The sequence below is a fragment of the Rhodococcus sp. LB1 genome (assembly GCF_001583455.1).
Taxonomy (GTDB): domain Bacteria; phylum Actinomycetota; class Actinomycetes; order Mycobacteriales; family Mycobacteriaceae; genus Rhodococcus_F; species Rhodococcus_F opacus.
Genome location: NZ_LTCZ01000101.1, coordinates 1 through 56669, shown reverse-complemented (window position 1 = coordinate 56669; position 56669 = coordinate 1). Strand labels below are relative to the sequence as shown.

At 66.8% G+C, this 56669-nt stretch carries 53 protein-coding genes and 1 pseudogene; 24 read left to right on the top strand and 30 right to left on the bottom strand.

The genetic code is table 11. The annotated features are described in order from the left end of the window. The first annotated feature begins 104 nt into the window (after positions 1 to 104). The 5 genes from AZG88_RS16780 (at position 105) to yhjD (ending at position 5711) form a co-directional block, all read left to right on the top strand. Positions 105 to 1328, top strand: a complete 1224-nt coding sequence (locus tag AZG88_RS16780; protein WP_005560536.1) for an NADP-dependent isocitrate dehydrogenase — start codon at positions 105 to 107, stop codon at positions 1326 to 1328. A 201-nt stretch (positions 1329 to 1529) separates the two neighbouring features. Beyond that, on the top strand, positions 1530 to 2753 hold the full coding sequence (locus AZG88_RS16775) for an MFS transporter (protein WP_082833344.1): 1224 nt from the start codon (positions 1530 to 1532) through the stop codon (positions 2751 to 2753). 35 nt (positions 2754 to 2788) lie between these two features. Further along, entirely contained in the window at positions 2789 to 3595 is an 807-nt protein-coding gene (locus AZG88_RS16770; RefSeq protein WP_005239872.1) for an exodeoxyribonuclease III, read from the top strand. A 53-nt stretch (positions 3596 to 3648) separates the two neighbouring features. Further along, on the top strand, positions 3649 to 4683 hold the full coding sequence (trpS, locus tag AZG88_RS16765) for a tryptophan--tRNA ligase (protein ID WP_005239873.1): 1035 nt from the start codon (positions 3649 to 3651) through the stop codon (positions 4681 to 4683). Further along, complete coding sequence (yhjD, locus tag AZG88_RS16760) at positions 4680 to 5711, top strand: inner membrane protein YhjD (RefSeq protein WP_025432264.1); 1032 nt, start codon at positions 4680 to 4682, stop codon at positions 5709 to 5711. The genes trpS and yhjD overlap by 4 nt, the downstream gene beginning before the upstream one ends. Before the next feature lie 15 nt (positions 5712 to 5726). On the opposite strand, the gene AZG88_RS16755 is transcribed toward yhjD, so the two are convergent. The 6 genes from AZG88_RS16755 to sdhC form a co-directional block, all read right to left on the bottom strand. After that, on the bottom strand, positions 5727 to 7007 hold the full coding sequence (locus AZG88_RS16755) for a D-alanyl-D-alanine carboxypeptidase family protein (RefSeq protein ID WP_005239875.1): 1281 nt from the start codon (positions 7005 to 7007) through the stop codon (positions 5727 to 5729). Positions 7008 to 7125: 118 nt separating this feature from the next. Beyond that, positions 7126 to 8121, bottom strand: a complete 996-nt coding sequence (locus AZG88_RS16750) for a malate dehydrogenase (protein ID WP_005239876.1) — start codon at positions 8119 to 8121, stop codon at positions 7126 to 7128. Between the two features lie 155 nt (positions 8122 to 8276). Beyond that, positions 8277 to 9056, bottom strand: coding sequence for a succinate dehydrogenase iron-sulfur subunit (locus AZG88_RS16745; RefSeq protein ID WP_005256985.1), 780 nt, complete (start codon positions 9054 to 9056; stop codon positions 8277 to 8279). Beyond that, positions 9056 to 10807: a succinate dehydrogenase flavoprotein subunit gene (gene sdhA, locus AZG88_RS16740; protein ID WP_005564176.1), complete on the bottom strand. Its 1752-nt coding sequence runs from the start codon at positions 10805 to 10807 to the stop codon at positions 9056 to 9058. Before sdhA ends, AZG88_RS16745 begins: the two co-directional genes overlap by 1 nt. A 15-nt stretch (positions 10808 to 10822) precedes the next feature. Continuing rightward, positions 10823 to 11266, bottom strand: coding sequence for a succinate dehydrogenase hydrophobic membrane anchor subunit (locus AZG88_RS16735; protein ID WP_005239887.1), 444 nt, complete (start codon positions 11264 to 11266; stop codon positions 10823 to 10825). A gap of 1 nt (position 11267) precedes the next feature. Continuing rightward, the gene (gene sdhC, locus AZG88_RS16730; protein ID WP_005239889.1) at positions 11268 to 11672 is read right to left on the bottom strand and encodes a succinate dehydrogenase, cytochrome b556 subunit; all 405 of its coding nucleotides are present in this window, start codon (positions 11670 to 11672) and stop codon (positions 11268 to 11270) included. A gap of 255 nt (positions 11673 to 11927) precedes the next feature. Here sdhC and AZG88_RS16725 point away from each other — a divergent pair, with 255 nt between their 5' ends. The 3 genes from AZG88_RS16725 to AZG88_RS16715 are packed head-to-tail and all read left to right on the top strand — an operon-like array spanning position 11928 to position 14715. Further along, positions 11928 to 12332 (top strand): cytidine deaminase, encoded by a 405-nt coding sequence (locus AZG88_RS16725; protein ID WP_005239890.1) that lies wholly within the window; start codon positions 11928 to 11930, stop codon positions 12330 to 12332. Then, entirely contained in the window at positions 12325 to 13620 is a 1296-nt protein-coding gene (locus AZG88_RS16720) for a thymidine phosphorylase (protein WP_005239891.1), read from the top strand. Before AZG88_RS16725 ends, AZG88_RS16720 begins: the two co-directional genes overlap by 8 nt. A 9-nt stretch (positions 13621 to 13629) precedes the next feature. Then, positions 13630 to 14715 carry an adenosine deaminase gene (locus tag AZG88_RS16715; protein ID WP_005239892.1) on the top strand — a complete coding sequence of 362 codons (1086 nt, stop codon included), beginning with the start codon at positions 13630 to 13632 and terminating at the stop codon, positions 14713 to 14715. A 19-nt stretch (positions 14716 to 14734) separates the two neighbouring features. On the opposite strand, the gene AZG88_RS16710 is transcribed toward AZG88_RS16715, so the two are convergent. Beyond that, positions 14735 to 15979, bottom strand: a complete 1245-nt coding sequence (locus AZG88_RS16710) for a hypothetical protein (protein WP_005239894.1) — start codon at positions 15977 to 15979, stop codon at positions 14735 to 14737. A 290-nt stretch (positions 15980 to 16269) separates the two neighbouring features. Here AZG88_RS16710 and AZG88_RS16705 point away from each other — a divergent pair, with 290 nt between their 5' ends. After that, positions 16270 to 16671: a hypothetical protein gene (locus AZG88_RS16705; RefSeq protein WP_231914039.1), complete on the top strand. Its 402-nt coding sequence runs from the start codon at positions 16270 to 16272 to the stop codon at positions 16669 to 16671. 3 nt (positions 16672 to 16674) lie between these two features. Here AZG88_RS16705 and AZG88_RS16700 read toward each other — a convergent pair whose 3' ends face one another. The 4 genes from AZG88_RS16700 to AZG88_RS16685 are packed head-to-tail and all read right to left on the bottom strand — an operon-like array spanning position 16675 to position 18846. Then, a complete protein-coding gene (locus tag AZG88_RS16700; RefSeq protein ID WP_005239900.1) occupies positions 16675 to 16980 on the bottom strand; it encodes a YbaB/EbfC family nucleoid-associated protein in 306 nt (101 codons plus the stop codon). Further along, positions 16977 to 17321: a hypothetical protein gene (locus tag AZG88_RS16695; protein ID WP_005239906.1), complete on the bottom strand. Its 345-nt coding sequence runs from the start codon at positions 17319 to 17321 to the stop codon at positions 16977 to 16979. The genes AZG88_RS16700 and AZG88_RS16695 overlap by 4 nt, the downstream gene beginning before the upstream one ends. A gap of 8 nt (positions 17322 to 17329) precedes the next feature. Then, on the bottom strand, positions 17330 to 18520 hold the full coding sequence (locus AZG88_RS16690; RefSeq protein WP_061698310.1) for a C40 family peptidase: 1191 nt from the start codon (positions 18518 to 18520) through the stop codon (positions 17330 to 17332). Positions 18521 to 18522: 2 nt separating this feature from the next. Beyond that, positions 18523 to 18846: a type VII secretion target gene (locus AZG88_RS16685; RefSeq protein ID WP_061698317.1), complete on the bottom strand. Its 324-nt coding sequence runs from the start codon at positions 18844 to 18846 to the stop codon at positions 18523 to 18525. 132 nt (positions 18847 to 18978) lie between these two features. Between AZG88_RS16685 and upp the strand changes: the two genes are divergently transcribed. Next, positions 18979 to 19602 carry a uracil phosphoribosyltransferase gene (gene upp, locus AZG88_RS16680; protein ID WP_025432268.1) on the top strand — a complete coding sequence of 208 codons (624 nt, stop codon included), beginning with the start codon at positions 18979 to 18981 and terminating at the stop codon, positions 19600 to 19602. An 8-nt stretch (positions 19603 to 19610) separates the two neighbouring features. Here upp and AZG88_RS16675 read toward each other — a convergent pair whose 3' ends face one another. Beyond that, on the bottom strand, positions 19611 to 21200 hold the full coding sequence (locus AZG88_RS16675) for a phospho-sugar mutase (RefSeq protein ID WP_082833342.1): 1590 nt from the start codon (positions 21198 to 21200) through the stop codon (positions 19611 to 19613). Beyond that, positions 21197 to 21979, bottom strand: a complete 783-nt coding sequence (locus tag AZG88_RS16670) for a purine-nucleoside phosphorylase (protein WP_025433646.1) — start codon at positions 21977 to 21979, stop codon at positions 21197 to 21199. Before AZG88_RS16670 ends, AZG88_RS16675 begins: the two co-directional genes overlap by 4 nt. A gap of 20 nt (positions 21980 to 21999) precedes the next feature. Between AZG88_RS16670 and AZG88_RS16665 the strand changes: the two genes are divergently transcribed. From AZG88_RS16665 to AZG88_RS16655, 3 genes are read left to right on the top strand one after another with little or no spacing between them, the layout of a single operon-like run. Then, positions 22000 to 22698 (top strand): enoyl-CoA hydratase/isomerase family protein, encoded by a 699-nt coding sequence (locus tag AZG88_RS16665; protein WP_005239921.1) that lies wholly within the window; start codon positions 22000 to 22002, stop codon positions 22696 to 22698. Positions 22699 to 22710: 12 nt separating this feature from the next. Then, a complete protein-coding gene (locus AZG88_RS16660) occupies positions 22711 to 23871 on the top strand; it encodes a M20 family metallopeptidase (RefSeq protein ID WP_005239922.1) in 1161 nt (386 codons plus the stop codon). Beyond that, positions 23868 to 25019, top strand: coding sequence for a M20 family metallopeptidase (locus AZG88_RS16655; protein WP_061698309.1), 1152 nt, complete (start codon positions 23868 to 23870; stop codon positions 25017 to 25019). Before AZG88_RS16660 ends, AZG88_RS16655 begins: the two co-directional genes overlap by 4 nt. A gap of 19 nt (positions 25020 to 25038) precedes the next feature. On the opposite strand, the gene AZG88_RS16650 is transcribed toward AZG88_RS16655, so the two are convergent. Continuing rightward, entirely contained in the window at positions 25039 to 25500 is a 462-nt protein-coding gene (locus AZG88_RS16650; protein WP_005239924.1) for a gamma-glutamylcyclotransferase, read from the bottom strand. Between the two features lie 116 nt (positions 25501 to 25616). Between AZG88_RS16650 and AZG88_RS16645 the strand changes: the two genes are divergently transcribed. Continuing rightward, positions 25617 to 27020 (top strand): NAD(P)H-quinone dehydrogenase, encoded by a 1404-nt coding sequence (locus AZG88_RS16645; RefSeq protein WP_061698308.1) that lies wholly within the window; start codon positions 25617 to 25619, stop codon positions 27018 to 27020. Positions 27021 to 27174: 154 nt separating this feature from the next. On the opposite strand, the gene AZG88_RS16640 is transcribed toward AZG88_RS16645, so the two are convergent. The 7 genes from AZG88_RS16640 to AZG88_RS16610 are packed head-to-tail and all read right to left on the bottom strand — an operon-like array spanning position 27175 to position 35041. Beyond that, positions 27175 to 27969, bottom strand: coding sequence for a tyrosine-protein phosphatase (locus AZG88_RS16640; protein ID WP_197487842.1), 795 nt, complete (start codon positions 27967 to 27969; stop codon positions 27175 to 27177). A 47-nt stretch (positions 27970 to 28016) separates the two neighbouring features. Then, on the bottom strand, positions 28017 to 28613 hold the full coding sequence (locus tag AZG88_RS16635; RefSeq protein WP_061698306.1) for a hypothetical protein: 597 nt from the start codon (positions 28611 to 28613) through the stop codon (positions 28017 to 28019). Between the two features lie 30 nt (positions 28614 to 28643). Further along, positions 28644 to 29621: a DUF7064 domain-containing protein gene (locus AZG88_RS16630; RefSeq protein ID WP_061698305.1), complete on the bottom strand. Its 978-nt coding sequence runs from the start codon at positions 29619 to 29621 to the stop codon at positions 28644 to 28646. Between the two features lie 35 nt (positions 29622 to 29656). Next, entirely contained in the window at positions 29657 to 30736 is a 1080-nt protein-coding gene (locus AZG88_RS16625; RefSeq protein ID WP_061698304.1) for an alcohol dehydrogenase catalytic domain-containing protein, read from the bottom strand. 21 nt (positions 30737 to 30757) lie between these two features. Then, the gene (locus AZG88_RS16620; protein ID WP_061698303.1) at positions 30758 to 32191 is read right to left on the bottom strand and encodes an aldehyde dehydrogenase; all 1434 of its coding nucleotides are present in this window, start codon (positions 32189 to 32191) and stop codon (positions 30758 to 30760) included. Positions 32192 to 32216: 25 nt separating this feature from the next. Further along, the gene (locus AZG88_RS16615) at positions 32217 to 33446 is read right to left on the bottom strand and encodes an NAD(P)/FAD-dependent oxidoreductase (RefSeq protein WP_061698302.1); all 1230 of its coding nucleotides are present in this window, start codon (positions 33444 to 33446) and stop codon (positions 32217 to 32219) included. After that, positions 33443 to 35041: a pyruvate, phosphate dikinase gene (locus AZG88_RS16610; protein WP_061698301.1), complete on the bottom strand. Its 1599-nt coding sequence runs from the start codon at positions 35039 to 35041 to the stop codon at positions 33443 to 33445. Before AZG88_RS16610 ends, AZG88_RS16615 begins: the two co-directional genes overlap by 4 nt. Before the next feature lie 229 nt (positions 35042 to 35270). On the opposite strand from AZG88_RS16610, the gene AZG88_RS16605 reads away from it, so the two are divergent. Genes AZG88_RS16605 through AZG88_RS16595 form a run of 3 tightly spaced genes read left to right on the top strand, consistent with a single transcriptional unit; the run spans position 35271 to position 38129 of the window. Beyond that, the gene (locus AZG88_RS16605; protein WP_231914038.1) at positions 35271 to 36569 is read left to right on the top strand and encodes a hypothetical protein; all 1299 of its coding nucleotides are present in this window, start codon (positions 35271 to 35273) and stop codon (positions 36567 to 36569) included. A gap of 58 nt (positions 36570 to 36627) precedes the next feature. After that, positions 36628 to 37650 (top strand): DUF7064 domain-containing protein, encoded by a 1023-nt coding sequence (locus AZG88_RS16600; RefSeq protein ID WP_061698300.1) that lies wholly within the window; start codon positions 36628 to 36630, stop codon positions 37648 to 37650. Continuing rightward, a complete protein-coding gene (locus tag AZG88_RS16595; protein ID WP_063886815.1) occupies positions 37647 to 38129 on the top strand; it encodes a PEP-utilizing enzyme in 483 nt (160 codons plus the stop codon). The genes AZG88_RS16600 and AZG88_RS16595 overlap by 4 nt, the downstream gene beginning before the upstream one ends. 227 nt (positions 38130 to 38356) lie before the next feature. Here the strand turns inward: AZG88_RS16595 and AZG88_RS55015 are convergent, their stop codons facing one another. Then, on the bottom strand, positions 38357 to 39388 hold the full coding sequence (locus tag AZG88_RS55015) for a helix-turn-helix transcriptional regulator (RefSeq protein WP_156517513.1): 1032 nt from the start codon (positions 39386 to 39388) through the stop codon (positions 38357 to 38359). Positions 39389 to 39623: 235 nt separating this feature from the next. On the opposite strand from AZG88_RS55015, the gene AZG88_RS16585 reads away from it, so the two are divergent. The 3 genes from AZG88_RS16585 (at position 39624) to AZG88_RS16575 (ending at position 41558) form a co-directional block, all read left to right on the top strand. After that, complete coding sequence (locus AZG88_RS16585) at positions 39624 to 40034, top strand: PEP-utilizing enzyme (RefSeq protein ID WP_061698298.1); 411 nt, start codon at positions 39624 to 39626, stop codon at positions 40032 to 40034. A 127-nt stretch (positions 40035 to 40161) separates the two neighbouring features. Then, positions 40162 to 41370, top strand: a complete 1209-nt coding sequence (locus AZG88_RS16580) for a cytochrome P450 (protein ID WP_061698297.1) — start codon at positions 40162 to 40164, stop codon at positions 41368 to 41370. Beyond that, entirely contained in the window at positions 41367 to 41558 is a 192-nt protein-coding gene (locus AZG88_RS16575; protein ID WP_442971719.1) for a ferredoxin, read from the top strand. Before AZG88_RS16580 ends, AZG88_RS16575 begins: the two co-directional genes overlap by 4 nt. A 742-nt stretch (positions 41559 to 42300) precedes the next feature. Here AZG88_RS16575 and AZG88_RS16565 read toward each other — a convergent pair. Further along, entirely contained in the window at positions 42301 to 43059 is a 759-nt protein-coding gene (locus tag AZG88_RS16565) for a hypothetical protein (protein WP_061698295.1), read from the bottom strand. Between the two features lie 286 nt (positions 43060 to 43345). Here AZG88_RS16565 and AZG88_RS16560 point away from each other — a divergent pair, with 286 nt between their 5' ends. Beyond that, positions 43346 to 46612: a protein kinase domain-containing protein gene (locus tag AZG88_RS16560; RefSeq protein WP_061698294.1), complete on the top strand. Its 3267-nt coding sequence runs from the start codon at positions 43346 to 43348 to the stop codon at positions 46610 to 46612. 417 nt (positions 46613 to 47029) lie between these two features. Continuing rightward, positions 47030 to 47167, top strand: a complete 138-nt coding sequence (locus AZG88_RS51725) for a hypothetical protein (RefSeq protein WP_442971720.1) — start codon at positions 47030 to 47032, stop codon at positions 47165 to 47167. 78 nt (positions 47168 to 47245) lie between these two features. Here the strand turns inward: AZG88_RS51725 and AZG88_RS16555 are convergent, their stop codons facing one another. The 5 genes and pseudogenes from AZG88_RS16555 to AZG88_RS16535 all read right to left on the bottom strand — a co-directional run bounded on the left by AZG88_RS16555 (position 47246) and on the right by AZG88_RS16535 (position 53382). Next, on the bottom strand, positions 47246 to 48895 hold the full coding sequence (locus AZG88_RS16555; protein ID WP_061698293.1) for an AMP-binding protein: 1650 nt from the start codon (positions 48893 to 48895) through the stop codon (positions 47246 to 47248). 190 nt (positions 48896 to 49085) lie between these two features. Next, on the bottom strand, positions 49086 to 49886 hold the full coding sequence (locus AZG88_RS16550; RefSeq protein ID WP_025433322.1) for an SDR family NAD(P)-dependent oxidoreductase: 801 nt from the start codon (positions 49884 to 49886) through the stop codon (positions 49086 to 49088). Further along, positions 49883 to 50839 (bottom strand): acyl-CoA dehydratase activase, encoded by a 957-nt coding sequence (locus AZG88_RS16545; RefSeq protein WP_025433321.1) that lies wholly within the window; start codon positions 50837 to 50839, stop codon positions 49883 to 49885. The genes AZG88_RS16550 and AZG88_RS16545 overlap by 4 nt, the downstream gene beginning before the upstream one ends. Positions 50840 to 50842: 3 nt before the next feature. Further along, positions 50843 to 52181: pseudogene (locus AZG88_RS16540) on the bottom strand (2-hydroxyacyl-CoA dehydratase subunit D). A 28-nt stretch (positions 52182 to 52209) separates the two neighbouring features. Then, positions 52210 to 53382, bottom strand: coding sequence for a 2-hydroxyacyl-CoA dehydratase subunit D (locus tag AZG88_RS16535; RefSeq protein ID WP_061698292.1), 1173 nt, complete (start codon positions 53380 to 53382; stop codon positions 52210 to 52212). Between the two features lie 156 nt (positions 53383 to 53538). Between AZG88_RS16535 and AZG88_RS16530 the strand changes: the two genes are divergently transcribed. Both AZG88_RS16530 and AZG88_RS16525 read left to right on the top strand, forming a co-directional pair. Then, positions 53539 to 54645 carry a CaiB/BaiF CoA transferase family protein gene (locus AZG88_RS16530; RefSeq protein WP_061698291.1) on the top strand — a complete coding sequence of 369 codons (1107 nt, stop codon included), beginning with the start codon at positions 53539 to 53541 and terminating at the stop codon, positions 54643 to 54645. Between the two features lie 48 nt (positions 54646 to 54693). Beyond that, positions 54694 to 55563: a PaaX family transcriptional regulator gene (locus AZG88_RS16525; RefSeq protein WP_005250854.1), complete on the top strand. Its 870-nt coding sequence runs from the start codon at positions 54694 to 54696 to the stop codon at positions 55561 to 55563. Positions 55564 to 55582: 19 nt separating this feature from the next. Here the strand turns inward: AZG88_RS16525 and AZG88_RS16520 are convergent, their stop codons facing one another. Then, a complete protein-coding gene (locus tag AZG88_RS16520; RefSeq protein WP_404818767.1) occupies positions 55583 to 55816 on the bottom strand; it encodes a hypothetical protein in 234 nt (77 codons plus the stop codon). A 91-nt stretch (positions 55817 to 55907) separates the two neighbouring features. Then, the coding region (locus AZG88_RS16515) for an aldehyde dehydrogenase family protein (RefSeq protein ID WP_156517512.1) at positions 55908 to 56669 on the bottom strand (762 nt) is incomplete at its 5' end.

Below are 56669 nucleotides of genomic sequence, written 5' to 3'. Positions count from 1 at the left end.
CTCGACCGTCTACGTTTGATAAGCGAACCGTTCGCGGACCCACTCACAAAGTGCGCCCGCAACCGTGTAACCAGGGAAACTTCCTAGGAGGACGCGAAGCACCCATGTCCAAAATCAAGGTTGAGGGCACCGTCGTCGAACTCGACGGCGACGAGATGACACGCATTATCTGGCAGTTCATCAAAGACAAACTGATCCATCCTTACCTCGATGTGAACCTCGAGTACTACGACCTCGGCATCGAGTACCGGGACGAGACCGACGACCAGGTGACCGTCGACGCGGCCAACGCCATCAAGAAGCACGGCGTCGGCGTCAAGTGCGCGACCATCACCCCGGACGAGGCGCGCGTCGAGGAGTTCGGCCTCAAGAAGATGTGGCGGTCGCCCAACGGCACCATCCGCAACATCCTCGGTGGGACGATCTTCCGCGCGCCGATCATCATCTCCAACGTTCCGCGACTGGTTCCGGGCTGGACCAAGCCGATCATCATCGGCCGTCACGCCTTCGGTGACCAGTACCGCGCCACCGACTTCAAGGTCCCCGGCCCCGGCAAGGTGATGATCACCTACACGCCCGAGGACGGCAGCGAGCCGATCGAGCACGAGCTGGTGAACTTCCCCGAGGGCGGCGGCGTCGTCCAGGGTCAGTACAACTTCACCAAGTCCATCGAGGACTTCGCGCGCGCCTCGCTCAACTACGGCCTGCAGCAGAACTACCCGGTGTACCTGTCGACCAAGAACACCATCCTCAAGGCGTACGACGGCGCATTCAAGGACATCTTCCAGCACGTCTACGAGACCGAGTTCAAGCCGGAGTTCGACGCGGCCGGACTCACCTACGAGCACCGCCTCATCGACGACATGGTCGCGTCGGCGCTCAAGTGGGAGGGCGGCTACGTCTGGGCCTGCAAGAACTACGACGGCGACGTCCAGTCCGACACCGTCGCGCAGGGCTTCGGATCGCTCGGCCTCATGACTTCCGTGCTGCTGACCCCGGACGGAAAGACGTGTGAGGCCGAGGCCGCGCACGGCACCGTGACGCGTCACTTCCGTCAGCACCAGCAGGGCAAGCCGACGTCCACCAACCCCATCGCGTCGATCTTCGCGTGGACCCGTGGACTCGAGCACCGCGGCAAGCTGGACAACACCCCCGACGTCATCGGCTTCGCCCAGAAGCTCGAAGACGTGGTCATCAAGACCGTCGAGGGTGGCCAGATGACGAAGGACCTCGCGATGCTGGTCGGCGGCGACCAGGGCTACCTGACCACCGAGGAGTTCCTCGGTGCGCTGGACATCAACCTCCAGAAGGCCATCGCCGAGCAGTAGGCACCGAGCCGCAGCGCTACGAACGGGACGTCCCCTCACGGGGGCGTCCCGTTCGCCGTCTCCGGGGCCCGGGTGAGTCATCTCACGGTCGCTCGAGGCGCGAAAGGCGGAATCCGGGGAAGAGAATTTCGATGTGGGTCGTTGCGCAACGAGGCGCCGTGCGCCGCGTAGCCGTATCTCTGCCTAGTCGAAAGTTCTTCTGTGAGCACTTCCGCCCCCGTCCGCCCCGAGCACCTCGGTGTCATCGCGCAACATCCGTCCGTCCGCAAGCTCGCCATGATCGCGCTCGCGCTCGGTGGCTTCGGGATCGGGACCACCGAGTTCGTGGCGATGGGACTGCTGCCCGAGATGGCGTCGAGTCTGGGGATCACCGAGCCGACGGCCGGGCACGTCATCTCGGCGTACGCGCTGGGTGTGGTCGTGGGCGCGCCCCTCATCGCGGCACTGACCGCGCGGGTGCCCCGCAAGACGCTGCTGATCGCGTTGATGGCGGCGTTCACGATCGGTAACGCCGCCACCGTGTTCGCGCCGAACTACGGCGTGCTGATGGCCGCGCGGTTCGGGGCGGGCCTCCCGCACGGCGCCTACTTCGGTGTCGCGGCCCTCGTGGCGGCGCACCTCGCGGACCGCGGCCAGCGGGCCAGGGCGGTCGCTCTCGTCATGATGGGGCTGTCGGTGGCCAACGTCGTCGGCGTTCCGGTCGCCTCGTGGCTGGGCCAGACGCTCGGCTGGCGCAGCGCCTTCGCGCTCGTGGCGGTGATCGGTGTGGTGACACTGGGCGCGATCTGGTCGTGGGTGCCCGCGCTCGCCGCCATGCGGATGTCGAATCCCCTCACCGAACTCGGTGCCCTGCGCCGCGCGCAGGTGTGGATGACGCTGATCATCGGCATGGTCGGATTCGGTGGCATGTTCGCCGTCTACACGTACATCAGCACGACGCTCACCGACGTCGCCGGGCTGTCGCGGTCGCTGGTGCCGCTGGCCCTGATGATCTACGGCCTGGGAATGGTCGCGGGCAATCTGATCGGCGGCCGGCTCGCCGACCGGGCGCTGATTCCCGGTCTGTTCGTATCGATGACGGCACTCGGGGTGTTGCTCGGCATCTTCGTGATCGCCTCCCACAACCCGTACACGGCGCTGCTGCTGGTGTTCTTCGTCGGTGCGGCGGGTGCGTCGATGGTGCCCGGACTGCAGACCCGGCTGATGGACGTCGCCGCCGACGCCCAGACCCTCGCCGCCTCGCTCAACCACGCGGCCCTCAACATCGCGAACGCGTTCGGGGCGTGGATCGGTGGTGTCGTGATCGCCGCCGGCTACGGCTACACCGCGCCCGCCGCGGTCGGTGCGCTGCTCGCCGTGGCGGGACTCGTTGTCCTCACCGTGGCGGTCGCGATGGAACGCCGCAGCGCCCGTTCGTCTCGGTAGCCGCGCTGTCGTACGCGTCCGCTACGGTGCTTGCCGTGCCACACATCATCACCACCGTCAATGTCAACGGCGTGCGCGCCGCCGCCCGCAAGGGGCTCACCGAGTGGATCGAGCGCACGGAGGCCGATGTCGTCTGCCTGCAGGAGACGCGGGCGTCCGACGAGCAGCTGGCCGAGACGCTCGCACCCGCCCTGGAGGGCGGATGGAACCTGGTGTCCGCGGAGCCGTCGTCGAAGGGGCGCAACGGCGTCGCGATCCTGTCCCGGAAACCTGCCGACGCCTTCCGCGTCGGCCACGGTGACGACGAGTTCGCGACCGCGGGCCGCTACCTCGAGGCCGACTTCGACGACCTGACCGTCGCGAGCCTCTACCTGCCCTCCGGGGAGGCCCAGACACCCCGGCAGGAGGAGAAGGAGCGGTTCATGGACTCCTTCGCCCGGTACCTCACCGACACCGCAGCGGCCGCCGTCACGGCGGGCCGGCACGTCGTGGTCTGCGGCGACTGGAACATTGCCCACACCGAACTCGACCTGAAGAACTGGAAGACCAACAAGAAGAACTCCGGATTTCTCCCGAACGAGCGGGAGTGGCTCGGGGCCCTGTTCGCCGAAGACGCGTACTGGACCGACGTGGTCCGGCAGCTGAATCCCGACGTCGCCGGACCGTACTCGTGGTGGTCGTACCGCGGGAAGGCGTTCGACAACGACTCCGGCTGGCGCATCGACTACCAGATCGCCACCCGGGAACTGGCGGAGCGGGCCAAGCAGGCCGTCGTCGAGCGCGCCGAAACCTACGACCAGCGGTGGTCCGACCACGCGCCGGTCACCGTCCAGTACCGGTGACGGCCGGTATCTGATTCGTGTCGTCACGGGCGCACGTGAAAAGATCAGTACTCATGTCGACCCCTGCAGCTCAGAAGCCCACCGTGAAACCGCGGGTGCTCTCCGGCATCCAGCCCACCGCCGACTCGTTCCACCTCGGCAACCTCCTGGGTGCCCTGCAACAGTGGGTGCCTCTGCAGGACGACTTCGACGCGTTCTACTTCATCCCGGACCTGCACGCGATCACGGTGGCGCAGGACCCGAAGGAGCTGCGCCGTCGTACGAAGATCGCGGCGGCGCAGCTGCTGGCGCTCGGAATCGACCCCGACCGTGCCACGCTGTTCGTGCAGAGCCAGGTGCCCGAGCACGCGCAGCTGGCGTGGGTCCTCAACTGCATCACCGGTTTCGGTGAAGCGAGCCGGATGACGCAATTCAAGGACAAGTCGGCGAAACAAGGCAGTGAGAACGCGAGCGTCGGCCTGTTCACGTATCCGGTGCTGATGGCTGCCGACATCCTGCTCTACCGCCCGCAGCGGGTCCCCGTCGGCGAGGACCAGCGTCAGCATCTCGAACTGGCCCGTGACCTCGCTCAGCGGTTCAACACCCGGTTCGGGAAGGCGTTCGTGATTCCCGAGGCCCAGATCATCAAGGGCACCGCCAAGATCTACGACCTGCAGGATCCGACGTCGAAGATGAGCAAGTCCGGGCCGAGCCCCGCCGGCCTGATCAACCTCCTCGACGACCCGAAGGTGTCGGCGAAGAAGATCAAGTCCGCGGTCACCGACAACGAGCGGGAGATCCGCTACGACCCGCAGGCCAAGCCCGGTGTGAGCAACCTGCTCACCATCCAGTCCGCACTGTCCGGGACTCCGGTCGAGACGTTGGTGGCCGGGTACGAGGGCAAGGGGTACGGCGACCTGAAAACCGATACGGCCGATGTCCTCGCCGAGTTCGTGACACCGTTGAAAGCGAAGGTGGAGGGGTACCTCGCGGACGAGGCAGAACTCGATCGGATCATCGCCGCCGGTGCTCACCGCGCCCGTGAGGTGTCGTCGCAGACTCTGGCGGCCGTGTACGAGAAGGTTGGGTTTCTGACACCGAAGGGATGAGCACTGTGGCTGACGAACCGAGTTTTCTCGACAAGCAGCGGGCAGCGCGCCCCTGGTTCGACCATCTGATGCGGGCCGCACAGCGGTACCAGCAGCAGAAGGGCGACTATTACGCGGCGGGGATCACGTATTTCAGTGTGCTCGCACTGATTCCGATCCTGATGGTCGCGTTCGCCATCGCCGGTTTCGTCCTGGCCGGTCAGCCGGAATTGCTGCAGGAACTGCAGGACAGCATCACCAAGAACGTTCCCGGAAGTCTGGGTGACACGCTCAACACGGTCATCGATTCGGCGATCGCGTCCCGTGCCAGCGTGGGTGTTCTCGGTCTGCTCGGTGCCGCGTACGCGGGACTCGGGTGGATGGCGAACCTGCGCGACGCGCTGACGGCGATGTGGGAGAGCCAGCGTGAGTCGAAGGGATTCGTCCGGACCAAGCTGGGCGACGCGGCCGCGCTGCTCGGGCTGGGTCTGGCGATGGTGGTCTCTCTGGGATCCTCCGCGCTGAGCAGCGGTCCGGTGGCTCGAACGGTCGTCGAGGTGCTCAACCTCGACGACGTGACCGGGATCGACGCCGGGTTGCGAGCGCTGTCGACCGTCGTGTCGCTGGTCGCGACGTGGGCGGTGTTCGCCTGGGTGATCGCCCGACTGCCGCGAGAGCCCGTGACATTCCGCAGTGCGCTCAAGGCGGCCCTGCTCGCGGCCGTGGTGTTCGAGATCTTCAAGCAGGTCGGTGCCATCTACCTCTCGGCCGTCACTGCGGGTCCCGCCGGTGTGGCGTTCGGCCCGATCATCGGTCTGCTCGTATTCATCTACCTGACGTGCCGGATGCTGCTCTTCTCGACGGCGTGGGCCGCGACCACCCGCGCCAGCCTCGCGCTCGCCTATGTGCCGCCGCCGGATCCGGCCGTCATCAACCCCCGGATCGAGGTGCACGAGGGGCCGGGCGTGCGTGGGGGACTCGCCCTGGTGGGTGTGGGCGCCGTCGCGGCGCTCGGGTTGTCCGGACTGCTGACCCGCAACAAACGCTGAGACGGCCGCTGCCCGTCAGCGCCTGCGGGACAGCCGGCGTGCGCAGAGCACCAGCACCAGGACGACGGCCGCCCCGACGATCCCCACACCCGCCCGCAGGGCCAGCGTGTTGTCGGGGTGGTCGGAACCCGACGCGACGACGGAACTCGTCGCAGCGGCCGAATCCTGTTGCGGCGGTGCGGCAAGCACCGCCGCAGCGCCCTCGTCGGCCGGATACAGGTCCTCGAGTGACCCCACCTGGGCGTCGCGGTCGAGGGCGAAACCGTAGTCCAGCAGTCGAGCCGCCTGTTCCCACGGCCGGATCGGCTGGGCCTCGGCGCCCATCAACGTCACCATCAGGCGGCGACCGTCGTGATCGGCGCCGCCGACGTACGTGTGGCGGGCGTCGTCGGTGAATCCGGTCTTGCCGCCCAGCGCGCCGTCGTAGTTGTAGAGCAGCTGATTGTCGTTGGCCAGTGCGAACGGGGGCCGGTCCTGATCGTCCGGGATCGCCGGGTCCTTCGGGAAGCCCGGGAACTGCACCGTCTCGGTCGAGATCAGCTCCGCGAACGTCGGGTTCTTCATCGCGGTGTGGAAGATGAGCGCGAGGTCGAACGGCGAGCTGCTCATGCCGGGGCCGTCGAGCCCCGACGGCGTCGCGGTCCGCGTGTCGTGCGCGCCGAGGGTGTCGGCGAGGTGGTTCATCTTGTCGACCGTGGCGGCGTCGCCGCCGAGTTGCCGGGCGAGGAGGTGGGCGGCGTCGTTCCCCGACGCCATCACCAGGCCCTGCATCAGCTGCCGGTTCGTGTACTGACCGTTCTTGCCGATCCCGACCGCGCTGCCCTCCACCGCAGCGTCCTCGGCGGTGGCGGTCACGGTCTTGTCGAGATCCAGTTCGCCCAGCGCCACGAGAGCCAGCAGCATCTTGATGGTGCTCGCCGGCCGGTACCGGCCGTGCGGGTCCTTCGCCGCAAGCACGTCGCCGGTGTCGATGTCCGCGACCACCCAGCCGGACGCCGCGATGTCGGCGGGCACCGCGGGCGCATCGTCGGGAAGGATCACCCCGCACTCGGCCAGCTTCGACCCGCCCACCGGCTCGTCGGGCACCGACACGGCGCTCGGGGTCGGATCACCCGGCTGGGGTACCTCGGACAGGTCGATCGCAGGCGCGGGGGCCGACCTGTTGGGGCAGTTGTCGGTGTTCGGGGTAGTGAACGGTGTGGCGGTGGGGGAGGAGGGCACTGCAGGCGGAATCGCCCCGGCAGCACTCACCGAGAGTCCGGCCAGCAGGGTTCCGGACACGACCGCGGTACACACTCGACGCCACATCATCGAAGAGGCAGCGTATGCGACGACCGGCCGACTTCCGAAAACGGACACGTGTCGACACGATTTCGTGACGTCCGCGCGACCGTTCCGGGAGACGGACGCCGGATCAGATGAAACCCATACCCCGGACGGCGTCGCGCTCGGATTCGAGTTCCGCGACCGACGCGTCGATCCGCTTCCGCGAGAAATCGTCGATCTCCAGCCCGTCCACGATCTGCCACGACCCGCCGACCGAGCGAACCGGGAACGAGCTCACCAGTCCCTCCGGCACGCCGTACGCGCCGGTGGAGGGCAGCGCCACGGACGTCCAGTCGTCCTCGGGGGTGCCGAGCACCCAGTCGTGCACGTGGTCGATCGCGGCGTTGGCGGCGGAGGCCGCGGAGGATGCGCCGCGAGCCTCGATGATCGCGCTGCCACGGTTCGCGACCGTGGGAATGAAGTCGCCGGTGAGCCATTCGCGGTCGGCGGCGAACTCGGCACCGGACCGGTCGCCGACCCTCGCATGGAAGATGTCGGGGTACTGGCTGCTCGAGTGGTTGCCCCAGATCGCGACGCGGCTGATGTCCTTCACCGCGGCGCCGGAGTGCCGTGCCAGCTGGGCGATCGCGCGGTTGTGGTCGAGCCGGGTCAGCGCCGTGAATCGCTCGGCAGGGATGTCGGGGGCGTTGTTCGCGGCGACCAGCGCGTTGGTGTTGGCCGGGTTGCCCACGACCAGCACCCGGACTCCGTCCGCGGCAACCTGGTTGATCGCCCGGCCCTGCACGGTGAAGATCTGCCCGTTCGCGGCCAGCAGGTCGCCACGCTCCATACCCTTGGACCGGGGACGTGACCCGATGAGGAGCGCCACGTCGGTGCCGTCGAAGCCCCGCTTCGGGTCGTCGTGGACCTCGATGTCGCGGAGCAGGGGGAAGGCGCTGTCGTCGAGCTCCATCGCGGTACCTTCGGCGGCGGACACGGCGGACGGAATCTCCAAGAGCCGCAGCCGAATCGGGGTGTCGGGGCCGAGCATCTCGCCTGCGGCGATCCGGAACAGCGCCGCGTAGCCGATGCTGCCTGCCGCTCCGGTGACCGTGACCACTGCGGGACTGGGCGACTGCGCCATGGGTGAACCTCGCTGTCCGTCGGGAGCATCTGTTCTCGACACTAGCGCGGAGATTTCACCGCGGGACCGCTCGGACAGTGAGGTTGGACACGACGCAGGGCGCCCCCGGCCGGTGTGGTCGGGGGCGCCCTGGAACGTGCTCGGCAGACCTGGGGTCAGCGTGCGAAGAGCAGCGCGCGCTTGACTTCCTGAATCGCCTTCGTCACCTGGATGCCACGGGGGCACGCGTCGGTGCAGTTGAACGTGGTCCGGCAACGCCAGACACCGTCCTTGTCGTTGAGGATGTCGAGACGCTCCGACGCACCCTCGTCACGGCTGTCGAAGATGAACCGGTGAGCGTTGACGATGGCGGCGGGACCGAAGTAGCTGCCGTCGCTCCAGTACACCGGGCACGACGTGGTGCAGCAGGCGCACAGGATGCACTTGGTGGTGTCGTCGAAACGTGCCCGGTCGTGCTGCGACTGGATGCGCTCACGGGTGGGCTCGTTGCCGGTGGTGATGAGGAACGGCTTCACGGCGCGGAACGCGTCGAAGAAGGGCTCCATGTCGACGACGAGGTCCTTCTCCACCGGCAGGCCCTTGATGGGCTCGACGGTGATCGTGACCGGCTTGCCGTCCTTGGGCAGCATGTCCTTCATGAGGAGCTTGCAGGCCAGACGGTTGACGCCGTTGATCCGCATCGCGTCCGAACCGCACACGCCGTGGGCGCAACTGCGGCGGAACGTCAGGGTGCCGTCGAGGTAGCCCTTCACGTACAGGAGCAGGTTCAGCATGCGGTCCGTCGGCAGAGCCGGAACCTGGAAGCTGTCCCAGTGCTGGCCCTCGCCGGACTCCGGGTTCATCCGCGCGATCTTGAGGGTGACCATGACGGCGCCCTCGGGCACGGGAGGGAGATCCGACTTGTTCTCGCTCTTGTCGACTGCAGGTGCGCTCATCAGTACTTACGCTCCATCGGCTCGTAGCGGGTCTGGACTACCGGCTTGTAGTCGAGACGGATGTCGGAGAGCAGGCCGTCGCCCTCCTTGTATGCCATCGTGTGCTTCATGTACTCGGCGTCGTTGCGGTCCGGGTAGTCCTCGCGGGCGTGGCCGCCGCGCGATTCCTTGCGGTTCAGCGCGCCGACGACGGTGACCTCCGCCATTTCGAGGAGGAAGCCGAGCTCGACGGCCTCGAGCAGGTCGCTGTTGTAGCGCTTGCCCTTGTCCTGCACCGTGATGTGGTTGTAGCGCTCCTTGAGGGCGCGCACGTCCTCGAGGGCCTGGGTGAGGCGCTCTTCGGTACGGAACACCGAGGCGTTGTTGTCCATGGACTGCTGCAGCTCGCTGCGGATGTCCGCGACACGCTCGTGACCGTGGTCCGACAGGATGGTGGCCATCCAGTCGTCGACCATCTTCTCGGGCGCCTCGGGCATGTCGACGAACTCGCTGTTGTTGGCGTGCTCGGCGGCGGCGATGCCGGCGCGGCGTCCGAAGACGTTGATGTCGAGCAGCGAGTTGGTGCCGAGACGGTTCGCGCCGTGGACGGAGACGCAGGCGCACTCGCCGGCGGCGTACAGGCCCTGGACGATCTCGTCGTTGTTGCGCAGGACCTCACCGTTGATCCGGGTGGGGATGCCGCCCATGACGTAGTGGCAGGTGGGGTACACCGGCACCGGTTCCTTCACCGGGTCCACACCGAGGTAGGTGCGGGAGAACTCCATGATGTCGGGGAGCTTCTCGTCGAGGACTTCCTCGGGGATGTGGGTCACGTCGATGTAGACGTAGTCCTTGTTCGGTCCCGCGCCGCGTCCCTCGAGGACCTCGAGGACCATCGACCGCGCGACGATGTCACGGGGGGCGAGGTCCTTGATGGTGGGGGCGTAGCGCTCCATGAACCGTTCGCCGTCGGCGTTACGGAGGATGCCGCCCTCACCGCGCACGGCCTCGGAGATGAGGATGCCGAGTCCGGCCAGGCCTGTGGGATGGAACTGGTGGAATTCCATGTCCTCCAGCGGAAGGCCCTTGCGGAAGATGATGCCCATGCCGTCACCGGTGAGGGTGTGCGCGTTGGACGTCGTCTTGTACATGCGTCCCGAGCCGCCGGTGGCGAACACGATGGACTTCGCGTGGAAGACGTGGATCTCGCCGGTGGCCAGCTCGTAGGCGATGACGCCGGTGGCGACCGGGCCGTTCTCCGTCTCGGTGATCGCGATGTCGAGGGCGTAGAACTCGTTGAAGAACTCGACGTCGTGCTTGACGCAGTTCTGGTAGAGCGTCTGCAGGATCATGTGACCGGTGCGGTCCGCGGCATAACATGCGCGGCGCACGGGGGCCTTACCGTGATCGCGGGTGTGACCACCGAAACGACGCTGGTCGATCTTGCCCTCGGGCGTGCGGTTGAACGGCAGACCCATCTTCTCGAGGTCGAGCACCGCGTCGATGGCCTCCTTGGCCATGATCTCGACGGCGTCCTGGTCGGCGAGGTAGTCGCCGCCCTTGACCGTGTCGAAGGTGTGCCACTCCCAGTTGTCTTCCTCCACGTTCGCCAGCGCGGCGCACATGCCGCCCTGGGCCGCGCCGGTGTGGCTGCGGGTGGGGTAGAGCTTGGTCAGTACCGCGGTGCGGGCGCGGGGACCGGCCTCGATCGCTGCGCGCATGCCGGCGCCGCCGGCGCCGACGATGACCACGTCATAACGGTGTTCCTGCATGAAGTCTGTGCTCCCCTAGCTCGCCGAGATATTGGGGTCGAAGGTGAAGATGACGTACGTGCCGAGGCCCATGATCAGGATCATCGAGAGAACGAGGATCGTGGTCAGCCAGAAGCGCGTGGAGTCCTTGCGGGAGTAGTCCGCGATGACCGTGCGGAGTCCGTTTCCGCCGTGCAGCTGGGCAAGCCACAGCATGGTGAGGTCCCAGAACTGCCAGAACGGGCTGGACCAGCGGCCTGCGACGAACGCGAAGTTGATGCGGTGCACACCGTCGTCGAGCATCAGCATGATGAAGAGGTGGCCGAGCACGAGGAAGATCAGTGCGAGTCCGGAGAACCGCATGAACAGCCAGGCGTACAGCTCGAAGTTGTTCTTCGAGGTCCGGCGCGGAGAGCGCGGGTTGTCCAGGCTGGCGGGACGGTCGTAGGTCTTGCCGAGACTCTTGGCTTCTGTCGTCATGTCAGTGCCCCGCAAACATGTTGTAGAAGATGCGGCCGGCGCCCGGGATCATCACCAGGAACCAGATCGCGAGGATTACCCAGAGCATCAGGCGCTGGTACTGCGGTCCCTTGGACCAGAAGTCCACCAGCATCACCCGGACACCGTTCAGTGCGTGGTACAGCACCGCGGCGACGAGCGCGAGCTCCATGAGCCCGACGATCGGGTTCTTGTAGGTCTCGATGACACTGTCGTACGTGTCGGGATTCACGCGCACCAGCGCGGTATCCAGCACGTGCACGAATAGGAAGAAGAACGTCATTACGCCTGTGATCCGGTGCAAAACCCAGGACCACATTCCGGGGTCGCCCCGGTAAAGCGACCGTGTGCGCTCCTTGGCCGGAGCGGCTTCAGTCGTAGTACTCATCGAGTGCTGTGCCTCCAACGTCATTGGTGGACGTGTCGAGTCTGCGCAGCGTTGCGGACATACCACAACTAGGGACCCGACGTGATCCTGAACCGACTTCTCTGAACTCTAAACCCAACGGAAACGGGGGAACTAATTCGAGTCGGGGTTCGTACGCCCCCCGCAAATGAAGTTAGGTTTGCCTCTCCAATACGAACTGGGTCGTCGCGGGCGAATCTCTGCATCCATTCAGCCCACGTGATTGGATGGGAAACTATGGTCGAGATCGATTGGAAACTGTTGCGCGCCAACGCGCATGAGGTGATGGGCCGGGCCTACGCGCCCTACTCGGGCTTCGCGGTGGGAGCGGCGGCGCTGGTGGACGATGGACGAATCGTCGTCGGATGCAATGTGGAAAATGTCTCATACGGGTTGGGGCTCTGCGCCGAGTGTGTACTGGTCGGTAACTTATTTGCCGGAGGTGGCGGGCGATTAATCGCCTTCACCTGCTGTGACGCGAGTGGCGACATACTCATGCCGTGCGGACGCTGCCGGCAGATTCTCTTCGAGCACGGCGGCCCCGCACTGCTCGTCGACCACCGGGCCGGCGTGCGCCCATTGGAACAGCTGCTGCCGGACGCTTTCGGTCCGGAGGAGAAGGGGAGAATCAGCCATGCATGACGCCTCGTCGATCATCGCCGCCAAGCGCGACGGTAGGGAACTGTCCGGTGCAGAGATCGACTGGGTGGTCGAGGCATTCACCCGGGGAGTCGTGGCCGACGAGCAGATGTCGGCGCTGGCCATGGCGATCTACTTCCGCGGGATGACGCGCGAGGAGGTGAGCCGCTGGACCACGGCGATGATCTCGTCCGGTCGCCGCCTCGACTTCACCCACCTCGGCCGCCCCACCGTGGACAAGCACTCGACGGGTGGTGTCGGCGACAAGATCACGCTCCCGCTCGCGCCGCTGGTCGCCGCGTGCGGCGCCGCGGTACCGCAACTGTCGGGACGCGGGCTGGGTCACACCGGCGGAACCCTCGACAAGCTCGAGTCGATCCCCGGCTGGCGCGCCGACCTCGACACCTCCGAGATGGCCGAGATCCTGTCCGATCCCGCCGTCGGAGCCGTCGTGTGCGCCGCGGGCTCGGACCTGGCACCGGCGGACCGGCGGTTGTACGCGCTCCGCGATGTCACCGGGACGGTCGAGTCGATTCCCCTCATCGCCAGCTCGATCATGAGCAAGAAGATCGCCGAGGGCACCGGCGCGCTCGTGCTCGACGTCAAGGTCGGGTCGGGTGCGTTCATGAAGAAGCTCGACGACGCGCGCGAACTCGCCCAGACGATGGTCGACCTCGGGAACGACGCCGGAGTGCGGACCATGGCGTTGCTCACGGCGATGGACGCGCCACTCGGCCACACGGCGGGCAATGCGCTGGAGGTGCGGGAATCGTTGGAGGTGCTCGCCGGGGGTGGCCCGTCCGACGTCGTGGAACTCACTCTCGAGCTCGCGCGAGAAATGTTGAAGGCGGCCGGAATCGACGGTGTCGACCCCGCCGACAAACTGCGGGACGGGTCCGCCATGGATCGCTGGCGGAGGATGATCGCCGCCCAGGGCGGCGACCCCGACGCGCCTCTGCCGACGGCCCGGCACACCGAGGTGCTGCTGTCCGAGTCGGACGGGGTGGTGTGCGGTCTCGACGCCATGGCGGTCGGGCTCGCCGCATGGCGGCTCGGCGCGGGTCGGGCGCGACAGGGCGAGCCGGTGCAGGCGGGGGCGGGCATCGAGTTGCACGCGAAGCCGGGGGAGACGGTGTCGGTGGGCACCCCGCTCGTCACGCTGCACACCGACACGCCCGAACGGTTCGCCGCGGCGAAAGCCGCACTTTCCGAAGCCTGGACCGTCGTGGCCGACGCGCCGTCGGTGGCCACGCCGCTCGTCATCGAGCGGATAGAGGATCCCTCACGCTAACGTCGACGCATGACCGCACTGGATCTGTCGGCCCTGCGCCGAGCGCCGAAGGTGTTGCTGCACGACCATCTCGACGGAGGTCTCCGGCCCGAGACGGTCCTCGAACTCGCCCGCGACTGCGGCTACGACGCGCTGCCCGCCGACACCGCGCCCGCGCTCGCCACGTGGTTCCGGGAGGCCGCCGACAGCGGTTCGCTCGAGAGATACCTCGAGACGTTCGCCCACACGGTCGCGGTCATGCAGACACCCGCAGGGCTCGAACGCGTCGCCCGCGAATGCGCCGAGGACCTCGCCGGCGACGGGGTGGTCTACGCCGAGGTCAGGTTCGCCCCGGAGCAGCACCTCGAAGAGGGGCTGACCCTGGACGAGGTGGTGGAACAGGTCCTGCTCGGATTCGAGGCCGGGGAGTCGGCGGCGGAAGTGCGCGGTCAGAACATCCGGATCGGCGTCCTGCTCACCGCGATGCGGCACGCGGCACGGTCCCGGGAAATCGCGGAACTGGCGATCCGGTTCCGGGACCGCGGTGTCGTCGGGTTCGACATCGCCGGCGCCGAGGCCGGGAATCCGCCCAGCCGCCACCTCGACGCCTTCGAGTACATGCGGGGCAGCAATGCACACTTCACCATTCACGCGGGTGAGGCGTTCGGTTTGCCGTCCATTCACGAGGCCATCGCGTTCTGCGGGACGGACCGGCTCGGACACGGGGTCCGGATCACCGACGACATCACGATCGGCGACGACGGCGTCCCGGTGCTGGGCGCGCTCGCGAACTATGTGCGGGACAAGAGGATTCCCCTGGAATTGTGCCCCAGTTCCAACGTCCAGACCGGGGCCGTGGACGCACTCGAGAATCATCCGTTCGACCTGCTCGCCCGGCTGCGGTTCCGGGTGACCGTCAACACCGACAATCGGCTGATGAGCGACACCAGTATGAGCCAGGAGATGCTCCGCCTCGTCGAGACGTTCGGTTACGGCTGGACGGATCTCGAGCGCTACACCATCAACGCCATGAAATCGGCCTTCATCCCGTTCGATCAGCGGCTGCAGTTGATCGACGAGGTGATCAAGCCGGGATTCGCCGTGCTGGTGGGCTGAGCGCCCCGGGGGCGGGCGCTCACACCGTCCGCAGGCGGGCCTCGAACTCCCGCTCGAGCGTCCGCCACGCCTCGGCTTCGGCGTCGAACGGTGCGCTGGGCGCCATCCGCGTCGGATCCGGGTTGAGGACGAACGAGACGTACCAGCCCAGCGGCTCGGACGTCGCGAGTGCGGTTTCCACCGAATCGTCGTCTGCGAAATCGGCTGCATCGGTGAACAATTCGACGGCGAGGTCGAGCTGGTCGGCGTCGACGGACTCCGGGCCCGCGGCCAGGTCGTCGGCGAGACCGGGCAGGACGTACACGTTCTCGTCGGTGACCTCGACCTCGAGCGACCCGTCGACGGCCGCCACCTGGATCTCCTCGTACGTGCTGACCTGCGCGAGGGCGTGCTCATGGTTGTCGGCAAGGTAGCGGGCCAGCGCGCGTTCGGACGCGAAGACGAAGATCGTGCCGTCACGCCCGAGGAAGATCGCGTCGTCGTCGAGGTAGCAGCGGAGGGTGAAGTAGGTCTCCCCGGACGTGATGATCTTGACGGGGTCGACACCCACCGCACCCCAGAACGAGTCGTCCTCCTCCTCGTCCTCGGTATCGAGGTCGAGTGCGACGAACTCCTCGTCTTCCTCCGCCTCTTCGGCCACGTCGTCCACGTCGACGGTGTTCTCGTCGGCGGCCACCAGTTCGGCCTCGGCGACGGCTACGGCCTCGGCGTCCACCTCGGGGGTGGCGACGATGTTGTCGACGGCGTCGAGGACGTCATCCCAGCCCTTCGCGATGGCGGTGCCGATCTGGGCCCACAGCTCCTCGCCCTCGCGGCCCTCGAATGCGCTGGCGCCTGCGGGCAGCGCGCCGAGAATGGGATTCGCGTTGAAGAACTTGGTGACCGCGTCCAGCTCGCAGACCTCACCGATGTTGCGCACCATGTTGAGCGTGTCTTCGAGTTCGCTCACGACGAGGGCCTCGGGGTCGCTCGCCGCCAGTTCCGGCACCCCGATCAGATCGAAGCAGAAGTTCTCGTCGGGCTCGAGCTCGGCGGCGGACAGTCCGGACACCACACTCCAGGCAGGGTGCTCGACGAGATCGTTGTCCGTGTTCGTGCGGATGAAGGCAGCGAGTTCTGCCACTGATTCGAACCCATAGAGGTCTTCCTCGTGACCAAGGAATGCTTCCCACTCGTCGTCGCCCTCACGCCACCGTGGTGCCCACAGTGTCACGAGGTCGCCGTCGGTGAGACCGAGTTCGATCGGGACGATGTCTCCAGCCATGGCGCGAAGCCTATCGACCCCGCGGCCAAAGTTATACCCGGGCTGTGTGCGGACCGTTTCCGGCGCCCGTCGCCGCCGTGTCGCAGCAGCCGCGACCTGGTCGGTCACACGGGGCGAACGGCGCGTATCGGAGCCCTACCATGACGTTCACTGTGCGTCGAGTCGTTCGCGGAGGGTGCATGTTCCGGATCGGCGAGGTAACTCGAAGACCCCGACGGCGACGGTCGTTCGTCTCCTCGATCGCAGTGCCGGGAATGTGCGCGGCGACTGTCGCGGCGAACATGAACCTCGTGGGTGACAACGCGACCCCGACCGATCGCCTGCAACCGGCCCAGCTCGGTGTCTTCTTCGTCGACGTCGCCATGGACGAGGCGACCCCGGTGCCGGCTAGGGTGAAGGCGACGGTTTCGGTCCGTGCGCTGGAGACGCCGCCGCCGGATCAGCCGATTCCCGGCCTCGCGGGCATGGTCGACGAATCCGGCGTTCCCGTGCCTGCCACCCTCGGCACCTCGGTGACCGTCCCGTTCTTCGACGGGACGGTCCCGGTGATCGGCCCGCCGCTCCGCGGGGACGGGTGGGCGGCGATGGAAGGCTGCTGCGCCGACAACACCCATCATCGCCGCGGCGTCTGGTCGGTCGACGGACGGCTGCTGAACTTCGAGCGGTACGCGATCGACTTCGCCGGGGAGTGACGGTCACACCTTCCCGAACCCGTCCTGCAGCGTCGTCATGACCCGGGTGCGCTGTTCGGTAGCGAGCCGGGCGGCCTCCTGGGTGGTGTTCGTGATCATCGTCGCGAGTGTGCGGGCGTCGAGCGTCGAGATGGAGTCGTCCATCCAGAGACCGGTCAGCGTGCCGTTCCCGTCGACCTCGGCCGTGACCTGATCGGACTCGCTCGACGCGCGCGCCTTGATCGCCTGAAGTCCGGCGAGGGCCTCCTCGAGCAGATTCACCTGTTCGGTGGCCCGCCCGACGATCGCATCCATGTCGTGTTCGCTCACAGTGGTCGCATCCAGCTCGTCGGGATGGGTTCTTCCTCGTCCTCGATCGCCTGCGCGGCGGCGACGTCGGCGCGGGTGGGCAGACCGAGCTTGTCGAGGATCTCGGCGGGCATGCCGTCACGGGCGAGTTCGTCGCGTCGCCGCGCCCCGGCCTCCATGGCCGAGCGCCTGCAGAGCGTCAGGATCTCGTCCGCGAGCCGCTGACCGCCGTACCGGAGTTCGCGCGGATCGATGCGGAGTTCGAGCGGCAGGCCCTGCTCGGTGGTCCGGACCGAAACGGTGCCGGAGCGGTTACTCACTGCGGCCGTGGTCCCGGCCGGGGGTGGGGTGGGGGGAAACATGATTCCTGTCATTCCGTGGGGCGGTAGAAGCCGTAGAAGCCCATGCCGCTGTTGCTGGTTCGAATCGGACCGACCTGCACGGGATCGCCGGCCTCGACGAGCTGGCCGTTGCCGATCACCATGGCCACGTGGCCGTCCCAGACGGCGAGGTCGCCGGGCATGAGGTCGCCCGGGTCGACCGCGGTGCCGACGTTCTGCTCCTGCGCCAGACGCGGAAGACCCACGCCCGCTTCGCCGTACGCCCACTGCGTCAGTCCGCTGCAGTCGAGGCCCTCGCCGGGCGACGTCCCGCCCCAGACATACGGGACACCCTGCTGCGACAGCGCGTTGCGGACGGCGTCGGCCGCTTCCTTGTTGGGGGCGACGACGGTGCTGCCGTCGGGCAGGACCACTTCGACGCCCTCGCCGCCGTGTGCGGAGTCCGAGGAGGATGGCCCGTGACCGGCACCTCCGGACCTGCCGGTGAGGGAATCCGCGCGGGATCCGCCCGAGCCGCGTCCGCCCGACGAGCGCGCGGCCGGGGCGGCGATGCCGGTCAGACCGGACATCGGCGACGCGCCCGAGGAACTCGCGAACCCGGAGGCCGCGCGGCTCACCGCGTCGGAGCCCGCGGGTGCGACGGGGGCCGCGGAGGCGGGCACCGTGCTCGCCGCGGACATGCTCGCGGGCGCGGTGGCGGCGGGCGCGGCCGGGATGTCTTCGGCCGGTGTGAGGGCGACCATCCGGCCGGTCTGCTCGCCGAGTTCGGCCCGGACCTTCGCGACGACCGCGGTTGCCCTGCCGAGGTGGTCGAGTGCCGCCGCGATGATCATCGCCTGACCGGGTGGGGTGGCCAGGGCGGGTCCGGCCGCGACCGCGAGGGAGATGAACGACTGCAGGATCTCCTCCAGCTGGAGCATTCCGGCCCGGACGATCTCGGAGGCCTCGGCGACGACGGCAGCCATGTCGTTGCCGCGATCGGAGACCGCGACCGTCGCCCGCTGCGCCTCTTCGGTCTTCACGATCGCGCCCGTGCCACCCCTGCCCTGCCAGTCGCCGTAGACGGAGCTGATGCCGGTGCGTCCGGTGTCGTGCACGGCGTCGATGGCGACCGAGGACGCGCGCAGGGCGTCGGCCGGTCCGCCGGCGGGGAGAAGGCCGCTGCCGAACGCCCCGAGCAGATCGAGGATCGGTCGGGTGAGGAGATCGATGGGGACCACGGTCAGGCCTCCAGCCCGACCGCATCCGCGGCGAGGGCGGCGGTGATGGCGGCCTCGGTGCCCTCATACGCGGCGGCGTTCGCGAGGGCGGTCGCGCTGATCCCGCCGAGCACGCCGGACAGTTTCTCGATGGAAGCCAGGTGCGCGGCGTGCGCCCCGCCGAACGCGGCGACGAAGTCTCCGCCGATCACCCCGAAGACCGGTCCGAGCAGGAGCGGCCCTGCGGCGGCGGCGCCGAGACCTGCGGCCTGCATCTCCGCTGACATGGTCGCTGCCGTGGCCGCGAACTCGGCGATACTCGCGGTATCCGCCCTCAAGTCGTTCATCGTCATCCCCCCAGTCGGATTTGATACCGGTCAACATATTGGACGCAGGTGAGACCGATTCGGTTCCACCCCCGATGCGCCGAGAATCGCTCTCCTGCGAAATCTCGCCCCGCGCCCCCTTATTCTTCGAACATGAACACGCACGTCGTCGACCACCCGCTCGCAGCGGTCCTCCTGACAACGATGCGCGATGCGCGCAGCGACAATGCCACATTTCGCGCCGCCTTGCGAAGGCTGACACACATGTTGGTGTACGAGGCGATGCGCGAGGCTCCGGTCCAGACGTTCGACGTGGTCACGCCCATCGCCACGACCGACGGGGTGCGGCTCACCCATCCGCCGTTACTCGTTCCCGTCCTGCGCGCCGGACTGGGCATGGTCGAGCAGGCCAGCAGCCTGATCCCGCAGGCGCGAGTCGGTTTCGTCGGCATGGCCCGGGACGAGGAGACGCATCTGCCGGTGCCGTACCTCGAGTCGCTCCCCGCGGACCTGTCCGGCATCCCGGTGTACGTCCTCGACCCGATGCTCGCGACCGGCGGTTCGATGGTGCACACGATCGAGTTGCTCGTCGCCCGCGGCGCCACGGACGTCACCGCCGTGTGCGTCGTGGCGGCGCCCGAAGGTGTTGCTGCCCTCTCGGCGTCGGGTCATCCCGTGCGACTCGTCACCGCTGCGGTCGACGAGGGGCTCAACGAGGACGCGTTCATCGTGCCCGGCCTCGGCGACGCCGGGGACCGTCAGTTCGGGCCGCGCTGACTCCTCGGCTACAGGGCTTCGGCGAACTCGCGCAACAGGTTCAACCGGGTCGAGGCCCTCTCGCGGGCTGCGGGTAGCGCCGATCGATCGGGCACCGGGACGACCGCCTCCAGGTAGCACTTGAGCTTGGGTTCGGTTCCCGAGGGACGCACGACCATCCGGACGGTGGACCCCGCGAGAACGACCGCGTCGGTGCGGGATTGCCCCCGCAGTTCCGCCAGATCCGTGGCCTCGACGGGTTCGCCGGCCAGTTCGGCAGGCAGTTCCGACCGCAGGCGTCGCATCATCGCGCTGATGTCCGAGAGGTCGGTGACACGTCGCGACACCTGGTCTCCGGCGTGCAACCCGAATTCGAGCGCGTAGTCGTCCAGCCTGTCGAGGAGTGTCGACCCCTCTGCCCGCAGCGTCGCGGCGAGATCGGCGGCCACCACCGCGGCGGAGATACCGTCCTTGTCGCGCACCGACTCTGGGTCGACGCAGTGACCGATCGCTTCCTCGTACGCGTACACGAGACCCTCGCCGGCCCGGACGAGCCACTTGAAACCGGTGAGGGTGCGGGCGAAGCGGGCGCCGCGGGCCTCGGCGAGCTTTCCGAGAAGAGCGGACGAGACGATCGTCGTCGCGACGAGCGAATCGGCCGGGGCGGACGCGAGGACGTGCTCGCCGAGCAGGACGCCCGTCTCGTCGCCGCGGAGCATCCGCCAGCCGTCCGGTCCGCGCACGCCGACCGCGCACCGGTCGGCGTCCGGGTCGAGGGCCAGCGCGATGTCGGCGCCGACCTCCGCGGCGAGAGCGAGGACGGCGTCCGAGGCGCCCGGCTCCTCGGGATTGGGGAACTCGACGGTCGGGAAGTCCGGGTCCGGGTGGAACTGCGCGGCGACGGTGTGGACGTCGGTGAATCCGGCGGATTTCAGTGCGGTGACCGCGGTCTCGCCGCCGACGCCGTGCATGGCGGTGAGCGCGATGCGCAGTGTCCGCGACCGTCCCGTCGGCAGGGATGCGACCCGGTCGACGTAGAGGTCGAGGAGTTCCTCGGACGCCGATGTCACCGGGGTGCGCGGCACGAGGTTCGCCGGCCCGACCCGGGTGATCGATGCTTCGATCTCCCGGTCGGACGGCGAGATCAACTGGGCGCCGCCGTCGAGGTAGACCTTGTACCCGTTGTCGGCGGCGGGGTTGTGGGAGGCGGTGATCTGCACGCCGGCCGCGGCGCGGAGTCGGCGGACCGCGAACGCCACGATCGGCGTGGGGAGCGGGCGGGGGAGAAGGACGACCGAGAATCCCGCGGCCGCCAGTACTTCCGCCGCGGCGACGGCGAACTTCTCGGATCCGTGCCGCGCGTCGCGCCCGACGACGACGGTGGAGCCGCCCAGGCACCGGTCTTTCAGCCACGCGCTCAGCCCGGCCGTCGTGCGGATCACCACGGCGAGGTTCATGCCGTTCGGGCCTGCCCGCACCGGCCCGCGCAGACCCGCGGTCCCGAAACTCAGCGGAGCGGCGAAACGGTCGGCGAGCTCGTCGGCGGAGAGATTCGCGAGTTCCGCCCGGGTTTCGGGGTCGGGATCGGCGTCGATCCAGTCCGCGATCGCATCGTTCACAAGCGTTCCACCAATTCTCGCAGAAGACCGCCCATGCGGTCGGCGGACGCCCGGCCCGCGGCGAGGACCTCCTCGTGGTTCAGGTGCTCGCCGGTGATGCCGGCCGCGAGATTCGTCACCATCGAGATCCCGAGGACACGGGCGCCGAGCGCCCGCGCCGCGATCGTCTCGTGGACGGTGGACATGCCGACGAGGTCCGCACCGATCGTCCGCAGCATGCGGATCTCGGCGGGGGTCTCGTAGTGCGGACCCGGCAGCCCGGCGTAGACGCCTTCGGTCAGCGACCCGTCGATGTCGCGGGCGAGGGCCCGCAGTGCGGGGTCGTACGCGTCGACGAGGTCCACGAACTCCGCGCCCACGAGAGGTGACCGGGCCGTGAGGTTGAGGTGATCGCTGATCAGCACGGGTTGTCCGACGGTGAAGTCCTCGCGGATTCCGCCGGCCGCGTTCGTCAGGATGACGGTCGTCGCTCCGGCGGCAATGGCCGTCCGCACCGGGTGCACGACGGACGACAAGGGATGGCCCTCGTAGGCGTGGGTGCGGCCGAGCAGAACGAGGATCCGCTTGCCGCCCACCTCCACGGAGCGGATCGTTCCGGCGTGACCCGCGGCGGCCGGCGGTGTGAACCCCGGTAGATCGGCCATCGGGACGGTGCAGAGTGATTCGCCGAACCGGTCGGCGGCGGCATTCCACCCCGATCCGAGGACGACGGCGATCGAGTGTTCGGCGCAGTTCGTGTGCGCGGCGAGCGCGGCGGCCGCGGCGTCTGGCGTTCCCATGAGGCGATAGTCTTCCACTCATGCCCTATCTCGATCGCGACGGCGACGTATTCATCCTGTACCTCGGCAACGAGGGCGAGACGGACAACGAGAACCGCTTCCATCCGGACTGGATCGACGCCACCCACGCCGCGCTGGACGAGGTGGAAGCCCACGAGGGTCCCGCCGCACTGGTCACGACCGCGACGGGCAAGTTCTTCACGAACGGCCTGGACACCACGTGGATCTTCGCCAACACGGACAAGCTCCCGGAATACCTCGACCGTGTGCACACGATCTACAGCCGCCTCCTCGCGTTCCCGATGGCCACCGTCGCCGCCGTGCAGGGGCACAGTTTCGGTGCCGGCGCGATGCTCGCCACGTCGCACGACTTCCGAGTCATGCGCGCCGACCGCGGGTTCTACTGCCTCCCCGAGGTGTCGCTGAACATGCCCTTCACCGTGGGGATGTCGGCGCTCCTGAACACCCGTCTGCCCAAGCAGACCGCGGTCGAGGCGATGACGACGGGCCGCCGCTACGGCGGTTCGGACGCGCTCGGCGCGGGCATCGTCGACGAGATCGCGGACGGGGACGGCGTCCTCACGGCCGCCGTGACACGGGCCGCCGCACTGACCGCCACCCGCGGCGCCAACCTCGCCGGGATCAAGCGCGGAATCCATCACGACGCCCTCGCCGCGCTCGCCACGGTGACGGACAAGAGCAACTTCAGCTTCGGGTGAGAGAATGAGCACGTGAATGCGGATGTCGAGGCGGCGGTCAGGTCAATCGAGACCGATCTGATCGCGCTGTCCCATTCGATCCACAGCGAACCGGAACTGGCATTCGAGGAGTTCCGGAGCGTCGCGAAGATCACCGAACTGCTCAAACGCAGCGGGTTCGACGTGCAGTCGGGCATCGCGGACCTGCCCACGGCGTTCGACGCCACATTCGGCAGCGGCGACCTCGTCATCGGGATCTGCGCCGAGTACGACGCGCTCCCGGAGATCGGTCACGCGTGCGGGCACAACATCATCGCGGCGTCCGCGGTCGGTGCAGGCGTCGCGCTCGCCACGGTCGCCGACCGGCTCGGGATCACGGTGCGGGTCATCGGCACGCCCGCCGAGGAGAGCGGCGGCGGAAAGATCGCCATGCTCGAGAAAGGCGTCTTCGACGATGTCGCGGCCGCCCTGATGGTGCATCCGGGTCCGATCGACATCACGGGAGCGACGTCCCTCGCGCTGGCCGACATCGCGGTCACGTTCACCGGCCGCGAAGCGCACGCGTCGGCCGCACCGGAGTTCGGGCGCAACGCCGCCGACGCCGCGACCGTCGCCCAGGTCGGGATCGGCCTGCTGCGCCAACACCTCTCGCCGGGGCAGCAGATCCACGGGATCGTCTCCGACGGCGGCACCGCGCCCAACATCGTTCCCGCACGCTCCGAAATGCTCTACTACCTGCGCGCCGAGACGGCGTGGGCGCTGTCCGAGCTGACGACACGCGCGGAGGCGTGTTTCGCGGCCGGCGCACTCGCCACCGGGTGCACGCACGAGATCCGGACGGTGTCGCCCACGTACACGGAACTGACGCCGGACCCGTGGCTGGTCGCGACGTACCGGGAGCAGATCATCGACATGGGACGGACACCCTTGCCGCTCGAGTGGGAGGGCGTCCGTCCGCTGGGCAGCACCGACATGGGCAACGTCACCAACGTCCTGCCCGGAATTCATCCCGTCATCGGCCTCGATTCGGGCGGCGCGGTGACGCATCAGCCTCGGTTCGCGGCGGCGTGCATCACCGAGTCCGCCGACCGCGCGGTGATCGACGGAGCGATTGCGCTGGCTCGCACGGCAGTTCGCGCGGCGACGGACGACACACAGCGGGTGCGGTTGTTGGAAGGAGTTGATCGCCGGTGAACGCGGCAGTCGACAAATGGATTCTCGCTCACACCGACGAACTCTCCCAGTGGCGTCGACACATCCACGCCAATCCCGAACTCGCGCGACACGAATACGCGACGACGGAATTCGTGGCGACCCGGCTGGCTGCGGCCGGTCTGTCGCCCGAACTGCTGCCCGGCGGAACGGGCCTCACGTGTGATCTCGGACCGTCGAACGGTCCCCGCATCGCGTTGCGCGCCGACATCGACGCCCTTCCGCTCCAGGAACTCACCGGCGCCACGTACTCGTCGACGGTGCCGGGCGTGTCGCACGCGTGCGGACACGACGCCCACACCACGATCCTGCTGGGAACCGGTCTGGCGCTCAGCGAGATCCCCGACCTCCCGGTGGGTGTCCGGCTGATCTTCCAGCCCGCCGAGGAGGTCATGCCCGGCGGTGCGCTCGAGGTCGTCGCTGCCGGACGGCTCGAGGGGGTGTCGCGAATCTTCGCCCTCCACTGCGATCCGCGGCTCGCGGCCGGCCGGGTCGGTGTGCGGCTCGGCGCGATCACATCCGCGGCCGACACCATCGAGGTCGTGCTCGACTCACCGGGCGGCCACACGTCGCGTCCGCACCTGACCACCGACCTCGTGTTCGCGCTGGGCACCGTCGTGACCGGGTTGCCGGGCATGCTCAGCAGGCGGATCGACCCCCGCACCGGCACCGTGATGGTGTGGGGTGCCGTGAGCGCAGGCCGGGCGCCCAACGCCATTCCACAGACCGGCATGATGACCGGCACCGTGCGGACCGGCGATCACGAGACGTGGGAGATGCTCGAGCCGCTGGTCCGGGAGATCGTCCACGGTCTGCTCGCGCCCACCGGGGTGCGGTACCAGCTCAACTACCGCCGCGGTGTCCCGCCCGTCGTCAACGACGAGGTGTCGACGCGCATGTTCGAGGACGCCATCCGCACGGTCGGCCCGGACGCCCTCGCCGACACGCCGCAGTCCGGCGGCGGCGAGGACTTCTCCTGGTATCTCGAAGAGGTTCCCGGCGCGATGGCCCGGCTCGGCGTCTGGTCGGGCGTCGGCGAGCAGCTCGACATCCACCAGCCCACGTTCGATCTGGACGAGCGGGCGCTGGGCGTGGGGGTCCGGGTGCTGTCGAGCCTCGTGCTGGGCTGAGGCGCGGCGTCAGGCGGTTCTATTCGGTGCCCGGTCCGACGTTGCGGCTGTTGCGGGTGCGCAGGTCGCGCACATAGTCGGACGGGGCCCCGGCGATCTCTGCGGCGTCGGCCATCACCCCGAGGTAGCGCGCGGACGGCAGGCCGCCCTCGTACGCGTCGAGCACGTACAACCAGGCGAGAACGGGTTCGCCCTCGGTGTCCACGCGGACGCGGATCTTGCGGTGGATGCCGAGTTCGGAGCCCTCCCATCGGTCGAGGCTGACCTCGTCCTCCTCGGGGACGTCGTAGAGCACGACGAACACCTTGGAATCGGGGTCCTCGACCACGGTGGCGAGTGCGCCCTCCCAGCCGATGTCCCCGCCACTGAACGTCAGTCGCCAGCCGTGCAGCCAGCCCGTCCCCGCCATCGGCGAGTGTGGGCAGCGCTGCAACATCTGCTCGGGATGCATGTTGGACCCGTAGGCGGCATAGATCGACACGGCGGCAAGCCTAAACGGTGGCTAGTAATCTGTTGCATGCAGTGCACGACACGACGCGCTGCGATCGCAGGAAAAGCCGGCCGGAGACCCCGGTCGACAGTTGAATTGGAGGACAGATGACCCGAATCGTGATCATTGGTGGCGGGCCTGCCGGATACGAGGCAGCGCTGGTGGCCGCACAGCACGGCGCCTCCGTCTCCTTGATCGATTCGGACGGGGTGGGCGGCGCCTGCGTTCTGTTCGACTGTGTGCCGTCCAAGACGTTCATTGCCTCCACCGGCGTGCGCACCGACATGCGGCGCGCCACCGACCTGGGCATTGCGCTCGATCCCGAGCAGGCCACGGTCGCGCTGCCGCAGATCCACGCCCGCGTGAAGAGCCTCGCGCAGGCGCAGTCCTCCGACATCCGCACCCGCCTGCAGACGGTGGGGGTCGAACTGCTGTCGGGCACCGCCGAGATCGCCGACCCGCGACTGGGCATGGCGTCCCACCAGGTGTGTGCCACGCTCGAGAACGGCGAGAAGAAGACACTCGATGCGGACGTCGTCCTGATCGCCACGGGCGCGAGCCCCCGGGTGATCCCCGGGGCGGAGCCGGACGGCGAGCGCATCCTGACGTGGCGCGACCTCTACGACCTCGAGGAGCTGCCCGCGCACCTCGTCGTCGTCGGTTCCGGTGTGACCGGTGCCGAGTTCGTGTCCGCCTACACCGAGATGGGCGTCAAGGTCACGCTGGTGTCCAGCCGCGACCGCGTCCTGCCCGGTGAGGACGCCGACGCCGCCCTCGTGCTCGAGGATGTCCTCGCGGAACGCGGCGTCACCCTGGTCAAGCACGCCAGGGCCGATGCCGTGAAGCGCACCGAGGACGGCATCGTCGTCGTGCTCGCGGACGGCCGGACGGTCGAGGGCAGTCACGCCCTGATGACTGTCGGTTCGGTTCCCAACACCCAGGGTCTCGGGCTGGAGAAGGTCGGCATCGAGCTCGACAAGGGCGGGTACCTGCGCGTGGACCGTGTGTCGCGGACGCCGGTGTCCGGGATCTACGCGGCGGGTGACTGCACCGGTCTGCTGCCGCTGGCGTCCGTCGCGGCCATGCAGGGCCGCATCGCGATGTACCACGCGCTCGGTGAGGGCGTGAGCCCGATCAAGCTGAAGACCGTGGCCTCGGCCGTGTTCACCCGCCCCGAGATCGCCACCGTGGGCGTCAGCCAGGCCGCGATCGAGACTGGCCGGGTGCCTGCCCGTACGGTCATGCTGCCGCTCAACACCAACCCGCGCGCCAAGATGTCCGGTCTGCGCCGCGGCTTCGTGAAGATCTTCTGCCGTCCGGCCACCGGTGCGGTCATCGGTGGGGTGGTAGTTGGGTCGACCGCGTCGGAGCTGATTCTCCCGATCGCCATCGCCGTGCAGAACAACCTCACCGTCAACGACCTCGCCGCGACGTTCTCGGTGTATCCGTCGCTGACGGGTTCGATCACCGAGGCGGCACGCCGATTGATCCGCCAAGACGACCTCAGCTGAGTCGAAATGATCGCACAGAAGAGACAAAAGATGTGGGTCGTTCCGGCCATTGAGCTCTACGTTCATGCATTCACAAGGGATCACCGATGACGCCGATCGGGGAGCGGGTGACGAGGGTCCTCGACCCCCTCGTGGCAAAAGTAGGCCCGTGCACTCAATCCGCGCGTGTTGGGACGAGCAGGGAGCTGCGCAGGTCTTCGAGAGCCAGAGAGGGCACGGCACCCGTGTTGACAAGGTACTCGGCGACACCGCCGTAGGTGTCGTCAAGGTAAGCGAGTGCACGTTCCATGCTCACCGCCGGTGTCTCGAAGAGCACCCGCGCTGCGTCGGGGTCCACCCCGGCGTCGGTGAAGAGGGCCGCGTAGGCGGCGATCCGGTTGGGCCGGAGGACACCGGTGAGGGCGTAGTCTTCCACCACGAGTGCACGCGGGGTACCGACCAGTTCCAGCACGAGCGCAATGAGGAGGCCGGTGCGATCCTTTCCTGCGGAGCAGTGCACCAGTGTGGGGAGACGTCGCGCGTCGGCGAGCACCGTGATCGCCGCCCCGAAAGTCGACGCCCGCCGGTCCAGCGTGTCGCAGTAGAACTGCGTCATATCGTCTTCCTCGAACCGCGGCAATTCGCCGGAGAGGAGTTTGCGGATGTAGTTCGTGTTGGTGCCCTCCCCGCCTTCCGCGATGGGTAGTGCGACGACCTCCGCTCCGGTCGCACGGTGCCATACCGATCGCGTCCGGCGCACCTCGTGTTCGGCGCGCAGGTCGATGACCGTCCGTAGTCCGAGATCCTGGAAGTCGCTTCGGTGCTTCTCGTCCCACAACCCCTGGAACTCGGACTCATCGGCATCGGCGAGCACTTCGCCCCGGAACAGCCGCCGCGGACCGATCGTCCACCCCGGCGGCCCCGGGTATCCTGCGAGGTCGCGCACGTTGGTGGTGCCAGGAAGCGGCACCCGACTCTCCGCAAGGGCCCCGCTGACCCGAGGCACCGGGATCTCGGTCACTCGTCGGCGTCCGTTCGTTCGCGGCCCAGCGTGAGGAGCAAATCCTCGTGCAGTTCCATCCAGATGTCGTGGTACGAGCCGGACATCGGGCGGGCGATGGCGCCGGGGTCGCCGCCGCGGAAGGAGTCGAGTGCGGAGTCGAACTGGGGTTGGTAGTGCCTCATCCGAGGAGTGGCGGACACCGCGAGTGACAACACCTTGCCGAGTTGTTCGTGCAACTGAACGAGTCCCGGGAGGATCCGATCAGTGTCGCCTGCGGCCTCGGTCTGCCATTCGGTCGTGAGCTGCTTGAACTCCCGGTTCGGCGCGAGGAACGCCTCGTAGGCGACGGTCAAAGCCTCCACCTCGTCCGGTGACACTTGCCGGGCGCGGAGTTCGGTGTGCCGTTCGCGTCCAGCCGACGTCAGCATATACCCCTCGACGCGGCCACCGGTCCGAGACTTTGCCAGCCCGCGGGCGACGGCGTCATCGAGGATGCTTTGAATGGTCGGCTGCGAGTGGCCGGTGCTCTGCATCAACGGTTCCGCCGTGGCGAGACCGCGGACCCGCAGCCGGTGGAGGACGTCGAACTCCTCCTTGGTCGTGTAGCTCATAGTTCGTCTCTTTCGAGTTGTCGTGAGGGGTCAGTCGCGGTCGAGGGTGAGGTCGCTGCGTTCGCCGACCCCGACGCCGTCGGTGCGGTGATGCGCGACGTACTCGGGCGGCCAGGCACACTCGATGTATCCGACACCCTCGACGCCGTCGACCGTGGTGTGCATCGCGGCTTCGTGAATCCACAGGCGAGGACTGACGGGCCACTGCAGGTCGGCGCCCTGCCGAGCGGTCACCTCGGTGACCCGACCTTCGTCGTCGACGATCCGGGCCTCGACCCGCGTGTGCATGAATCGTTCGTCGAAGGTGATGTCGGAGTCCATTTCGACGATCGTCGCGATCACATCGTCCTTCTGCACGTACCCATGCAACGTGGTCTTCCCGCGGTACTGCAGTTCCATCGCGTGAATGGCGGTTCCGCCGTCCGTCAGGATGTTCCACCACTTCCAGTGGGTGGGCCCGCCCCAGTCGCGCATGCCCCACGAGTGGTCACGATGGGCGTACCCGTCGATCTCATGCGTGGTGCCGTCGAGGGTGAGTGTGCCCGTGACGTGGCCGCCTTGCTCGGTACGATCCCATGCCAGCCAGTCCGGGCAGCCGTTGCGGTTGGCCGCGAAACCGAATGAGGGATTGAGTCCGGTCCACTCGTATTCGATGGTGAGCCGTTCGCCGCGAAACTCGATGGAGGACTTCATCATGTCGTCGGAAAGTGTGAGTCGACCCGGACCGACCTGCCAGTCGTCGAAGGACAGCGAATCGGGGACACCGATGTGGTCATGGACCTCGAAGACCGTCTCGTCCACGCCGGGGCCGAAGACGATGCCTGCGACACCGGCACGGCCCTGCTCGTTGTCGCCGAGTGCGTGCACCCAGGTGTAGAAGATGACGCCGAGGCCGAGGTGCGGCAGTGGAAGCAGGTAGGCGAGCGATTCGCGTACGTCGGGGTGCGCATCGGCGTCGAAGAAGATGTGGCGCCGCTCGGAGCCGTTGTCGAGCAGGTTGATACCCATTAATGAAATCCTTTCGTGTGTATCGGAGTGCAAAATCAGGAACGCGGTGTGAGCACGACGCGGAGTGCGTCGCCGGACTGCTGTGCGGTGACGACGTCGTTGATTCGGTCGAGGTCGGCCGTACTGTCGATTAGCGCCTCGATCGGGAGTCTGCCGCTGCGCCACAGACCGACGAGGATGGAGAGGTCGCGGTGCATGCTGATGCCGCCGTGGAAGCTTCCGGTCAGTCGCTTGTCGTCGTGGAAGAGTTCGTAGGCGTTGATTTCCACAACTTGGTGGGGGCGCCCCGCGCCCACCACCGTCACGGTGCCGCCGCGTCGCACCGCCTTCCACGCCGCGCTCACGGTCGGCGGATGGCCGACTGCGTCGATGACCACGTCGAGCCCGCGCACGTCACCGAACTCCTCCGGCGAGACAGATTCGGTGGCGCCGATCTTCTCGGCCAGCGCACGGCGGCCCGGCATGGGGTCGATCGCGATCACGCGGGCCGCGCCGGCCACGACCGCACCCATGACGGCATTGAGTCCGACTGCTCCGCAGCCGATTACGGCCACATCGTCGCCCGGGGTGATACGTGCGCTTCGCAGCGCGGATCCCACCCCTGTGGGGACGGCGCAGCCCATCATCGCGGCTACGGGGAAGGGTACGTCGTCGTCGATGCGGATGACGGCGTTGGCGGGCACGACGGTTTGTTCGGCGAACGTCGAGGTGGCCATGCCCTGATGCACCACGTTGCCGTCGACGCTGAGAGGTGAGGGCCGGGCCGCCGCCTTGCCCGCGCGAGCGTCCGCCGAGGATCGTCGATTCGCGCACAAGTAGTCGTCACCGCGCCGACACGGGGCGCAACGACCACACGGGGGGACCCACACCAGCACCACATGGTCACCGACGGCGACGGAGTCGACGCCCGCGCCGATTTCGGTGACGATGCCCGCCCCCTCGTGCCCGAGGACGACCGGGGTGGGTTGGCCGAACGAGGTGGTCAAGGACAGGTCGGAGGCGCACACCCCGCAGGCGTGGATCGCGACGGATACCTGTCCTGGGCCGGGGGCCGCGATGTCCACGTCCTGGACTTCGAACGGTGTGCCCGGTCTCCACATCACTGCTGCTCTCATAGTGTCTTTCTCTCGTTCTGCTCAGAATTGACGGTGGATCGAGGTGTATTGCAGGTAGGCGGCGAGGCCCTCGGGCCCGAACTCGGTACCCAGTCCGCTGTCCTTGTGCCCACCGAAGGGCGCCGCCGCGTTCGACCCGTAGTGGTTGATCCCGACGTTCCCGGTCTCGAGACGCTCGGCGACGGCCGCGGCGCGGTCGAGGTCCTCACCGAACACGGTGGCGGCGAGACCGTAGGGGGAGTCGTTGGCGATGGCAACGGCCTCGTCGAGATCCCGGTAGGGGACGACTGCCAGCACCGGACCGAAGACCTCGTCGCGCGCGATGCGCATCTCCGGTGTCACGTCGCGGAACACGGTCGGTTCCACGTAGTAACCCCGGTCGAATCGGGTCGCGGGTCCGCCTCCGGTCACCGCCTTCGCGCCCTCGCGCTGAGCAAGGTCGAGGTAGCCGAGCACGCGCTCGCGCTGCCGGGCGGAGACGACGGGGCCGAAGAACGTGCCCGGGTCGAAGGGGTCGCCGACCGGGGCAGCGGAGACGACGTCTCCGACGAGATCCACCAGCTCGTCGTGGCGGGAAGCCGGCACGAGTAGCCGCGTGCACGCTTTGCAGGTCTGGCCGGTGTTGCGCATCGACACCTTCAAGACGTTCTGCGCCAGCAACTCCGGGTCGACGTCGTCCAGCACGATCGCCGGAGACTTGCCGCCGAGTTCGAGTGTCACCGGCCGGAGCCGACGACCGCACGACGCGCCGATGGCGCGCCCGACGTCCGTGGAACCGGTGAAGGAAATCTTGTCGACACCGGGGTGCTCGACAAGGGCCATGCCGGCTCGGGTGCCGCCGGTAACCAGGTTCACCACACCGGCGGGAATGCCGGCGGCGTCGACAGCGTCCATCAAAAGCCTCGTCGCCATCGGGGTCTCCGGGGCGGGCTTGATCACCACGGTGCATCCGGCGAGAAGCGCCGATCCGAGCTTGATGACGACCAGCCCCAGGGGAAAATTCCAGGGTGTGATCAGTCCGGCGACACCGACCGGCCGCCGGTGGACCACCGAGCTTCCGGGTGCCATCGGGTTCGGCCGCACATCGGGTCCCGTCAGCAGGTCGGCGAGTCCCGCGGTGAGGCGCAGATGTGCGGCGCTGTGTGCCGGTGCCGCGCTGCTCTCGGCGATCGGGGTGCCGTTCTCGGTGGTGATGATCCGGGTGAGTTCGGCCGCGCGCCGGTCGATCTCGTCGGCGAGGCGACGCAGAAACGCTGCCCGTGCGGACGGACTGCGCGCGGCCCAACTCGGCAACGCGTCGCGGGCCGCAGTGACGGCGTCGTCGATGTCCTGCTCGTCGCCATCGGGGACGGAGGCCCACGTCTCCTCGGTGGTCGGATTCACCACGTCGGTGCGGGCGCCCGAGTGTGACGGGACCCAGCGCCCTGCGATGAAGACGTCGGTGTGCTGCTGCATGGAATGGACTCCTGGGTCGATACGGTCAGGCCGGGATGGGAGCGGATGCGTTGCGTCGGCTCGCCAGGTCGAGAGCCGCGTTCCAGTCGGCGCCGCGGGCGAGCAGTGCACGGTATTTCATGATGTCGCCGCGTCGATTGAGCGCGAGGGCGCCGATCAGCCGATCGCCCTCGCGATAGAGCGCGACGAACGCTTCGCCGCCCCAGTGACCGCTCACGACGACGGGTTCGCCGATCGGGAGGCCTGCGAACTGGATGCGTTGCCCGTACCAGTCGGACCAGAAGTAGGGGACATGGTGGTACTCCGTGGCTCGCGCGGGGTCGAGCAGGTTCACCATGGCGTGGGCTGCCTGCTCTCCGGCGTTGGTCCAGTGCTCGAGACGCATCCGGCGATCGAAGAGGCGGTTGGTCCACTGCGCGACGTCTCCGGCCGCCCACACGTCGTGGCCGGCATGGAGTGTGCTGTCGCAGACGACACCGTTGTCGAGGCCGAGTCCGGAGGATGTCAACCATTCGGTCGCCGGGTCGGCACCGATCCCGACGACGACGAGGTCGGCTGCGATCTCCGTCCCGTCACCGAGTCGAACCGCTTCCACTCGGCGGTCTCCGAGGAGTGCCTCGACTGTGACCCGGCACCGCAGGTCCGTGCCGTTCCGGGAGTGCAGGGCCGCGAGTGCGATGCCCGCGGTGCTCCCCACCGCCCGGACGAGGGGTGCGTTCTGCATCTCGAGAATGGTGGCCGGGAGACTTCGGCGCCGGGCGGCCGAGGCCACTTCGGCACCGATGAACCCGGCCCCGATCACCACGGTGCGGGCGCCGGCGTCCAGTCCGGCGCGGACCGAGGCCGCGTCGTCGAGGCTACGCAGTGTGTGGACACCCTCGAGGTGGTCGGACCCCGGCAGCGTGCGTGGCCGGACGCCGGTGGCGATCAGCGCTGCGTCGTAATGGATCTCGCCCTCGTGCACTGTCAGTACGTGCTCGTCGAGTGCGATGCCCGTCGCTCGGGTACCGGTGCGTACATCGACGTCGAGGTCGTCGGCGAGGGTGTCGGCGTCGGGGAGGTGGTGGGCCGTGGTGAGGGGACCGTCCGCGAGGTACTCCTTCGACAGCGGTGGCCGGTCGTAGGGTAGATGGGACTCCTCGCCCACCAGCGTGATGCGTCCTGTGTGCCCGTTCTCGCGGGCGGTGGTCACCGCTCGTAACCCCGCCAGGGAGGCACCCACCACCACGACGTGACCGGGAAACGGGCCGCTCATGCCGGAGACACCTCTCGGTCGAGTGCCCACTGCTCGAGCCGGGCGAGCTGCGGCAGCTGCGCGGCCACGACGTCGCCACCGGTCGAGGTTCCGACCACGGTCCCACGCCAGACGCATCCGGTTCTGCCGTCGATCGTGATCGTCTCGCCAACAGTCACTTTCACTCCTTTGATGCCGACGATCGTGTCACCGTCGAGGGTGAGTTCGTCGGCGCCCACGACCGCGGGGACACCCCACCCGCGGGCGACGACGGCAGCGTGGCTGACGAGTCCGCCGCGTGTGGTGAGGATGCCCACCGATGCCGCCATGCCGGCGACGTCTTCCGGACTCGTCTCGGCGCGGACCAGGATTACGTCGTCGTCGGCGTCCATGGCTCCGTCGGCCGTGAACACCACCCGTCCCGTGACTCGTCCGGGCGAGGCGCCGAGTCCGGTCGTGAGCAGGTCCTCCTCCGGGCCGCCTGCGCCGCAGCGGCCCATGATCTCCGCGCGGGCCTTCGCTCGCAGCGCCGGTGGCACCCGGTCGAGCGCTTCGGCCTCGGTGAGCTTCACCTCCGGATCGTCGACGAGGTCGACCGCGATCCGGACTGCGGCGACCGCGCCGCGCTTGCCGATGCGTGTCTGCAACAACCACAAATGGCCGTCCTCGACGGTGAATTCGACGTCACAGATGTCGCGATAGTGCACTTCGAGTCGGCGCAGCGCCGCCGTGAGGTCGGCGTAGGCCAGGGGCTGATGTTCGGCCATGTGTTGGACCGGCACGGTTTTCGCGGTGCCGGCGACGACGTCTTCACCCTGCGCTCGGGGAAGGTAGTCACCGTACGCGCGGGGTTCCCCGGTCGCAGGGTCCCGGGTGAATACGACACCGGTCCCGGACGACGGTCCGCGGTTACCGAACACCATCGCCTGGACGTTGCAGCCAGTGCCGAGGTCACCGTCGATTGCCTCGTGGGCACGGTACGCGTGGGCCCGGTCCGACCCCCACGACCTGAAGACCGCTTCCACCGCCTCGCGCAGCTGCTGCATGGGGTCGTGCGGGACCGGCCGGCCCGCGTGCTGCTCGACGAGCGCGCGCAGGCGTCCGACGTGCGCGCGGACCTCGTCGGCCGTTCGCCCCGGGTCACCGATGCGGAGTGTCGCCTCGTCCACGCCCATCACGGTGGTCGCGAACATCGTCACGAAACGGCGGTAACTGTCCCACGCGAACCACTCGTCACCGGACGAGCGCGCCAACCCGTGGACGGTGTCGTCGTTCAGGCCGAGGTTGAGGACTGTGTCGAGCATGCCGGGCATGGACACCGGGGCGCCGCTGCGGACCGCGACGAGAAGTGGGTCGTGCGGATCGCCGAGGCGCCGGCCCATTGTCGCGCCCAGCGCGTCGACGTGTTCCCGGAGCGCGTCGTCGAGGGCGGGCGGCCAGCCGTCGGACAGGTACTCGCGACACACGGGTAGCGAGATGGTGAATCCGGGCGGCACGCTGAACCCCAGTGCCGCAGTCATTTCCGCCAGCCCGGCGCCCTTGCCGCCCAGAAGCTCGCCGAGCTCTCGGGCCGGCGCGCCGTGGTCGTGATCGAAGGAATAGACACCCGACGTCACAATTGCCTCCCGGGAATTTGTTTGGTCTGACCGTTATTGGAATGGCCGTAACGTAACAGCGCCGACCTACGCGGCGGAAGCCCGAATCGTGATACAGGCCACAGTTCCCTCTTTCGGGGGATGGGCGCGACGCCGCCAGGAGGGCAGTGTGGCGGGGGTACCGCGGTGTGGTCATACATACGGAATGGTCATGCCGAAACTGGCGAGAATGCGAGACACAATGACTGAGATGATCGACTTCGCTGCATTCGTGGAGAAGTTCATGGCGGAGGTACCCGGTGGGGTCGCGGGCGATGCGGAGATGCGGAGACGAGACCCGCGTCCGTTCGTCGACACGACCGCGGCCGACATCAGGCCCGACCACCTCGACGACGACCAGATCGACAGCTGGTTCGACTACATGGCGTGGAATCTGTGGGAGCTGATCGCCTCACGCTCGACGGAAGGCGAGTCAGGGCTCATCCCACGCCAGGAGTACGAGACGCTCTCGTTCGTCCAGCAATGGGATGTCTATCCAGAGGCGATGCGCGCGATCACCGCCGAGGTCGGTGTCGACGGTCTCGTCGACCTCGGCCGGGTCTCCAAGCGCGAAGTCGGATCGAAGGTGAATCACCTGCGGAACTACGCGTGTGCGCTCATGGCGATTCTCGGGCGCGGCGTCGGCGTCAAGCTGGATCTCGTCGATCCGGTGGCGTCGCGGTCCGACGTGGAGACGTGTATCCAGTTCGGTCGCCGGCTGTGGCACGGCACGTGGGGGGACGGTCCCGGGCTGGCGTCGGGTCACGGCTTCACGCTTCCGCACCTCGATCGCGACGTACTCGATCCGCTGGTTGCAGCAGCCGTGTCTGTCGAGGACCCGGAGCATCGCGCCGTCTTCCGCAGGTTCAACGCGGCCACAGAACTTTTCGGCTTCATGCTGCACTACGACAATCGACTCGGCATGGGCGACACCGGCCCGTACCCGCTGCCCGGCGGCGGGTTCGCACTCGTGCGCGACCACTTCCTGCACGAGCCGGTGTACCCGTGGGCGGATGTCGCGGAAGGCATGCCGTATGCGGTGACCGAGGTAATGGTGTTCCGAGACGACACCATCGACGTCACCATCAACGACATCGGTACGACGTTCACCACTCCGTCGACCTACCTCGACAGGCTCGACCGCGTCGTCGTCTTTGCCCGCGACACGATGGACACACCGATGTCGGAACTGCGCATACTCGACGACGACGAGATGCGGGCGATCTCCGCGCAGGCGGAGAAAGGTGTGCTCGCCCTCTATCGGATGTACGCGAAGAAGAGCGTCGACGAAAAGATCTGGGACGGAATCAAGGTGTACTCCCACGACTTTCTCAGGCCGATCGCGCAGCGGGTAGGGATCTGGGACCGAATCCGTGAGGGCGGGTTCGACGCACCCACCGAGCTCACGAAGAAGGCGTGGCCCACTCTGGCGAGCGGACGTGCCGGTGAGATTCTCGCGCCCGTGTTCATGATGGGCGACGGCTTCCCCAGCGTCCGGCCGAAGTCGTGAACGGCCAGTCGCCGACGTCAGCACACCCGACCCCATCAGTTTTGATCGAGAGGAAGCCATGACCAGCGCCGCACTTACCGACCGTGACGACCGCCGCCACCGACTGGCCGACAGCCCGCTGGAGCGAGAGAGCCTCATTTTCATCCTGTTCCTGCCCGAGCACGACCTCGGGGTGATCGCCTACACCTGGGTCAACGGTTCCCATGAAGCGGGCTCGATGGGACTCGTGTTCGGTCGTGACAACGAGCGATTCGCGCAGTTCCACACCGAGGGAGTCCCCGTGTCACCGGACGCGGACTTCGACGACTGGACCGTCGGTCCCTTGACCGTGAGGCACGGTGCACCACACAAGGACGCACACGTCTTCTTCGAACATGACGGTGTGGCCCTCGATTACCACTTCAGTGCCACCACACCAGCGTTCACGTACCACGACAACGAGGGCGGCTGCCCCAGTTGGCTGGCCAACAACCGGCTCGAGCAGAGTGGACGGGTACACGGAACGCTCACGGTGGGAGACCGGGTCATCCCCTTCGACACGACGGGACATCGCGACCACTCGTGGGGGCGTCGCGACTGGACCGCGATCCACCAATATCGGTGGGTCAACGTGCAGTCGGGTCCCGACATCGCCATCAACTTCCTGCACGGCTCGGCACTCGACCAGACGTATCACCTCGGATACGTCGACCGCGACGGGCAACAGTCGCCGATCACCTCGATCGATGTCGACATCACGCGCGACCGCGAGCACTACTCCTACACCGCAGCCGAATTCGTCCTCGTCGACGCGCTGGGCCGGAAGACCGAGATCGTCGCCGAAGATCGCACGGCGCTCGCGGTCTGGCCGGCCGGCGGACTCCAATCCCACGACGCCGGCGGGCACTGTGTCGTCGCCGGCCGACCGGGCCTGATCCACATCGAAGAGGGCTGGCACCCGGAGTTCGTGGCACGTCGGAAAGCCATGATGGCCGAGACGTTCGACACGACGGAGGCGAAGGCGGTGCTGTCGGTCAACCGCGACATCGGATCTCTCGAATCCGCACTGTCGCCCGGGGGCAAGAATGGGAGCGTGTCGTGACCACGGTCGACAGTCCGACCACGTTCGGCGCGATCGGTGCCGGCGTCGCCGTGTTCGAGGACACGGAACAGGTGTCAGGCCGGGCCGTCTGGCTCGACTCACCCGACGCCGTAATGGACTTCGTCGACCGCGACGACATCGACGAGTGCGTGGTTATCGCCCGAGGCGGCACCACGACCTTCCTCACGCCCGCGCTGGTCGCCGGTCCACGTGGCGTGCTGACCTTGCAGGGCGCCCCGACCAGCCACCTCGGCATCGTGTCGCGCGAGTACGGCATCCCCTGCATCATGTCGGTCACCTTCACGGCCGGGGAGGTGAATGCCCGCGGAGAGATGGTGCCGCCCGATGGAACGGTCGTGCGACTGGACCTTCGCGATGCGCCCCGCGGTGTGGTGCTCGGCGAAGGCGCGACCGGAACCGTTGCCCCCGCCCATCACGACGAGGCGGCCTCCGAGGTACGTACACCGCGTATCCGGTGAGGTACTTGAGATAGTTTGCCGGGTTCGTGAACATCGTGCCGATGTCGACGACGCGGCTGTCGATCTGCTGCTCCCCCTCGAAGAACATGACCAGGGTCAAACGGACCACGGCAGATCGCTGACCGCGTCGGACCACGGGTAACCCGGGTCGTTGAGGACGTGATCACGCACGAGTGGCGAGGGCATGATCCACCTCTGACACAGCGCAGCCGCGCGGGGCGTCCGGCTCAGGCCGGCGTCTCGCGCGGGTGGGCGCTGCCGCCGGAATCCACCGACGCATGGAGTCGGTGGTACATCGCACCGGCCTGCGAGCGATTACTCACCCCCAGCTTGCGCATCAGCTTCTTCACGTGCGTCTTGGTCGTCTCCGCGCTGATGAACAGCCGGGCACCGATCTGGGCGTTCGTCAGTCCCGTCGCGAGGAGCCGCAGTACTTCGCGTTCGCGTACGGTCAGCGCGTCGATCCAGTCGGAGACCGGAGAGCCCGGCAGCGCCTCCTCGGCCGGAACCTTCGCTGCCACAAAACGATCGAGCATCACGCCAATGCTCTCGCAGAAGTAGGCGAGGAGGTCGCGGTCGAACTCGTCGGTAGTGCCCGTGGCGGCATTGCGGTCGACGTGGACGAACGCGGCGACATGATCCCGCGCCACGACGGGAGCCGCGACGTAGGTGTTGGAACGGGAGACCGGGGAGATCGCCGGATGGACGCGCGGATTGGTGACGGCATCGAGGACCAGGATCGGTCGGCGCTTGCGTACGACGTCGACTTCCATCAGATCGCGGGTGTGGTGGTAGGGCGGCGCGCCGGCGTCGAGGATCGACCGCCCCTCCTCCGGTCCGCTCGTCGTGTACATGGAGCGCGGTACCCAGCACTCGTTGTGGACCCAGGAGAACATCGCACGCTCGTAACCGAGTCCAGCACTCTCGATGGGGATCGACTCGACGAGGTCGTCGATGGTCGACGTCGCGCGCAACCGGGCAAGCGCGGCGGTCAGCATCGGCAGCATCGAACGCTGGCGGCTGAGCTCGTAGGCCAGGACGTCTGCGCGTGCAGCACGTACGTCGAGGAGGAGTTCGTGGTTGTCGGGGGCCGAGTACGCGGACAGCGCGCGTTCTGTGATGTCGAGAGCCTCGAGCGCGCTGGACGCGTCACCGACGCGGCGTGCCGCGGTGCGGGGGTCGGTCTCCAACTGCCGGGCCGCGTCGACGATGGTTTGCACGGCGTTCTGCACCGCCGGATCCATATCTTGCTTCTTCACGAAACCACTTCCGATCATCCGGCATTCAATGGTTCAGGTCGCGAATGCGACAGCGCCCGAGGTGTGATGTTTCCCTAGGCGTCTCCTGCCGGGCCTCCCCCGAAAGAGGGAAACAAGCCCGTTCGGGCCCCGAACGATTGACTGCATTGTGACATTGGCTACACAATTCCAGCAATTGGTCCAATATTCAACGGCGGTTGCCTGTCGCAGGCTACGCCCACCCACTGGAGGAAGAATGACCAGCACCAACGCCGTGACCGACAAACTGATCGGGACGGGTATCAAGGCCTACACATCCGACGCCGAAGCAGTCGGCACGATCCGCTTCCTCGACTCGCCCGAAGAGGTGCTGGACTTCATCGACGGGCCCGACGTGACGAACACTGTCGTGATCTCCCGGGGTGGAACCACCACGTTCATGTCGCCCGCACTCATGGCCGGCGTCGCCGGGCTCATCACGCTGCAGGGCGCACCCGAAAGCCACCTCGGGATCCTGTCCCGTGAATTCGGCATCCCCTGTGTGATGTCGACCGAGTTCACCGAGGGCATCCAGACCTCACGAGGCGAGACCATCCCCGCGGACGGAGCAAACGTGCGCCTCGCCATCAGCGGGGAGCACGGCCAGGTCTACCTCCTCGAGAACTGACCGGACGAACGAGGAGAGCGCGATGACGACCGAGCTGACCGGGGCGCCGTGGGCGCGGAATCGCTGTGGAAGTTCTGCATTCCGGCAACGCCTTTCCAGCAACGTACCCACACACTGAGAGCTACTCATGACATTGCAACAACACGAATCATCCGTCGACCTGATGGATCTCGCACCGTTCATCGACGGCACAGAGAATGCCGTCCTCGCGCACCTCCGGATCACGGACGCGCTGCACTGGAATGACGAGTCGGACGGGCCGGGCTTCTGGTCCGTCACCCGGTACGACGACGTGATCAAGGTGGTCAACGACCCGCACACGTTCGTCAACGGCGAGGGGACCCAGATCCTCAGCCGAAAGGTTGAGGGCGGGACGAGCACCGTCCACAACACCGATCCGCCGCGGCATACCGGCCTGCGCAAACTGGCCGCCCCCCATCTGCGGGCCGTCAAGGTCCGGGAATGGCAGGACGTGATCGACCGAGCGGTCGCTGCCATCCTGGACGATATCTCGTCCCGGGACGAGGTCGAGTTCGTTCATTCGGCGTCCGCCCTACTGCCGATCCAGGTTCTAGGCCAGGTGCTCGGCGTGCCGCTCGACGACTGCGGTCTGCTCCTCGACTGGACCAACCGCGTGATCTCGGACGATCCGGAGTTCATGAGAACGCCGGACGAAAAGGAGCGTGCGCGGTCGGAAATGTTCGCGTACTTCGAAGAACTCACCGCGGCGAGGCGAGCTGAACCCAAGAACGACCTGGTGTCGCGGTTGGTACACGCTGAGTTCGAGGGCGGGCCCCTGTCCTGGGAGGATCTCGCGGCCTATTACTTCGTTCTGGTCGGTGCGGGCAACGAGACCACGCGCAACCTCATCACCGGAGCCGTCCTCGCCTTCGACGAGTTCCCGGGGGAGTGGGACAAACTGGTCGCCCGACCAGAACTCCTGAACTCGGCGATCGAGGAGATGCTGCGCTACATCACTCCGATCCGCGCCATGCGCCGCACGGCGACGAAGGGCGTCAACTGGGACGGTCAGACCATCCGGGCCGGCGACAAGGTCGTCTGCTGGTTCCAGGCCGCGAACCGGGACCCGGCAATCTTCCCCGATCCTGACGTCGTCAAGATCGACCGCGCAGACAACGACCACGTGGGCTTCGGTTGGGGGATTCACGCATGCATGGGTTCGCACCTGGCGCGGGCCGAGGTCACCGCGTTCTTCCGGGCGCTGCTTGACCGCGGACTTCGGATCCGCCCGGTCGGGCCGCCGGACCGATTGCATACCAACCAGTTCAATGCGTTCAAGCGTTTGCTTGTCCGCGTCGAAAAGGAGGGTTCATGATGAAGATCGTGGTCGACTGGGATCTCTGTGAGGGGCATGGTCAATGTGAGTTCGCAGCACCTGACGTATTCAGCATTAATGACGACGGAGAGCTCGACGTAGTCGACGAAACCCCGGCCGAAGCTGAGCGTCCCAAGGTCGAGCAAGCAGTGCGGCGGTGCCCGACCCGAGCGTTGAAGCTCGACTGAGTGACGGTGAACCCGGCCTGGAATGTGCATGGCCGGGTTCATTGTCTGGCGACCGGCGCGTAGATTGCGCCGGACCCGTTCGGACCAGTCCCAGCGTGTTGGGACGAGCAGTAATACCGCGGTGCACAACCCGGTTTAGGGGCTCTCTGTGGCGGCCCGCCGCCTCTACCTGCCGCCCGACTTCTGTACTCGCGACGTTCCCCGAGCTCGGCCCCGAGCAGCAACGAGCGCTCGGTCGCCTCATTGTCGATCTCCGGAATACGCGCATACGGATTCGCACGGTGCAGTCACGTCGTGCAACCCGCCGAGTTGCCAGCGCGATCCGGCGGCCACGGGCTCGAGTCCGTTGCCAGTATTCGCAAACGAAACTACTTCGAGGCTACGAACGCAGCGCAACTCGACCGAATCCTCCTGTCCGAGGTACGCAACGGCTCGTGAACGGCGCTCGAGCTCGACGGCTCGACTGGGTCGGACGAGGTCCGAGTTTCTTGCAGTCGCTACCCCTCGGCTTCGAATCAGCCGAGAGCCAGGTGTACGAGACCCGATACGAGGTACTCGCCGAGCCGAACGCCGATGTTCGGCCGAGTGATAGGTGTCGGCGCTACTCGGTACCTCCCACGACGATCTGAAGCCCGCTTCGCTTAAATCGCCGACGCCGCGTGAGCGCGGCTGGGGACCAATGGTTTCCGTGTGCCCAATTCAGGCGTCGGCTCACCCTAGCCGTTCCAAACCGGGATTCCGATTAGCTTGTAGAAGGGGAAGGCGCACGCCCGGGGTGCACCTCGAAATTGGATGCGGCGAGGCCTTTTCGAAGTGCACGTCTCAGGTAGAACGCGTGAGCGTCGAGCCAGAGGCCCCAGATCGCCATCGGCATGTAGAAGGCCAGCAATCCGTGGTACGCGAACGGTCCAGTATGTGTGAAGGCCGGACCCCCGGCGCACGCCACCAGCACTGCACCGACGAGGGACAGCTTGGCGACCCATCGTGGAATAGCGGGATTTGGTGACCGGTCACCCAACGTCACCAGCGCACTGGCCACCATCTGGAGCGACAGGAACACCCAGCCCAGCAGGAAGCCGAGCCACGAGAGATCGTTCAACGCGACCACTATATCGGCACCGGCCTCAGGCCGGTACGCAGCACTGATCCAGAACGTCGCGTCCAGGAAGACGATGAGTGCGATAAGAATTCCGCCGACGGCCGTGGTGATCGACCACAACGGCCGTCGACCTTCGATCTCCGCCAGAACCAACCCGAATTGGATGGATGCGATGACTATGAATACGCATGCGACGATCAAAATCGAATTGCCCCAAATCATTCCGGTGCGATGCGTGACAGTGAAGAATTCTTTAGTGGCCTCAGGTCCGAGATCGGCCGGCGCGAGAAGCCAGAAATGCGCTATCCCGAGCCAACCGACGAGGACCATAACGCTGAATACTGGGGCACACCAGATACCGAACAACCCCTGACGGAGTTGCCTCGTCGATTCGGAGTCCATGGAGTATTCCTTTCAGGATGAACCGCTGTCGGCGGTGAGCGCCGTTCAGGCGTCGGCGACCCGTTTGGCCGCTGCTTTCGGAAATGAGGTTCTGGATCTTCCCAGTCGCTGCGGTTGGGAGTTGATAGACGATGATCAGTTACTCGGGAATCCCCTGCACCATGCCCTTCCGCTCAACTCCAACGAGCCAGAAGTTCCCGACCGAGGTGGAGCGCCTGGCGATATCCTTAGGTGCTACTCAGTAGGGTTTAGGGCCGTTCGACGTACACGATGAAGAGATGTGTCGATGGATAACATGGATCCATTCGCGACTCAACGCGACGTGTCCGGCATGGTCACGGCGGAGCTCGCAGCGGCGGGGTTCGAGGATGCTAACGAAATAGGCCGTGGCGGATTCGGAATCGTGTATCGCTGCACACAGCCATCGCTTGAGCGTTCGGTAGCTGTCAAGGTGCTCACCGCAGATCTCGATGAACAGAACCGGAAACGATTCATTCGAGAGCAGCGTGCGGCGGGCCGACTGACTGGCCATCCCAACATCGTCAATATCCTCCACGCCGACGTTACCGCCAACGGCCGCCCCTTCATCGTGATGCCGTACCACTCGCGAGGTTCTGTCGACGCCCGAATCCGGCGCCACGGCCCGCTTCCGTTGGACGAGGTGCTCCGACTCGGCGTGAAGATGGCGGGCGCCCTGGAGGCCGCTCACGGGATTGGCATCCTTCACCGCGACATCAAGCCCGCAAACATACTGCTCACCGACTATGGCGAGCCGGCCTTGACGGACTTCGGCATCGCGCACATTACCGGCGGGTTCGAGACCACCACGGGGGTCGTCACTGGGTCGCCGGCCTTTATCGCCCCGGAAGTGGTAGCCGGAAGTCCTCCGAGCATGTCCGCGGACGTGTACGGGCTCGGTTCCACTTTGTTCGCGGCGCTCACTGGTCACGCTGCATTCGAACGCCGCAGCGGCGAGCATCTGATGGCACAGTTCCTGCGGATCACGGCCGAGCCGGTCCCGAACCCCCGTGAGCACGGTGTTTCCGACGACGTCAGTGCGATCATCGAACAGGCCATGGCCAGTGACCCGGACGCTCGCCCTTCCGCCGCGGAGCTGAGCCAGTATCTGCGCGAATCCCAGTTACGCCATGGATTCGCGGTCGACGAGGTTGCCATTCACGTCCCCGAGGTAGGCGCGGCGTCAGGCTCGCCTACCGAAAATGCGGGGTGGCCTGCACCGTCGTGGTCGGCGGATTCGGGTCGGGGGGGTCAAATTCCGCTGGAGTTGACCAGCTTCGTCGACCGGCGCACGGAGTTGACCGAGGCGACCAACGCGTTGTCGAGCTCGCGGCTGCTGACTCTGACCGGCACCGGCGGGGTAGGGAAGACCCGTCTGGCGCTCCGTATCGCCACCAAGGTGCGCCGTGACTTCTCAGACGGCACCACACTGGTGGAGCTCGGGGAGTTGCGCGACGAGTTGCTGCTAGCGGGGGTGGTGGCAAATGCGCTGGGATTACGTGATCAATCGGCGCGACCCATACGCGAGGTGCTTGTCGAGTTCCTTGCTGCGCGAGAACAACTGTTGATATTGGACAATTGCGAGCAACTGGTGTCCGCAGCCGCCAAGCTCACCGAAACCCTGCTTCGCACGTGCCCTCGGCTTCGGATTCTCGCCACCAGCCGCGAACCACTGGGCATCGGCGGGGAGGCGGTGCTGCTTGTTCCACCGCTCGGCGTCCCAGATCCCGACCACCTGCTAGCGCGGGGGCTGGCGGGCAACGACGCGGTCGCTTTGTTCGCCGAACGGGGTGCCACCGCGGTCCCGGGGTTTGAGGTGACCGAGGACAACAAGGTCACCATCGCTCGGATCTGCCAGCGGTTGGACGGGCTCCCGTTACCGATAGAGCTTGCCGCTGCACGGTTGCGGGCGATGACTCCGGAACAGATTCTGCAACGCTTGACCGACCGGTACGTATTGTTGACCCAGGGAAGCAGGGATGCGCCGTCGAGACAGCAAACGCTTCGGATGTGCATCGACTGGAGCTACGACCTGTGTACACCGGCGGAGCAGCGCCTGTGGGCGCAGCTTTCGATATTCGCCGGCAGCTTCGATCTCGACGCTGCCGAACATATCGGCGGCCCCGATGTGACCCCGCAGGATCTCCTCGATACGGTGACGTTCCTGGTCGACAAGTCGATCCTGATACGGGAGCCGGCGGGCGCCGCGGTGCGTTTTCGCATGCTCGAGACCGTGCGCGACTACGGTCGAGAAAAGGCACGTGAGGGCGGCGAGTACTCCGAACTGGCTCAGCGACATAGGGATTGGTGTGAAGGACTGGCACTTGACGCCGAATCGCAGTGGATCAGCTCTCGCGAGCTCGCGTCGATCGCCACACTCGTGCGGGAGCACCCGAATCTGCGGGAGGCATTGGAGTTTTGTGTCTCCGAGAGCCCCGACCGGGGACTCCGGATCGTCGCCGCCCTGTACCCGTTCTGGCTTTCACGGGGTCTGCTCAGCGAAGGCAGACGGTGGCTCGACCGGCTCCTGGCCCGTCAGCAGGCCGAGCCGACCGCCGATCGCACCAAAGCGCTCTATGTCGGCAGCATGATGACCGGAATCCAGGGGGACCTGCAGGCGGCGGCAGCCCTGGTAGACGAAGCACACGCGCTCGCTTCCCTGACACGCGATCCGCTGACACTCGCCCACATCGACAGTGCGATCGGTTACGCCGCACTGTTCGGTGGACAGCCCCTCGACGCACGTGCCCACCTCGAAAAGGCTGTCCACACATACGCCAAACGCAACGATGTAGTTGAGGTAACAGCGCTGATCGGCCTCGGTTTGGCCGACGAGTTCCTCGGCGACACCGAACAGGCCATCGAAAGCTACGAGCGTGTTCTGTCAATCACCGACGCACGGGGAGAATCGGTATTTCGGTCGTACTCCCTTTGGGGGCTGGCGGTCGCCGTGTGGCGCCGCGGCGATCGTGAACGAGGCGTCCAGCTCCTCGAACAGGCGCTGCAAATCGACCTCAAAGTGAACGACCGGCTCAACGCAAGCCTGTGCCTGCAGGCGCTGGCATGGATCGCAGCCGAGGACCGAGACGCACGACGTGCAGTCGTATTGATGGGGGCATCGGAGGAGCTCAGCCGGTCCGTGGGAAGCCCAATTGTCGTACTGCCCAATCTGAGCGAGTACCAGGAAGCCTGGGAAGGCGCGACGCGGCTCGCCTTGAGTAAGGAGGCTTATGCATCTGCGCATCGGGACGGCGCGGGGCTAGGTTTCGACGCCGCGGTCGCATATGCCTTGGGTGAGCAACTCCATCCTCCGAAGTCGCCGCCTGGCGATCCCGCCGCACACCTGACGAAGCGTGAGCGGGAGGTTGCTGATCTGATCGCCGAGGGCCTGACGAATAAGGAGATCGCTGCTCGCTTGGTTATCTCTCCTCGCACCGCTCAAGGGCATGTGGAACACCTCCTGGCGAAATTGGGGTTCTCCTCGCGCGCGCAGGTCGCGGCATGGGTCGTCGAAACACGCAGGGAGAATTCTTGAGCTCGTGACCAAGAGCAAGGCTCGTTGGGGTTGGGCCGATACTCCAGTGACCTCACGTTCACCCCTATGTGCGGCGGGAGCAGGTTCGGGATTGTTGCAGTCCCTTTCGTCCACCATTGACCAGGATTCGGGCGTCAACGCGTCGAACCGCGGATGCCTGTCGCGCGTGTGGCACGACGAAGACCACCGTTCTCGAGAATGAATATCGTCAGATCCTCGTCGAGTTGCTGGCGCACGCCAAACAGCACGGCCGCATCCGCAATGATGCCACCGACGCGGACCTGGAGTTGATCCTGTGGTCCCTGGGCGGTGTAGTCGCGACGACCCGCGGCGTCACCGACGCCGGCTGCGGAGATTCCTGGGCGGTGATGATCGCGGGACTGCGGCCCCGGCGCAGAGACGCTCGAGGTGCCGCCGATGAATACCGTCGAGCGTGGTTTCCGTCGACTCGAGCACTGGCGCGGTGTCGCAACCCGCTACGACACGTACGCCATCACCTACCTCGGCGGCGTAATCCTTGCCTCCATAATCACAACCCACCGACTGCGCAATTAGCAGACAGAACCTGGCGTGCGTAGACGCGGGCTGATCCGAGATCGGGTCCGCGCCCACCCGGTTGTCCCGAACATCGAATCAACTGTTGGACAGGCGTTCCGGCGCCGTCTTGTCGTCGAGGTGTGTGGCGGTCAGTGCCCCGGATGCTATCTCCTGCTGTACACGGAACTTCTGAATCTTGCCGGTGGGCGTCATGGGGAGTCCGTCGGTGAAGTACCACAGCGAGGGCGTCTTGTGTGCCGCGATTCGGTCGCGGCACCAGGCTTTCAATTCGGTCGCGTCCGGCGGATTTGCCGGGTCCGAGGGTCGCACGACGGCGCCGATCTGCTCGCCCCATCGGGTGTCCGGAACCCCGACGATCGCCACCTCGGCCACGTCCTGGTGCTGGAACAGTAGTTCTTCGATCTCGCGCGGGTAGATGTTGAGTCCGCCCCGGATGATCATGTCCTTGAGGCGTCCGGTGATCCGCAGAAATCCTCGCTCGTCCATCGTGGCGAGATCGCCCATGTACAACCATCCGTCGGCGTCGATCGTCGCTGCCGTTTCGTCCGGCATGTCGGAATATCCGAGCATCGTCTGGTAACCGCGACAGCATATTTCACCCTGCTCGCCGATCGGCACAACCTCACCGGACACGGGATCGATGATCTTCACTTCCAGCTCCGGCAGTGGCTGGCCCACGGTGGTCGCCTGATCGGCAGGGTCGTCGGTGACCCTGGTCTGGCTGATCACTCCGTGCATCTCGCTCTGCCCGAACAGAATCGTGAATTGGCAGTCGAGTTCGTCGATGACCTGTTCGACCAGCGACTGGGGAACTGCGGCGGCGCCCGACAGGACGGTATGGAGGCTCGACAGGGCACGACTTCGGCGATCCGGATGCTCGAGAAGCGAGATGAGCATCGTCGGGACCATCAGTGAGTGTGTTCCGCGGCAGGTTTCGAGCATCTCGAGCATCAGTGCGGCGTCGAAGCCGGGCAGGACGACGTAGGTTCCGTGCGCGGCGAACGTCCCGAGTTCGGTGACGGCGCCGCCTCCGATGTGGTACATCGGCATCGCGTTGACACAGACGACATGGTCCACCCTCCCCGCCCTCTCGAACACGAAGGTGGCTTCGTTGACGATGCCTTTGTGATGCAGCAGTGCACCTTTGGGGAACCCGGTGGTCCCGGACGTGTACTGGATCTGCACCGGGGCGGTGGGTGCGACGACGGGAAACTCCGTTGCCGGATCCCCGGTCGCGACGAACGCTCGCCACTCGCTCGTCGGGACGACCTTGCGGAGGGCGGGCAGCGATAGCCGGACCTCCGTCAGAACTTTCGTGAGGTCTGCGCCGCGATAGGTCTCCCGGTAGAAGAGTCCGACGCTGCGGGACTGGCGCAGGATGTACTCGAGTTCGTGGGCGCGGTAGGCGGGATTCACACCCACCACCACCATTCCCGCCATTGCGATCGCTTGTTGCAGGATCACCCAGTCGGCGCTGTTGGGTGCCCATATCGCGATCCGGTCGCCGGGTGCGAAGTGGGCGAGCAGTGCCCTGGCCGCATCCTCGGCGTCGGCGAGGAGTTCACGGTACGTCCATTCTCGCCGTTCGGCCGCATCGGGAGTTCCGTCGACGAGGGCGAGGCGGTCGGGTTCTGCTGTCGCGGCCTCGCGCAGCAGGTCGCCGACGGTGATGTCGCGGACGCCTGAGCTCGGTGTCGCCGGCCAGAGAGACTCTTCGAGGGGCATGATGCAATCCTGCCTTCGGCTGTGCGGTGTGCGGGGGAGTTGGGGGGCGAGCGTGCGCCCGCTACCGAGAGAAGCCGGAATCGGCTGTGAGGTGCTGTCTCGGTCAGAAGAAATGTAATACATCCGTGGAGCTGATAGCTGTGAATCAGTCAAATTGTTGGGATGGGGGCTGCCGGCGGTCACCGATCCCTCACCCTGCCGAGATGCCGCCGTTCGGACTCACCGCTTGACCGGTGATCCGGCGGGCCTGCGGGCTGCACAGGAACAACACGAGGTCGGCCACGTCTGCCGGCTCGGCGACCCCCAGCGACGCCAGTCGGGCGGCCTTCTCGAACAGCTTCGCGCTGAACGGCTCGGCCATGACGCGGTCGTAGGCGCCCGTGTCCCGGATGAGCGACGGCGTCACCGCGTTGACGCGGATGCCGTCGCGTTTGGCTTCCATCGCAAGTGTTTTGGAGAACATCACGATGGCGGCCATTGCGGCGCCGATGACGGACTCACCGGGTGTGGGGTGCTTGGCAGCGTCGGAGGCGATATTCACGACCACGCCGCCGCGCTTCTCCCGCATGTGGGGAAGTACGGCGCGGCACATGTTGAGGGGACCGAGAGCCTGTTGCAACAGGATGGCGGGAACGTCTTCGGGTCGCGTCTCGTGGAGAAGGTTCGGCGTGAAGGCACTGACCGTGCTGTTGATCAGGATGTCAGCCGCTCCCAGCGAAGCACTCAGTTCCTCGGTCACCCGGGTCGCTTCCGCCGGGTCGTTCACATCGCCCGAGGCGAAGAAGGCCCAGACACCCGACGCGAGTGATCGGACCTCCGTCGCCGCCTTCTCTCCGCGCTCGACATCGCGGCCGACCAGACCGATGCGCTGGGTGCCCGCCCGGACCAACTGACGGGCGACCTGCAGGCCGACTCCGCTCGTCCCGCCCACGATGTAGACGGTGGCCTCGGACAGGTCCGGCACCCAGACTTCGCGTGTGTCTGTACTCATCGGATGTTCCTTTGCAGTTCGAGGGGCACCGGTTCGCCGGTGCCGGGATGGGGATGGCCGGGGCTGCCGTCGCAGTCCTGGCAGTGGGGTGTTCCGGCCGACAGACTCACCTGGACTTGTTCCTCCGTCGCGGCGTCGGATGATGCCGGTGACACGGTTCCGCCTGCGTAGTCGTCACGCGCCAGCAGTCCGGCACCGTACGCGCCCGCGATCTGGGGCTGATCGAGTACTTCCACCGGATGACCCAGTGCACGCGAGACGTGCAGACGCGCGGCCGGGTTCTTCGCCACTCCGCCCGTCATCACCGTCGGCGTTGCCTTACCCACCTGCGCCACCAGTCCGAGTGTGCGCGCCGCGACCGCTTTGTGCACCGACGCCGCGATGTCGGCTTTGTCGCGGCCCTGTGCCAGCAGTGAGATCACCTCGGTTTCCGCGAACGTGGCACACATGCTGCTGACTTCGAGGGTCTCGGAACCGGCGAGGGCGAGTTCGCCGACTGCGCTGACGTCGACCTCCAGTGCCCTCGCGAGCACATCGAAGAAGCGGCCGGTCCCGCTCGCGCACCGGTCGTTCATGGCGAACCGTTCCACGAGGCCGTCGTCGTCGACGATGATCGCCTTGCTGTCCTGTCCGCCGATGTCGATCACCAGTCGCACACCGGGGTGCAGGGCTGCGGCACCGCGGGCGTGGCAGGTGATTTCGGTGAACGTGCGGTCCGCGCCTGGGACCAGCTTGCGCCCGTAGCCGGTACTGATGGTGCGCCGGATGTCAGCTTGCGAGGCGCCCGCGGCGGCCAGAGCACCGTCCATCGCACGGGCGACCGCCTCGCGGCTCACCGCGCCCATCTGGACGACACTCGACCCGACCAGGGCGCCACTCTCGTCGACCACAGCGGCCTTCGCCGTCGTCGACCCGAGGTCGACGCCCATGACGAACCAACTTCCGGTAGTCATGCGCTAGACCGCTGACTTCATCCGCTGTACGTCGATGGCCTCGAGCATGGCCTCCAGTCGACTGTCGAACAGTTCGTCGTTGTAGAACGACGCGTCGGCGACGTCGCCTTCGAAGAAGAACGACTTGACGCCACGCTCCGACTCGGCTGCGCGGGCGAGCATCGTCTGCGGGTTGGTCATCGCCCGGCACGTCCGGGTCGAGTGGAACGCGATCCCGTCGATGGAGTACTCGTCCAGGCGCCGGAGCAGGAGTTCCTGCAGGTTCTTCAATCCGTGGTTCAGTGGGCAGAGCAGGTAGTGCTGTGCCATGCCCCGGAGGGGATTGTCCACGTCGATGAGCTGCGGCTCCTGCCAGAAGGATTCGTGGGTGTAGCGGCCGGCGACGACGGCGACGTCGTACTCGGCGAACTTCCGGGTGAGGAAGCCGAGCTTGTTCCAGTTCATGATGCCGTCGAAGTACACGCGGTAGCGTTCGTCCGCGACCGCGCTGACCCCGTCGGCGACCCGCTGTTCGAGTTCGGCCTTCACGCCGGCGAAGTAGTCGACGAGCCCCTGGTTGCCGGGCAGGAAGTTGATCGGGGCGATGCTCGCGACCCAGTCCCAGTAGGTCGCAGGCGTGGGTGCCTGCGTGCAGAGTGCCATTCCCTCCAGTCGCAACTCGGACGCGCGTTTGATGTAGGACATGCTCTCGCTGAGCGCATCCCAGTCGAACGGTCTCCCGGTCTGGTGCTCGAGGAAGGTGATGAGCTCGCGCAACTGCTCCTCGACGTACTTGCTCACCTCGGTCCACTCCTCGCCCCGCATGTACCCGGCGTCGGGCTTGTTGCCCCACAGCATGGGGATCGAGACGTTGAACAGCGGGAGCTTGCGGTCGAAGACCCGGTATGTCATGGCATCCCACTGCTGGCCGGTGCTGCATCCGGCGTAGCCGTTGACGAAGAAGTCCGGGGCAGGCAGTTTGCTTGCCAGTTCCTGCTGGTCGACCATGCCGACCACGCCGGTCTCCCGGTCTGGCGGTTTGGTGTGTCAGCACGGCGCAGCCCAAATGTGTTCGCGCGTAGGAGCAGAGCTCACCGATGTAGCCGTACTCGGCACCGGCCGCCTGGGCGGGTCCTTCGAGGTGCTGGGCGGCCAGTCGGGCGGCGAATGCTTCGCCGTGGCACCACTCCAGGCCCGCGGCCTGGAACAGCGGGTTCAGTGCGGCGCCGTTGTACCAGACGACGTGCTTTCCGCGCTCCTTGGCGGTGAAGATGTTCTCCCAGTAGTCGGCCACCATCTTGCCGCCGGCCCGTGTACTCGACAAGCGGCGGGTCTTTTCCTTGCTGGTCTGTTCGATCGGCATTGCGAACTCCTCTGAGGGTGAGTCGAATTCAGGACGGGACGGGTGCAGGTTGGCGGCGAATGCGCTCGACGAAGGTCTCGATCTTCGTGCGGAGCGTCTCGACGGGGTTGCCTTCGTGCTCGGTCTCGAGGAGCAGCAGCGGTATCCCGCGCGCGTCGAGCGCCTTGCGTAGCTCCGGGTAGTAGAGCATGTGGGGTTCGCAGAACTTCGCCATCAAGACGACGACGCCGTTGGAGCGGCTCTTCTCGAGTGAGTCGATCAGGTAGGTGTCCCAATCGACCCCGACGGTGACTCGTGTGGGGCACGGGGCGTTGTCGTTGCGGTCCAGGTACCACTCCGACAGCGCCGCCAATGGGTCGCCGTGCTCGGGCACGTCGGTCGAGATGTACCGGAATCCGGTGTACAGGTCGTCGTCGACGACGATCACTCCGGATTCCTCGATCACATCGAGGACTTCGGGGCGAGGGGCGTGGCAGAAGTGACCGGAGAGATGCAACCGCACCAGATCGTCGGGCGCGTCGGCATGGGAATCGAGGCGATCGAGGAGGTGGCTCAGCGCGGCATTGTGTTCTTCGATGTCCATCACCATGCTCGACTTCACCAACACCTGCATGTCGCTCGCGGTGATGCGCGCACGGCCGGTACGCCGCAGGTCGTAGAGTTTCCGGAGCAGGCGTCGATTCGTATTGAACACCCGGATGCTGTGGGCGAGAGCCGCGTCCGTGATCGTGGCGCCGACGACGCCTTCGATCTCGTGCTTCAGTTCGTGCACTCGGCCCGCCACGCGCGGCTTGGTCCACGGATCGTCCATCGCGCTGGTGAATTGCGCGAAGTGCACGGGTTTCTCGGGTCGCGTCCAGCGGATCACGTCGACCGCGCCGAGGAGTTGCACGCAGTGGTCGGCGGCGACGAAGCCGTCGAAGACGTCGAGTTCGCCGACCGCGGCCTGGTCGGCGACGCTACGTGTGTAGCCGCAGTAGAACTCGGCAAGCAGGTTGCGCCCCTCCGTGATCGGGGTGCGGCTCTCCTGCACGATCACCGGCAACGCGCCTGCCGCGTGCACGATCTCGGACGGAAAGTTCATCGGAAAGGAACCGATCACCTGCTTCCCGCGCTTCACTTTCCACGCCTGGGCGTAGGTGACCGGGTCATCGGCAGTGGCTCGCAGCGACGACATGACGGTCGGATCCAGTTCGCTCACATCTAGCCTCTCGACTTCGTGGACGGTGACACTGCGACGACTGACGAACTGCGTCGCGGCGACCTGACTTGAGATATTACGTTATTGGATAGATAGTATCTATAGTTGTCAAACATTAGCCGTTGAGAGCCGCGGCGTCCCCCTTCGGAGGTTCCTGTGAAACGTGTGCTGGATGGACTGAAGATCGTCGAACTCGCCGGAATCGGCCCGTCGCCGCACGCTGCGATGCTGCTCGCGGACCTCGGTGCCGAGGTGGTGCGAGTCGAACGTCCCGGGGGCGTGACGCAGTTGCTGCCCGTGGACAAGGACGCGGGATTGCGGAATCGCCGCTCCGTGAGTGCGGACCTCAAGGATCCCGCCGACCTCGCGAAGGTGCTGAAACTGGTCGACAAGGCAGACATCCTCATCGAGGGTTACCGACCGGGTGCGGCCGAGCGTCTCGGCATCGGTCCCGATGTGTGCCGCGAGCGGAACCCTCGGCTCGTGTACGCCAGGATCACCGGGTGGGGCCAGGACGGCCCCCTCGCGCCCTACGCCGGTCACGACATCAACTACCTCGCACTCAGCGGTGCGTTGAACGCCATCGGACGGGAAGGCGAACGCCCGCTTGCGCCGCTCAACCTTGTCGCCGACCTGGGCGGCGGTTCGATGCAGGCGGTCATGGGCATTCTCGGCGCCCTGTACGCGCGGGCACAGACCGGGGTCGGAGATGTCGTCGACATCGCGATGGTCGACGGGGTGAGTGCGCTCATGACGATGTTCTGGACACTCACCGAGAACGGGCTGTGGTCCGATCGGCGGGGCACCAACGTCATCGACGGCGGAGCACCCTTCTACGACACCTACGAGTGCGCCGACGGGCGGTACATCGCGGTCGGCGCAGTCGAACCGGTCTTCTATGCCCAGTTGCTGGAGGGGCTGGGACTCGACCCGGCGGGTCTGCCGGATCAGTACGACGAGTCGGCCTGGCCGACGCTCCGGAAGAACTTCGCCGAGGTATTCGCCACGCGGGACCGGGACTCGTGGGTACAGGCGTTCGCCCGGCTCGATGCCTGCGTGACACCGGTGCTGTCCCTCGACGAAGTGCCGGATCACCCGCACATCTCGGCGCGCAACACGATCGTGAGTGCGTTCGGACAACGTCAGCCGGCCGCGGCACCGCGGTTCGCGAGCGCGCACGACGCAACATACGACGCGCCCCGAATGCCCGGCGCCGACACCGAGGCCGTCTTCCGCGACTGGGGTGTCGATGACGATCGATGACCGGCCCAGAAGGGGTGTCGTGGCACAGGGGCGACCCGATGCGCGACGATGACACTCATGTCTGACTCGAAACCGTCCGACTCGAAACAGGTGCCCACACCCGACAAGGAGGTGGCGTCGACCGGCAGTGCGCGCTCCGTCCTCGTCACCGTGCTCGGTGAGCTCGTCGAACCCTACGGGCAGCCGGTGCGGACAGCTGCGCTTCTCTACGTCCTCAAGGGACTCGGATACGGGGAGCATGCCGCCCGGCAGGCTGTCGCGCGGACGGGATCCGCGGGCCTGATCGCCGCAGACCGGAACGGTCGCGAGACGCTGTGGACGTTGACGGACAAGGCGCATCGGCTCTTCACCGAAGGGGAACTCCGGGTGTTCTCCACCGACGTGGACACCACGCAATGGGACGGGCGGTGGCTCGTCGTGAATGTGCCGATCCCGGAGTCGCACCGCTCGACCCGCAAGAAACTGTATGCCGCGCTGCGGTGGGCCGGCTTCGGTAATCCGACGCCCGGCGTCTGGGTCACCCCCCACGTCGACCGCGCCGCGGAAGCGGCGAGAACCATCGAGGCCCTCGGATTGGCTTCCAGCACGGTCTCGTTCGTCGGGGCGCTCGCCGTACCCGGGATCCCCGAAGAGGAACTCGTCCGCCGCTCATGGGATCTGGACGCCGCCGAGAACGAGTACGACCGACTCCTCGACCGATTCGACGCCCGCACGTTCGAGCCGGGTGACGAGCTGCTGTTCGCGCACCTGGAACTCGCGGACGCGTTGCGGCGTATGCCCTACATGGATCCCCGGTTGCCCGAGGTGCTGCTGCCCGACTGGCGTGGGCTGAAGGCGGCGCGGCGCCTGCGAGACCTGCGCGCGGAGTGGACCCCCACCGCGCACGCGCACTGGCGTCGCATCGCCGGTCTCGACTGACCGCGCTCGGTGGTGGGGTTCACCCCGCGGTGCGAACGCGCGAATACGACCGTCGCTTGTCCGGATGGATTGACGCGAATTTGAGGGTGCAGAGTTCGTCGAGCCGCCGCCGGACGCTGTCGTTAAGGGTGGGGTGGCGGGTGAGGAGACGTTGCAACCTGCGGTAGAACACGGTGGGGAGAACGCCGAATTCGGGGAGGATGTGTTCGTCTCCGCCTCCGAAGGGTGCCCACTTGACCGCGAAGTCGAGCATGGTGAATTCGTCCTTCGTCACCGCGTCTCCGTTCTTCTGTCTGGGTGAGGGGGTGCGGCCGTGCGGATGTCGCACGGCCGCACCGACCGGGTCATCGAACGTCGAGGTAGATGCTCTTGAGCTGCTGGTAGCTCGCAAGGCCCTCGGGTCCGAGTTCGCGGCCGAGGCCGCTGTTCTTGATGCCACCGAAGGGGGCGGTGGGGTCGTTGGAGTAACCGTTGATGCCGACGGTTCCGCTGGCGATGCCCCGGGCGAACTGGGCACCGCGTTCGGGGTCGGCGGTCCAGATGGAGCCGCCGAGTCCGTAGTCGGAGTGGTTGGCGATCGCGATCGCTTCGGCTTCGTCGGTGTAGGGGATCACCGACAGGACGGGTCCGAAGATTTCCTCCTGGGCGATGGTGTGACCGGTTTCGACGTCGGCGAAGACGGTGGGTTCGACGAACCAGCCGTGGTCGGTGTTGTCGGGTCGACGGCCGCCGGTGGTGACGCGTCCGCCGTCGGAGCGGCCCTTGTCGATGTAGCTTTCGACGCGGTGACGTTGCCGGGCGGAGACGAGTGGTCCCATCTGGGTGGCGTCGGACAGCGGGTCGCCGACGGTCAGTCCTTTGGCGAGGTCGGTGATGGTGTCGACGATCTCGGCGTAGCGGGATCGGGGTGCGAGGACGCGGGTGCCGAGCCAGCAGATCTGACCGTTGTTGAGCAGGGTTGCGGCGTAGAAGGATTCGAGGTTCGCGGCCAGATCGGCGTCGTCGAGGATGACGGCGGCGGATTTGCCGCCGAGTTCGAGGGTGACGGGGCGGAGCAGTTCGCCGCAGGTGCGGCCGATGGCGCGTCCGGCGGTGGTGGAGCCGGT

Bases quoted from the DNA above. Each gene is read 5' to 3' on its own strand.
- AZG88_RS16665 (WP_005239921.1), top strand. From the start codon at position 22,000: ATGCCCTATCTCGATCGCGACGGCGACGTATTCATCCTGTACCTCGGC.
- AZG88_RS16555 (WP_061698293.1), bottom strand. From the start codon at position 48,895: ATGCCCCTCGAAGAGTCTCTCTGGCCGGCGACACCGAGCTCAGGCGTC.
- AZG88_RS16725 (WP_005239890.1), top strand. From the start codon at position 11,928: ATGGTCGAGATCGATTGGAAACTGTTGCGCGCCAACGCGCATGAGGTG.
- AZG88_RS16750 (WP_005239876.1), bottom strand. From the start codon at position 8,121: ATGGCGCAGTCGCCCAGTCCCGCAGTGGTCACGGTCACCGGAGCGGCA.
- AZG88_RS16635 (WP_061698306.1), bottom strand. From the start codon at position 28,613: ATGAGCTACACGACCAAGGAGGAGTTCGACGTCCTCCACCGGCTGCGG.
- sdhC (WP_005239889.1), bottom strand. From the start codon at position 11,672: ATGAGTACTACGACTGAAGCCGCTCCGGCCAAGGAGCGCACACGGTCG.
- AZG88_RS16585 (WP_061698298.1), top strand. From the start codon at position 39,624: ATGACCAGCACCAACGCCGTGACCGACAAACTGATCGGGACGGGTATC.
- AZG88_RS16620 (WP_061698303.1), bottom strand. From the start codon at position 32,191: ATGCAGCAGCACACCGACGTCTTCATCGCAGGGCGCTGGGTCCCGTCA.
- AZG88_RS16745 (WP_005256985.1), bottom strand. From the start codon at position 9,056: ATGAGCGCACCTGCAGTCGACAAGAGCGAGAACAAGTCGGATCTCCCT.
- yhjD (WP_025432264.1), top strand. From the start codon at position 4,680: ATGAGCACTGTGGCTGACGAACCGAGTTTTCTCGACAAGCAGCGGGCA.
- AZG88_RS16625 (WP_061698304.1), bottom strand. From the start codon at position 30,736: ATGAGAGCAGCAGTGATGTGGAGACCGGGCACACCGTTCGAAGTCCAG.
- AZG88_RS16780 (WP_005560536.1), top strand. From the start codon at position 105: ATGTCCAAAATCAAGGTTGAGGGCACCGTCGTCGAACTCGACGGCGAC.
- AZG88_RS16520 (WP_404818767.1), bottom strand. From the start codon at position 55,816: ATGCTCGACTTCGCGGTCAAGTGGGCACCCTTCGGAGGCGGAGACGAA.
- AZG88_RS16600 (WP_061698300.1), top strand. From the start codon at position 36,628: ATGACCAGCGCCGCACTTACCGACCGTGACGACCGCCGCCACCGACTG.
- AZG88_RS16615 (WP_061698302.1), bottom strand. From the start codon at position 33,446: ATGAGCGGCCCGTTTCCCGGTCACGTCGTGGTGGTGGGTGCCTCCCTG.
- AZG88_RS51725 (WP_442971720.1), top strand. From the start codon at position 47,030: ATGAATACCGTCGAGCGTGGTTTCCGTCGACTCGAGCACTGGCGCGGT.
- AZG88_RS16565 (WP_061698295.1), bottom strand. From the start codon at position 43,059: ATGGACTCCGAATCGACGAGGCAACTCCGTCAGGGGTTGTTCGGTATC.
- AZG88_RS16560 (WP_061698294.1), top strand. From the start codon at position 43,346: ATGGATAACATGGATCCATTCGCGACTCAACGCGACGTGTCCGGCATG.
- trpS (WP_005239873.1), top strand. From the start codon at position 3,649: ATGTCGACCCCTGCAGCTCAGAAGCCCACCGTGAAACCGCGGGTGCTC.
- AZG88_RS16645 (WP_061698308.1), top strand. From the start codon at position 25,617: ATGACCCGAATCGTGATCATTGGTGGCGGGCCTGCCGGATACGAGGCA.
- upp (WP_025432268.1), top strand. From the start codon at position 18,979: ATGAACACGCACGTCGTCGACCACCCGCTCGCAGCGGTCCTCCTGACA.
- AZG88_RS16525 (WP_005250854.1), top strand. From the start codon at position 54,694: ATGACACTCATGTCTGACTCGAAACCGTCCGACTCGAAACAGGTGCCC.
- AZG88_RS16710 (WP_005239894.1), bottom strand. From the start codon at position 15,979: ATGGCTGGAGACATCGTCCCGATCGAACTCGGTCTCACCGACGGCGAC.
- sdhA (WP_005564176.1), bottom strand. From the start codon at position 10,807: ATGCAGGAACACCGTTATGACGTGGTCATCGTCGGCGCCGGCGGCGCC.
- AZG88_RS16670 (WP_025433646.1), bottom strand. From the start codon at position 21,979: ATGGGAACGCCAGACGCCGCGGCCGCCGCGCTCGCCGCGCACACGAAC.
- AZG88_RS16720 (WP_005239891.1), top strand. From the start codon at position 12,325: ATGCATGACGCCTCGTCGATCATCGCCGCCAAGCGCGACGGTAGGGAA.
- AZG88_RS16735 (WP_005239887.1), bottom strand. From the start codon at position 11,266: ATGACGACAGAAGCCAAGAGTCTCGGCAAGACCTACGACCGTCCCGCC.
- AZG88_RS16605 (WP_231914038.1), top strand. From the start codon at position 35,271: ATGATCGACTTCGCTGCATTCGTGGAGAAGTTCATGGCGGAGGTACCC.
- AZG88_RS16685 (WP_061698317.1), bottom strand. From the start codon at position 18,846: ATGAACGACTTGAGGGCGGATACCGCGAGTATCGCCGAGTTCGCGGCC.
- AZG88_RS16550 (WP_025433322.1), bottom strand. From the start codon at position 49,886: ATGAGTACAGACACACGCGAAGTCTGGGTGCCGGACCTGTCCGAGGCC.
- AZG88_RS16715 (WP_005239892.1), top strand. From the start codon at position 13,630: ATGACCGCACTGGATCTGTCGGCCCTGCGCCGAGCGCCGAAGGTGTTG.
- AZG88_RS16545 (WP_025433321.1), bottom strand. From the start codon at position 50,839: ATGACTACCGGAAGTTGGTTCGTCATGGGCGTCGACCTCGGGTCGACG.
- AZG88_RS16695 (WP_005239906.1), bottom strand. From the start codon at position 17,321: ATGTTTCCCCCCACCCCACCCCCGGCCGGGACCACGGCCGCAGTGAGT.
- AZG88_RS16575 (WP_442971719.1), top strand. From the start codon at position 41,367: ATGATGAAGATCGTGGTCGACTGGGATCTCTGTGAGGGGCATGGTCAA.
- AZG88_RS16630 (WP_061698305.1), bottom strand. From the start codon at position 29,621: ATGGGTATCAACCTGCTCGACAACGGCTCCGAGCGGCGCCACATCTTC.
- AZG88_RS16580 (WP_061698297.1), top strand. From the start codon at position 40,162: ATGACATTGCAACAACACGAATCATCCGTCGACCTGATGGATCTCGCA.